Origin of the sequence: Marinobacter denitrificans (assembly GCF_008795955.1) — a bacterium.
Classification (GTDB): Bacteria; Pseudomonadota; Gammaproteobacteria; order Pseudomonadales; family Oleiphilaceae; genus Marinobacter; species Marinobacter denitrificans.
The window spans coordinates 57,672-115,342 of the sequence record NZ_VMHN01000004.1; the positions used below are offsets into that span (position 1 = coordinate 57,672).

Genomic DNA, 57,671 nt, shown 5'->3' on the forward strand with positions numbered 1-57,671 from the left:
GGAAAGCCTCTCTGCGGGCGGCGGAATGGATACCGGCGAGGAAGCGACGCTGGAACTGACTATGTCACTGACGCCGCAGGGGCTGGAGGAACAGGAGGAAATCCTTGAACTCACCTTTGCCTACATCGACAAAGTGCGCAACGAAGGCATCGCACGCCAGCGTTTTGAAGAGATGAAGCAACTGGCGCAGATAGATTTCCGTTTCCGGGAGAAAGGCCAGCCGGTTCAGGAAGTCATGCACCTGTCGCGGCAAATGAGGCACGTTGCTCCGGAAGACGTCCTGCGGGCGCCCTGGATGATGGAAGACTATTCACCGGACCAGTACCAGGCCATCCTGGCGCGGCTGACGGCGGATAATGTACTGGTCTCAGTGCTGGAGCCAGAGCCCGAAATCGAGACCCCCAGCCTCACCCAGTGGTACGACACAGCCTTTGAAATCAAACCGCTGGATACCACGACCGTCCGCACAGAGGACGGCAATCCGCAGGTTGCCCGCCTGGCCCTGCCTCTTGAGAATCCGTTTATCCCCGAGGAGCTGGGGATGATCTCTGGCCCGACCATGGACGCGCCGGTTTCCATGGGAAGCATCAGCGGCATGGACGTGTGGTACGCACGGGATACCCGTTTTGAAACGCCGAAAGCCAACATCTATCTGAGCCTGCGCACACCGGCCACCCGCGCGTCGGCCCGCAGCAATGTGCTTTCCACCTTGCTGGTGGACGCCATCAATACCAACGTGAACGCCTGGGCTTACCCGGCGCAGTTGGCCGGACTGGATTACAGCATTTACCCGCACCTTCGCGGAATCACCATTCGGGTTGGCGGTTATAGCGACAAGCTGCACACCCTGATGGCACGCCTGTTAACCCAGGTAGCTGACCCGAACCTGACCGAACAACGGTTCAGTATTGCCCGCCAGAACATGATCGACCGGCTGCAGAACAAAGCCAAGGAACGCCCGGTTCAGCAGACCTCCGAGTTCGTCCAGACCCTGCTGATAGAAGGCGCCTGGAGCACCGAAGAAAAACTCCGGGCTGCGCGGGAAGTGACCCTGGAGGAACTCAGATCCTTTGCCGAAGCGTTCCTGGCTCAGGTTGACCCGGTACTGCTCGCCCACGGCAACATGAGCCACGCCTCGGCGCTCAACATCACCAAACGGATTCACGCCATGGTGCTGGACGAGAGCGAGCTGGTAACCGTGGAAAGAAGCCAGGTGCGTTCTCTGTCTGAAGAAGAGACATCCCTGCCGCTGGAGGTAGACCATCCGGATACCGGTTACACTCTTTATGTGCAGGGCGATAACACCAGCTTTGAAGAACGGGCCGCCTTCCGCCTTCTGGGCCAGATTATCAGCAGCCCGTTCTACGAAGAACTTCGCACCAACCGCCAGCTTGGCTACATCGTGTACGCCACGCCCTTCGAGATGCTGGAAACTCCGGCCCTGGGCTTCGTAGTGCAGTCTCCGGAAGCCAGCAGTGATGAAATTGACCAGGCGGTGCGGGAATTCTCGCAAACCTTCAGAGGGACCTTGTCAGAAATGACCGAGCAGGACCTGAACCGGGAGAAACAAGCGGTTATCAGCAAGTTGATGGAACAGGACCGGCGCCTTGGTGAAATATCAGAGCGTTACTGGCGTGAGATTGACCGCGGCGAAACCGATTTTGACTCCCGGGAACGGTTGGCAAAAGCCATCAACAACGTCAGCCGGGAAACCCTGCTCGAAACCCTGGAAAACCAGGTGATCGAACGGAATAAAGCCCTGCGCGTGTTCACGGTTGGCGATGCTCCGGATAACACCACCGCCATTGAACAACTGATGCAACGCCCAAGCGTACCGGAAGCCTGAATCAGCTTAGCCTGAAGACTGGCCGATAAACCGGCGCCAGTCTTCAGGCTCATCCACATCCCACTTTTCCGGCAGTAACGCGAACGTCAACCCGGCGCGGCTGAGCCGCTCGCAGGTTTGTTCAAGGGCGTTCTCTGTACCCCAGGCCACATCGGCCAACATACCTGGAACAGTCCGCCGGGCACCAATCAATACATAGCCGCCGTCGTCCGACGGCCCCAACACCACATCGACTTCATCCAGCGCGGCGGCTGCGAGGCGAACATACTCTGCGTCCACGGAGGGACAATCGCTGCCCACAATCATTGCCTTGCTGGCCTTCTGAAGACCAGAGTCCAATGCCCGCGCCATACGCTCGCCGAGCACATCGCCCTGCTGCCAGGCACAGCCCACGCCATGATATTCAAGCTGTTCAATAATGGGCGAGGCAGCGTCAGGAACGGTATCCAATGGTCTGTCCCACAAAAAACGGACGTCATAACCACTGGCCACCAGGTGCTCAAGCACGGCAAGGCTGAGCCTCACATGGGCCTCCATCGCTCCTTCCGCACCAAGCTCCGGCATCAGGCGGGTTTTAACCCGGCCAGTCTCCGGCCACTTGGCAAACTGCATGACCAGAACCGAATCCGGATCACCTATCTGCATGTCTTACATCCACCCGATAGGCCGCAGCCAGCGACTCCGGCGACTCTCCCCGCCAATACCGCCAACGCAGCCTCCACATCAGAAAAATGGTGCGCCAGGCACCTCGCTGCTCCCACCTTCGACTGTCCGTGGTGACCGGATCGCCGATGCAATAAGGCCCTGAAAGACTGCAAAGACGTTTGCTCAGCTCAACATCTTCCATTAACGGAATGGGTGCAAACCCCTGCACTGCCCGGAATACCGAGGTGCGAACAAACATCGCCTGATCCCCCGTGGCAATTCCTGTCAGCCGGCTGCGCCGGTTCATGAACCAGGCCACCACCCGGAAAAGGGCCCGCTGGCCACTGAGCTGCACATCAAAACGCCCCCACTGTTTCCGGCTACTAAAGAAGTGCTGGAGGTGCTCAAAGGCAGAATCCGGCAACACCGTATCGGCGTGCAAAAACAGCAGCACATTGCCCTGTGCCGCTTCGGCCCCCACATTCATCTGCAGAGCACGGCCTTTGCCGCCGATCAGCACCTGGTCGCACCAGGGAGCCGCCAGCTCTGCCGTGCCGTCATCACTGCCGCCGTCCACCACAATAACTTCATGGCCTTCCTCGCGCACCTGCTGCAGGGACTTCAAAAAAGGCTGAATGGACGCGGCCTCCCGCCACACGGGCACAACGACGCTCAGCGAAAGCGATTCAGACAAGACACCTCCCGGAATAAAAGACGAATCCGCAACACACCTTGAGCCGCAGGCTCCAGGCCGCTATCATACCGCCCTTCTTGCAGAGATGCCCCCGTAGCTCATCTGGATAGAGCGTCCCCCTCCTAAGGGGAAGGTAGCAGGTTCGAGTCCTGCCGGGGGTACCACCGAACTCTCCAAGCTGATATCTGAACCAGACCCACACCTACCTGAAAAAACTCTATCGAACGACCCATCCTTAAAATATGTAAACTTCTGTTCCAGTCTCGATATGCTACGCTGCTTTAACGACCCATACCCAAGACCCGCAATGGATTATGTCAGAAAAAGCACGCAGGTCCGCAATCTCCGCCCTTGAACGCCTCTCAGGTGGGGGCAAAATAGGTGCGTTGTTACGGACATGCAGTTTTACTCCACTCGCGGAAGAAACCGCCCCGCTGGTATGTACCCCGCCTGTCGATACCACATTCGATCCTCTGAGCCAGATGTTCAACCGTGCTTCCGCTTTCATGGTTTTCCTGAGCGGCCCCGAACATCGCTACGAGATCGCCAATCCGAGCCATGCACAGTTAATCGGCCATCGGCCAGTATTGGGAAAAACCATCCGGGAAGCACTGCCGGACGCGGCTGAACAGGGTTTCGAGGATATTCTGGACCACGTATACACGACTGGCACTCCCTATAGGGCAAATAACGCAAAGTATGGTGTACAGGTCACGCCCGGGGGGCCGGTTAATGAACGTATCCTTAACTTTGTCTACCAACCCGTCTGGGGGCCGGACGGTAAAGTAATCGGCATCTTTGCCGAGGGCACAGACGTCACCGATCAGGTTCAGACCCAGGAGGAGCTGGAACGGGTCAACCGTGAATTAGCTCAAACTCTGAACCACCAGAAAGCGAGCGAGCGGCGGAACAGCTTTCGTTTGAAATTAACAGACAGCCTTCGTTCGCTCGTGGACCCCGATGAGATTACGGCTGCCGCCACGGCTTTGTTAGGCGAGTTTCTGGGTGTGACCCGAGTCTTCTACGGGGACGTTTCGAAGTCCGGCGAAACCGTAACGGTGAGGCCCGGCTGGACAAGCGAAGGCGCCGCCTCAATGGTCGGCGACGAGTTGCCGTTGGAAGAATTCGGCCCGGTGGTGGCGGCTCAAATTCGCGCCGGAGAGGTGTTTGTGCTCGGCGACGCCGTCGCTGACGAGCGCTCGGCCGATTATGCCAACGCCTACCTGGAGAGGGGGATAAAGGCGGTCCTGGCGGTACCGGTCATGAAGGCCGGCTCGTTACGGGTACTGCTGGGGGTTCACGACTCGAAAGTCCATCATTGGACCGCAAAGGAAATTGCCCTGGCTGAAGACGTGGTAGACCGGACCTGGGCTGCTGTCGAATCTGCCCGTGCGCAGGCGGAGCTCCGCCGGGAGCGGGACTACAGTCGATACATTCTGAACAGCATGACCGAAGGCTTTGCCGCAATGTCCGCCGACTGGACGATGACCCAATTCAATGCCGAGGCGGAACGCATCAGCCAACAACCCGCTCCTGAGGTGATTGGTAGAAGCCATTGGGAGGTTTGGCCTGAACAGCAAGGCACGGAAGTCGAAGAGTTGTACACCCGAGTCAGAGAGACCGGAGAACCGGCCGCAATGGAATTCTCCCTTACAACTCCCGACGATAACCAGAAATGGCTAGAAGTAAGAGCTTACCCTGCCCTTGACGGCGGGCTTGCGGTTTTTTTCAGGGATATAACCGAGCGCAAACAGGCCGACGAAGAAATACGGCACGCGTCATTGCATGACCCATTAACGGGTCTGCCGAACCGAGCCATGCTGTTCGAATATGCCACCCACTTATTGCCCCACAATCTGCGAACCTCGCAATGCGCTGCGGTGCTATTTCTTGATCTGGATCGTTTCAAGCCTATTAATGACACTCACGGACACGACGTAGGCGATAGGGTGCTCAACGAGATATCCAGCAGACTTACCCGCAGCCTGCGCGCCGAAGACATGGTGGTTCGAATGGGCGGCGACGAATTCGTGGTTCTGTTACAGGATATCAGCGCAGCCGCCGATGCCGGAGAGCTGGCCATCCATATTATCCGAAAAATCAACGAGCCATATCAGGTGGAAGAGTTAACGCTGTCTGTTTCAACTTCCATAGGGATCAGCATTTTCCCCAGGGATGGCGAAGACATCGATACCCTGGTGAGCCACGCCGATGCGGCGATGTATCAGGCTAAACAGGGTGGCAGAAACAATTTCCAGTTCTATTCCTCGGCGTTTACGGATGGAATCAATCGACAGAACAGCATTGAACAGGAACTGAAAATGGCGCTCCATAACCATGATTTCCACCTGTTCTACCAACCCGTAATCGACATTCATACCCGTGAGGTTGTCAGTGTCGAGGCCCTGCTCCGGTTGGGTAATGACGAGATAAGCCCAGAGCAATTCGTTCCCATTGCGGAGGCCACGGGCATTATAAACCCCATAGGGCGCTGGGTTCTTCAGGAAGCAATCCGCCAGTCACTTGCATGGACTGGCAACGGGCTGGCTGCCATTCCTATTGCAGTTAACGTGTCGGCTGTAGAGTTCCGTGATCGGGACTTCATTGATCACTTCGAGCAACTCCTCCAAGAGCATGCCATCGACCCGACTATGTTGCAGTTAGAACTCACCGAAACCGCAGTAATGTACGATCTTGAAGACGCCATCTCTGTTCTGACGCGGCTTAGGGCCCTGGGCATTGCTATCCTGCTGGATGATTTTGGCACCGGGCATTCCAGCCTGGCACACTTGACGCGCCTGCCGTTAGACAAAATCAAAATCGACAAGTCGTTTATCTTCCAGCTTGAGCAGGACACGAGCAGTCGGGCCGTTACGGATTCAATGCTGGCTCTTGGCAAGACGCTCGAACTTGAGGTGATCGCCGAAGGTATCGAAACAGCCGCAGCACTGGAATACCTGCGTTCGCGCGGCTGCAGGCAGGCACAAGGTTACTTTTTCTCCCGGCCCATGTCCGGGGAGGACTTCGCATCCTGGTACCGGACTCGACCGATTGACTCAGCATCCCAATGACTCAAACTCAGACCTTAAGCCACTCTGCCAACTCAAAAGCCCTTGTTGTGGAAGGCGGCGCCATGCGCGGCATCTTCGCCGCAGGCGTTCTTGATGCCTTCCTGGAACACAGCTATCAGCCCTTCTGGCGAACCTATGGGGTTTCAGCCGGTTCCACCAACCTGATTGGTTACCTGGCGGGAGACCAGGGGCGAAGCCGGAAGATCATCACAAGCTATGCCTGCCAACCGGATTTCATTGACTGGAAGCGGTTTGCCCGGGGCGGCCACCTGTGTGATGTGAGCTGGCTCTGGCACCAGTCATTCACCGACGTACCGCTGAACCTGGACAACTACCTGTCAGGAACGACTGAGTTGTGGGTAACAACAACCTCTGTACGAACAGGCCAGGCTCATTATTTCCGTATTGATGAGCGCAACATGCACGATGTGCTCACGGCCTCCTGCGCCATACCCATCGCCTACCGAGACTACCCGGCGGTTGACGGTGAACCCATGACCGATGGTGGCGTAGCTGATGCCATTCCCGTGCTCCGTGCCTATGAAGACGGCGCCCGTGACATTAGCGTGGTGCTCTCCCGCCCGCCCGGCTATCGCAAAAAACCTCCCAGGTTCCCATTCGTACCCAAGCGGATATTCCGGGAGTTCCCGGCATTGGCGGAGGCCACCGTTCGCCGTGCGGAACGCTATAACGCCACCCTGGAATTCATCCTCAACCCGCCTGAAGATTGCCACATCAAAGTGATAGCGCCGCCAACGAACTTCCCGGTAGGACGCCTGACCCAGAACCCGGATCATCTGGAGCTGGGGTACCGGCAAGGCTATGAGGCTGGCCTTGCGTATCTGGGCACCACTTGATCCCCGCTGAGAAAAAAAAGTGACAATCTGTCATCCAGTGACCTGCTTTTTTCCACAGACCGTACTAGCATTCAGCAAAGGAGTATTCGAAACACAGCGTTGATATGGAGGGATCCACCATGACTACGATAATAACCTACAGCCGTCTTGTAGTGGCGGCACTGCTAGCGATTGTTCTTACCGGCTGCTTCGGCCAATACCCGGATATTCACCTCAAAGTCCTGTCCAGCGCCCCGACCCAGGTCAGCGGCGAAGATGTACTGGTGGGGCTGGCCGGTGAAGATGCGGACAGCCTAACAGACGTGGACCAACTCGAATTCTGGCTGAACAACTCGGAAGTTCAGCCCACCATCCGTTCTGGCCGCAATGGCCCGGAAATCCTGGTCAGCGGGCTGGAGGAAGGCGCCAACCGGTTTGAAGTTCACCACTCCGAGTATGGCCCTCTCGATGCCCTGGAACTGACGGCTTATCCAATCACCGGCCCGATATTCTCGGGGCCGCAGCAGTATCCGTTTGTCTGTACGGTGACGACGGAACTGGACAAGCAGCCACTTGTAGACACTAACGGCGACACCGGCTTCCCCGTGCTGGACGAAGATGGCAACCAGATCGGCCTGAGCAGGGATTGCTCGATTGAGCCCTATGTCACCTTCCAGTATCGAACCACTGACGGAAACTGGGCGCCGTTGCCGGATGACGGCAGCCGACCGGCTGACATGGCCACAACGGAGCTTACGGATGGCCGTACCGTGGACTTTATCGTCCGGCAGGAGCGCGGCACCATCAACCGCTTTATCTACAGCTTTGCCACCCTGGCGGAGCTGGGCGACGACCCCTGGGCGGCTTCCACAGAGAACTGGAATGGCCGGCTGCTGTTCCACTTCGACGGTGGTGTGGGCATCGGTCACTCCCAGGGCGGCATCAACAATAGCCGGGCGTTACATCCCGATACCCTGCAGAAGGGGTATGCTGTTATCTATTCCAGTGGCACCCGCACCGACACTCATTACAACCTTCAGGTTGGCGGGGAAACCGCGCTGATGGTGAAGGAGCACTTCGTAAAGCGCTTCGGCGTACCTGACTACACCGTCGCTATCGGCGGTTCCGGCGGCGGCATCCAGCAGTATGTCTACTCCCAGAACCATCCGGACCTGCTAGACGGCGGTGTGCCCCAGTATTCCTATCCGGACATGGCTACCCAGATCATCCATGTCGCCGACTGCGAACTACTGGAGTACTACATGGATGCCACCGATCGGAACAATCCGAAATGGCAAACCACCGCAAACCGCAGCCTGTTGGTCGGCTTGAATTCCAACGACAGGTACCCGGACCCGTTTGCCGAAATCAAAACCATGCTTGGCTACAGCACTGCTCCGGGTATGACCGAGTGTATTCCCGCCTGGCGGGGGCTGACGCCGCTGGTGATGAACCCGCATTTCGGCATGGCCGATAACCAGGAGTTGATGCAACCGGAGGGCGTCATGAACGACGTGCACTGGACTCACTACTCGGATGCCAAAAACATCTACGGAGTGGACGACAGCGGCGAACCACGTACCCTGTTTGACAACGTGGGTGTGCAGTATGGTCTGAAAGCCCTGAAAGACGGCAACCTGAACAAGGCTGAATTTCTCAAGCTGAACGCCACGGTGGGCGGCTGGAAACATCCGTCGGAAATGGTTCAGGAAGGTTTCCCGTTTATCGGGTCGATATCCGACGTAATGGCCGACCCTACGGTCTTCGACCCGTGGAGTTCACGGAACATGAACCTCAGCCCGGACGGTGGTTATACCCCGGCGCCACGGACCAGGGGCGACCGTAAGGCCATAAAGGCGGCCTATACCTCGGGGCAGGTGTTCAACGGCAAGCTGAACATGCCAGTGATCGACTGGCGGCATTACCTGGAGGAAGTCCTGAACATGCACAACAGCCATCAGTCCTTCTCGACCCGCCAGCGCATCATCAACCGGATGGGCGACGCCGGCAACCAGGTCATCTGGTTCACGGACGCCCGCCCAACCGACTATTCGGACCCGGCGGAGCCGAAACCCCGGCAGGAATATGACCACACCGGGATGGCCCTTGAGGTATTGCACGAGTGGATTACCAACATCCAGCAGAACCCCGACCAGAGCATTGCAGACAACCGCCCCAGCTCAGCGAGGGACGCCTGTTTCGAGACCAACGGTGACCTGATCGATTCCGGTGATGGCGTCTGGAACGGCATTCTGGACGACGGCCCGGCGGGTACCTGCACAGAGCAGTTCCCGACCTACTCCACGTCCCGTATGGTCGCGGGCGGCCCGATTGAGGGAAGCGTCTTCCAGTGCAGGCTGAAGCCAGTAGCCATTGCGCTTCTGGACGGCACCTATGGGAATATCCATTTCACCAGACAGGAAATTACCCGCCTCAAAGAAATTTTCCCTGAGGGGGTATGCCACTACAAAACGCCTCGCTCGGGTCATCCCGGACGCTGAGCTGCTGTTTTGCTTCCATGAAAAGGGCACCCGTCGGGGTGCCCTTTTGGTTGGTGGCCCGTTTTGTGCTTATTCCTGCCAAAGACAAGACAACTGTCAAAATTTCCTCAGTGACCATGGGAGGGCAAAAGAGCCATGTCGCTGCTTACATCGCTGATCAAAGCCAGTACCCAGTTCCAGCAAGCCATGGAAAAGCGCTCACCGGTGGCACCGGGCAACACTCCGGCTAAGCCTGCAGTGCCTGAGGCTCCGGCGTCTGCGACTGATGACCGTTTCACCATGTCTGAGCGGGCAGGTTTCGAGACCGGCCGCCCCAAGGCCACCAAATTGTCGATGGCGGAATACAAACAAACCGTCGGGCAGGACCTTGCCTACATGCGGGAAACGTTGCGGCACAAACTTGCCGAGTACAAACTCAACCCGGCCACAAGTGTGGAGGTGTCAAAGAACGAGGGAGGCACCATCAGCCTGGGTGGCGGCATACCGGAACAGGCCCGGAACCAGATCGAGCAGGACCTGAACAACAGCAAGCCCTTCCGGGAAGCGTTCAGCCGCCTCAGTGCCAGCGAGCCGACCCTGCACTTTGTCGACAACGCCCTGAAGCTGAACAAGGCATATGGCGTGAACAATTCACTGCTGGATACCCTGGTGAGCGAAAACCAGCAGTTCAACGGCCTGCAGGATCTGGCGCACCGCTATGACAGCATGCGCCGTACCATCAATACCGACCAGACGGCTGGCTATACCGACCGCAAGGAATTCGCCCTGAGCCTGAATACCCGGGCCTGAACCGGTTAAATCCGGAAAGGCTCAGGATCACCTTTACCAACGCGAGTCACTTCCGGCGCCGCGCCAGTCATGTTGACCACGGTGGTTGCCTCAAGCCCACAAAAACCGCCGTCGATGATCAGATCCAGTTCGTGCTCCAGGGCCTCCCGAATCTCTTCCGGATCGGTCATCGGATCCTCTTCGCCCGGCAGTATCAACGTGCTGCTCATGATGGGCTCACCAAGCGCTTCCAGCAGCGCCTGGACGATGGCGTTGTCCGGCACCCTCATGCCAATGGTCTTGCGCTTGGGATGTAACAGGCGCCGTGGCACCTCACTGGTGGCATCCAGAATGAAGGTGTAGGGCCCCGGGGTAAAGGTCTTGAGCAAACGGAAGTGGGTGTTGTCGACTTTCGCGAATACACCAATATCCGAAAGATCCCGGCACATGAGGGTGAAATTGTGCTTGTCGTCCAATTTGCGGATCCGCTTGATACGGTCTGCTGCCTGCTTGTCATCCAACTGACAGCCGATGGCGTAGGCCGAATCCGTGGGGTACACAATCACGCCACCCCGCCGCAGGATATCAACCGCCTGGTTGATGAGACGTTTCTGGGGCGTTACGGGATGAATCTGGAAAAACTGGCTCATTGGTCACCCCCGGATACAAATGCGGGATCCTTCTTCGAGCCGCCCATGCAGTTGGGGGACTCGGGTGCTGCCTGACCGGTCGCCTCCCACTCCTTCGGCGAGTATACGTGAAGCGCCAGAGCGTGAACGCCACCGGCCATTTCATCCGCCAGCACGCGATAGATGGACTGATGCCGCTTCACTTTACCCTGCCCCTCAAACTCCGGGGCCACCAGAGTCACCTTGAAGTGGGTTTCAGAATTGGGTGGCACGTTATGTTTATGGCTCTCGTTTTCAACCATGAGGTGGTGGCTGTCAAACGCGTTGGTGAGCTTTTGCTCAATGGCTTGTTGTAAAGACATAAACAGGCCTGCTCCTGATTGAATGTGTTACGGAACAGTCTACTACACGTAGCGCTGTGTTACCTTGACAGGATCGGGGCAAAGCGCCATCTTCCCTCCCCACCCGAAAATTGCTTCCGACTTATGCGCCTTTATATTGCTGAAAAACCAAGCCTGGGCCGGGCTATCGCCGCGGCTCTTCCTGCCCCCCATCAGAAGGGTACGGGCTGGATTCGTTGTGGCGAGGGAAGCAGCGCCTGCACCGTCAGCTGGTGCATCGGCCACCTGCTGGAGCCGGCGGAACCTGCCCAATACGACCCACGCTGGAAGAAATGGCGCCAGGAGGACCTGCCCCTGTTTCCCGGGCGCTGGGAGGTAACGCCCAAAGACACTGTGCGCCAGCAACTGAAAGTGCTGGAGTCATTGGTCCGCAAGGCAGACACCATCATTCACGCCGGCGACCCGGACCGGGAAGGCCAATTACTGGTGGACGAAGTGATCCGCTATGTGGGCGCCACCTGCCCGGTGCAACGGATCCTCATCAACGACCTGACCCCGGCGGCCGTGGCAAAGGCCATCGATGCACCGAAAGACAACCATGAATTCCGCCGCCTGTCCCATTCCGCACTGGCACGCCAGCGCGCCGACTGGCTGTACGGCATCAACCTCACGCGCTTCTACACCCTCTCTTATCAACAGCAGGGGGAACAGGGCGTCTATTCCGTAGGGCGGGTACAAACACCGGTGCTGGGGCTGGTGGTGGCGCGTGACAACACCATTGAGAATTTCCAGCCCAAACCCTTCTTCCGGATTCAGGCACACTGCCATGGGGTAGACGAAGAGGCCGACCAGCAGAGTTTTGGTGCACGATGGCAGCCTGCTGAAGCCTACAGGGAATACCTGGACGAAGAAGACCGTCTGGTGGACGGCAAGGTGGCCAGACAGATAGCCAACGACATTGAGGGGCGCCCGGGAAAGGTTACCGAATCACGTTTCCGGGACAGGAATGAAGCCCCACCGTTACCGCTCTCCCTTTCTGCCCTGCAGATTGAGGCAGGACGACTGTTCCGCATGGGTGCCAAGGATGTCCTGGATACCGCCCAGAACCTGTATGAACGCCACCAGTTAATCACCTATCCCCGATCGGATTGCCGTTACCTGCCAGAAGGGCACTTTGACCAGCGCCAGAAGGTGCTTCAGGCCATTGGAAAAGTGGCCGGCCAACTGGCGCCAGCCTGCGAAGCGGCGGACCTGAACCGCCGCACCGAGGCCTGGAATGACAAGAAGGTGGATGCCCACCACGCCATTATCCCGACCGCGCGGCAGGCGCCATCGGGCAGGCTGAGCGAAGCGGAACAGAAAATCTATGAGCTGGTCAGCCGTTATTACCTGATGCAGTTCAGCGCCGACGCTATTCACCGGGAAGGCAAGCTGGCCATCACGATTGGCGAGCACGCCTTCAGGGCTACCGAAACCGCGGTGCTGCAGCCGGGCTGGAAAGAGTTGGAAATCCGCCAACGGGAAGCCCGGCAGGAAGCCGCCAAACCACCGCTTCCCCGCCTGGAAAAGGGCGACCCGATACTGTGTGATTCCGTCGAAATCGCTGAGCGCAAAACCCAGCCCCCACAGTATTTCACCGATGCCACCCTATTGGCGGCGATGACCAACATCGCCCGCTTTGTCAGCGACCCGGAGCTACGCAAAACCCTGCGGGAAACGGATGGCCTGGGCACCGAAGCAACCCGCGCAGCCATCATCGATACCCTGTTCCGCCGCGACTATCTGTACCGGGACAAACGCCACATCCGTTCCACCCCCAAGGGCAAGGCCCTGATTGCCTCCTTGCCGGAGTCCATCAGCAAGCCGGATATGACGGCTATCTGGGAAGCCACTCTGGAGAGCATCCGCCGGGGCGAGGGAAACCCGAAACAGTTCATCGAAGACCTCAAGGAGCAGCTCCGCGGCTTCATCAACGCCCCGAGCCCGGAGGCAAAAAATACCCCGCAAGCCGATGGGCAGCCCCATTGCCCCAAGTGCCGTGCCCCCATGCGCCAGCGGGAAGGCAAGTTCGGTGCCTTCCATGCCTGCGTGCGCTTTCCGGACTGCAAAGGCACCCGGCAGATTGAAGACCGGGTACCGGAGGACGGCACCAGCGACAAACCGGTGCCCTGCCCTCACTGTTTTTCCCCACTGGTTCGCCGAAAAGGCAAAAATGGCTGGTTCTGGGGCTGCAGTAATTTCCCGGGCTGCCGACAAACAGTTGATGACGACAACGGCCAGCCTGCGCTCCGTTTACGCAACACTACATAACGACACTGAAGCCGGATTGCGGATTTGTAATAATGTGAAGTGGTATTCAACAATTTTTCCCCGCTTGCAGCCGGGGCCTGGACTTTACAGTGCTTTTTTATGTCGGGAGACGTGTAATGCGTATCGCTTTGCTTGAAGACGAACACGAACAGGCACAGCACATCCAGTCCATTCTTTCTGAGCGCGGGCACCACTGTGACAGCTTCCCATCCGGCCAGTCGTTTCTGAGCGCGGTACTTCACCGTAGCTATGACTTGCTGATTATGGACTGGCAGATCCCCGACATGACCGGCATTGAAGTGCTGGAGCACGTACGAGCCCAGCTTAACTGGCAGATACCGGTGGTATTCCTGACCCAGCGCGACAGCGAAACCGACATCGTACGGGCACTGGACGCCGGTGCCGATGACTACCTCTGCAAACCGGCCCGGGAAGCGGAACTGGTGGCACGTATTAACGCCCTGGCTCGCCGTACCAACCCGGACAACGAGAAAGAAGTGCTGGTCTACGGCCCGTTTGAGATCAATACCCAGCTGCGGACCATATCGCTTCACGGTGACGTGCTGACCCTGACCGACAAAGATTTCGACCTGACCCTGTTCCTGTTCCAGAACCAGGGCCGCCTGCTGACCCGGGAAATGCTGCTGGAGCGCGTGTGGGGGCTGGCCCGGGACATCAACACCCGAACCGTGGACACCCATATGAGCCGTCTGCGGCGCAGGCTTGGCCTCAACCCTGAGAACGGGTTCCGGATCAAGACCATCTATCAGCGGGGCTATCGCCTCGAAGCCATGAAGGCCACCGGCCCGGATGCACACGCAGTCGCTACGGAACAGGCCTGAAATGATACAACGCTCCACCCGCACGCTGGCTCACGTTGTTCTGCTGCTGGGCAGCCTTTGGCTCGCACTTCCTGCCCATGCTGAGCTGTCCGTTACCCGTGGTTCCCAGCCGGGCAACTCATTGGCTGAATCCGCTCCCATTCCGGAGTGGGTATATACCGTTCGGCCGGGCGAAAGTTTTGACGAAATTGCGGAGATCCTGCTCGCACGAAACGTACCTGCGAACCGGCTGCTGCAGCATAACGGCATCGACAATCCTGCCACGGTGGGCAGTGGCGACAGCCTGCGCATCCCCCTGGCCTGGCTCCAGCGTCAGCCTGACCCGGCGCGCGTTCGCTCTGTGGCTGGCCAGGTACAACTTATTTCCGGCAGCGACAGCAGCAAGCGCCCGCTGGCCAGCGACATGCTGGTGCGGGTGGGCGATGAAATACTGTCCCACTCCGGTACCGCCACTGTGGAACTGGCAGACGGCTCGGTTGTACGCATCTCCCCGAACTCCCGCCTGGCATTCAACAGGCTGACCCAGTACGGCAAATCCGGCATGGTGGACACCAGACTGCGCCTCGACCGAGGTGAAATCGAAACCCAGGTAAAACCGGTGATTGAAGGCGGCTCCCGCTTCGAAATCGAAACACCGTCTGCGGTTGCTGCTGTCAGGGGCACCATGTTTACCCTGAGGACCGCGCCCGGCAAGACCGATCTGCGGGTTACCGAAGGCGAAGTGTCTTTTGGCCCGCCCGGAAAAACCCGCCGCATTCCCGCCGGGTACAGTGCCAGCGTCTCAACCGTTGGCGTGGGTGGCATGAGCATTCGCCAACTGCCGCCTGCACCAGCGGTCAATCCGCTTCCGCCGCAGCTGAAACAATTGCCAGCGCAGCTTAGCTGGCAACCCAATGGAGCCAGTGCACACCGGGTGGACATTTTTGATGCGGAGTCCGGCCGCTGGATGGACAGCCGCCGGGTAACCGGGGACAGTTTCAATATTGATCTGCTGGACAATGGCAACTACGACATTCACCTGGCATCGCTGGACAGCCGCGGCATCGCAGGCATGCCCGGCATCCTGAATGTAGAGGTGGACTTGCAGGCGCGAACGGCCACCCTGGAACAGCCAGAGGCCGGTGCTACAGTGAATGACGACATGCCGGAATTCCGCTGGCAGGTTCATGGCGAGAACGAAGTGGCGCGAGTAGAGATCGCAGCAGACGACGAGTTTGGCAACCTGGTGGCCACCAGCGAATGGGCGCCAGACCAGAGCGCACTGCCGTCCCGCCCACTTTCGCCGGGGCAGTATTACTGGCGCGTGGTGACCGAAGCCGGAGGCAATTCCGTAGCCACCAGCGAAGCCCGCGCCCTGGTGGTTAACGGCACTCTGCCACCGGTACGCATCATCAGCGTTAACTATGTGGACAGCCAGGTTCGGGTGTTCTGGCAGAAGGTGGATACGGCGGCGGAGTATCGTCTGCAGCTGTCCGAAGAGCCCCGTTTCAACAACATTATTAAAGAGGCTACCCTTTCGGATACCACGGCGGCCTTGCGCCTGATTCCCGGAAGACGGTATTTTGTGCGCCTGAAAGCTCTTTCTGATGGCCCCCTTGAAAGCCGTTGGGGACCAGGGAGGGAATTGTTCCTGGAGTAATCCAGTACACCTTGATATCCGACAGCAGGCCTCATGACCCGGAACTGGTTTCCAATAAAAACGACCCCGTGGACACTCGGCCTGCCACTTTTGATCATCCTGTTGTTACTGCAGGCCACATCCATTCCCCAAAGGCTGGATTACTGGCTTTACGATGCCCTGATTACCGCCAATCCTGCAGAGGCCTCTGACGACATAGTCTTAGTCGCCATCGACGAACAGAGCATGGATCGCCTTGGCCGCTGGCCCTGGCCGCGCAGCACCCACGCCCGGCTTATCGAAAAACTTCATCAGGCCGGCGCGAAAACCATCGTTTTCGATATTCTGTTTCCGGAACCGTCTCTGGACGACCCTGAACTGGCAGTAGCCATGCGCAACCATGGCGACGTGATTCTGCCACTTCACCTGTCGCCGCCCTCCCGCAATTACCTGATCAGCGAGCAGCTACCCGTGCCGGAACTGGCGGACGCTGCGTCGGCACTCGGGCATGCCCACGTGGAGCTGGACGAAGATGGCCTGGCGCGGGGTGTTTATCTGCTGAATGGGCTGGGGGACCAGCTATGGCCCAGCCTGGCCCTGGCTGCCTCCGAAAAAACGCTGCCAGTTAAAGAACCCGGCGAAATCGCGCCTTACACCAACGTAAGGCAACACTACAGAGCCGTACCATTGGCCGGAGGGGCCGGCACACTGCCTACCTGGTCCTACACGGAGATACTGCAAAGCCCTCCGTCGCGGGAAGCCTTCCAGGGCAAAACCGTGTTCGTGGGCGCCACGGCCCCAGGCTTTGGTGACATCCTGCCCACTCCGTTCTCCGGACTTCGCCAACCCATGTCTGGTGTGGAGTTCCATGCCAACAACTACTCGGCACTGGTTGGGGATGAGCTGATATCAAAAGTGCCTAGGGCCACCGCCATCGGCCTTGCCCTTTTCACCATCATTGTTCTGGCCCTCGCCCTGCCCCGCATGAGGCCGGCAAGAAGTATTCTGCTGTGCCTGGCATGGGTGGGCGTACTGGCTATCGTGCACGCGTTGCTGCTGTTTTACGGGCGGTTATGGCTGCCGGTATCCCACTCCATCATTGTTCCACTGCTGGCACTTCCGGTATCCAGTGCGCTTCGGCTCGCCATGACCAATCGTTTTCTCAACCGGCAACTGGACGAACTGGCCAGAGGGCCTACCATGACCCTCCAGGAGCCCTCACGCCGCCATCCGCCTCAGCTACTCAGTCACTTCCAGGCTCTGTTTCAGCCTGAAGGCTGGTTGCTGGCCGAGGGTGATGACGTTATTACCGCCTCCGGGCTCACCGAATCCGAGATTCCGCCCCTGGACAAGCCCGGCGAGTGGGTTCATATCGATAATCAGAGCTGGATCAGCCTGGCCCGAGGCGGCCTCACCTATAAACTGGGCCTTAAGCTGTCCAACGATCTGGGCCGCGAGGCTACCCAGCGATACCTCCGCCGCCTGCCGTTGACGGCGAGTAGCACTCAAGCCAGCCGCCCAGGCCCAAGGGAAAACATCTCAGCCCGCATCGAACGCGTACGGCTTGCGACAGAGCGCATGAGCCAGATGCAGAAGTTTATACGGCGCAGCTTCGAGCGTATGCCCGACGGCATTATCGTTACCGACGAGCTGGGCGTGATCCGCTTTGCCAACGGCCATATTGAAGAATGGTTCCGCGAACCCATGCCGAGCCTGAACGGCCTCCCCCTGGCCCGACTTCTGGAAGGTCATGACCCGCGGGAAGCGCCGCCCTGGCACGAAACCGTATCCGAAACGCTGACCCTGGCCCAGAGCCGCACCGTGGACCTGCGCATTCACAACAAGGACTTTCTGATCCACTTTGCACCGTTCTCCCTGCCAGACAGCGACCAGAGCGGCATCATCGCCAACATTTCGGATATCTCTGAACTGCGGGAGCAACAACGCCAGCACCGGGAGGCCATCGACTTCATCTCCCACGACGTTCGCTCCCCGCTGGTGTCCCAGTTGGCGCTGATTGAACAGCTAAAAAGAAACCGCGGCCAGGTAGAACCCGAACAACTGGAGCAGCTCGGCAAACTGGCCCGGCGCAGCTATCACCTGGCGGAGGAGTTCGTGCAACTGGCCAGGGCCGAACAGCTCACTGAAACCCGCTTCTACGAATGCGAGTTCCTGGCCATTGTGGAAAACGCCCGGGACAGCGTCAGCGAACAGGCAGCGGAGAAAGGTATCCAGTTGATACTGCAGGGAACAGAAGACTTGTGGTTAAAGGGTAACGCTGAGTTACTGGAACGGGCAGTGATCAATCTGCTGACCAACGCGGTGCAGTACAGCCCACCGCAATCCATCATCACTATACAGGTCTTCCAGGCCGGCCATCAGGCGTGCCTGACCGTCAGTGATGAGGGTGAAGGTATCGCTCCAGAAGAACTCCCCCATCTGTTTGACCGTTACCGGCGCCAGAAAAGCAGCGAGCTTTCCGGCAACCACGGCACTGGTCTGGGGCTTTCCTTTGTTAACGTGGTGGTGGAAAAACATCGTGGCGAGATCCACGTCGATTCCCGCCTGGGGGAAGGGTCTGCCTTCACCCTGAAACTGCCGGTAACCCACCCGATCAGATCGTTTTACTGACCTGCTCTGAAGGGGCGCTGACGAGACCATCGACATCTTCCGCCTGGATCGTAAAGTACCAGGTGCCGTAATCCAGATTGTTGATGATGTAGTCCATGGTATTGGCATCATCAATGCGGATAACCTCGGAAAGCTCATCCGGGCTCTGACCGTAGCTGATCACGTAACCGGACAACTCTCCCATCTTGATGCCGTCCCCGTTCGCGCGGGTGGCGGGTGCATTCCAGCTCAGCGAGGCAGAACGCTCGGAAAACTGCTGGGGCTCGGCATAACTCGTGCTGGAACTGTCGGAGGTGCCCGAAATACCCTCTACACAGCCTGTAAGAACCAATCCCATGGCAAACGCGGCGATCCATGCCTTCGACACTTTAATGACGCGTTTCATATTTTTATACACCAATATATCGTCAAGGTTGTGAAATTGTATAAAACGCGGGCGAGTATCGATGTGAAGAGTGTCATCATGCCAATTAAAAAATCGTCAATTTTTCGACACGCAACCGTAACTGAACAGCGAAAGGTACTGAGGTGGGGGCAATTTTTTGCCCGGACAGGAAAACAACAGGAAAAAAGGAGAGAAACTCAAGACTCAAGTTTAAAGGTAGAGGGGGTAGCTCAGCGAAGCAGGCCAGTCACTTCAATCCTCCCCCTGGACAGCTTGACCATATCGCGCCTTTCGAGCTCTTTCAGCAGGCGACTTACCACCTCCCGCGCGGTCCCCAGCTCAACAGCCAACGCCTGGTGGGTAATAACCACCGGCCCGCGGGCAGCGCGGCTCAGCAGCCACTCTTCAAGCCGTTTATCCATACGACGAAAAGCAACCTCTTCCACCAGCAGCATCAGGTCATCCAGCCGGCGGCCGTAGGACTCCATAATTCCCAGCCGGAAACCGGCAGACTGGTCCATCAGCCGGTCGAATACCCCACGGGGAATCATCAAAGCCTCTGCACCCTCCTCTACCACTGCCTCGGCACGGTAGGCTCGCCCGGTCATCAGACAGCCGATGGAAAGCGTACAGATGTCATCCGCCTCCATTCGATAGAGCACAATGCTATGGCCGGAGACACCCGTCATCTGCACCTTGACCCTGCCCCCGATGACCAACGGAAGCCCGTGGCAGTGCTGGCCGGCGCTGAACAGAATCTGCCCGGGCGGAAACTGCATCACCCGGGCTTTTTCAAGGGTTTCCTTGCGGAGGGTGTCGTTCAGACGGTCGAGAATACTGTGGCGGGCCATGAAACCTGATCCAGTTGGCGGCATTTGGAAGTCGAATGTGACTTTATCACTGAAGTGGCGCATGCCGGTGGATTAGGATCAAGTCATTACCGCAAAACACCATTGGAGAACGGGAAATGACCAAAAACATGGGAACTGCAGACCGCACCATACGGGCAATCGTTGGCGTTGTGGTACTGGCACTGGTATTCGTAGGGCCACAGACGGCCTGGGGCTGGATTGGTATCATTCCGCTGGCAACAGCGTTGATGGGTAACTGCCCTGCTTATTCGCTGATCGGGATTAAAACGTGTAAGAGGCAGTAGACATCCGAACGAAAAAAGGCAGATCATAATCCCGGATCTGCCTTTTTGCGTTAAGGAACAAGGAACATGGCTCAATTCGAACCCAGCGACGGGATGCGAGATGTCGAAACTGTTGTGCGCGACCCCTTACGGTTCAAGCTGAAACTCGACATTGGTGACCAGGCCTACGCCTCTCTGCGCCTGAAGAAATACCTCCTGGATAGCGTCGACGCCGCGAACGGAGCGGCCACCGGGTTCATCTTCGCAAAATCATCCGTGGTCGCATCCACCTTTTTCGCACCTTCAGGATTTCTCGGCGCGCTGGGCATCGGAACTGCCGTCACCCCGGTGGGTTGGGCCATAGCCGCAGGGGTAGCCGGCGCAGGACTGAGCCTGATCATCGGCAAGCGGTTAGTAAGAGGCTCCTCTGACCGAGTCAAACAGATCCCCGACTACATCAATACGCCGATGGATGTTCTGGCCACCGGGCTCTTCGACATGATCGCAACCCTGGGGGTAAAACTTGCCGAAATTGATGGCGAGCTCGTCCAGCAAGAGCGTGACTTCATCACGCGCTATTTTGTCGACGACTGGGGGTACGACCCGCTTTTCGTTCAACAAGGCCTGAAGCTGATCGAAGAACAGTCCGATCAGCATTCCATAGAAGAAATCACCGAACAATTGGCCCGCTTCAAGAAAGCCAACCCGGATTGCAATTATCGGTCTATGTCGAGAGAGATCGTCACCTTCCTGAATGGCATAGCGGAAGCAGACGGCTATGTGGATAAGCGCGAAGAAGAAGCGGCTGAAAAGGTGAAAGCCATATTTGAAGATATCAATTCCATCACCACGACGCTCTCAGAGTCCGCCAAAGCCGGCGTGGAGCAGGTATCCCGTTATGGTAAGTCCACGCTTAATGGGCTGGGTTCAGGGCTTGATAGAACAAGGAAGGGGTTCCGGAGATTGAAGTCTCAGTCCCGGGAGAAGCTTTCGCGGCTGCGGTCGAAGGACCGGTAACGGCACAAAATGGGCAGCACTGGTTCATTGCGAATTTGCAAACCCATATTTATTTTCTACACCAGGTTAGCAGACCCCCGCTCTTTCATCGCCAGAATGTCCCTCGGCACCACGCCCAGGTCACTCCACTTTTCAGGATGGCAGGTAAACAGCAGTATCTGGTGGCGGTTGGCCGCGTCGAACAGGATGCGTTTCATATCTTCCAGGCGGTCTGTGTCGCTGTGCACGAGGGTGTCGTCCAGTATTACCAGGGTGGGTCTGCCGGCTTCGCGTAGCAGATCGGCATAGGCGAGGCGGCTGATCAGGCCCATCTGTTCGCGGGCGCCGAAGCTCAGCTCGGCGATCTGCCCCAGTTCGGTTCCCCGGGTGAACGTGCCCGGGCGGAGGTGTTCGTCCACTTCCAGGGTGGCTTGTGGGAACAATAGTGACAGGTAGTGGTCCAGATGTTTCTGCAGGGGTGCCTGCAGGCGGCGGGTCAAGGCCTGCCGTTTTTCAGCCAGCAGGGTAAGCAGCAGGTCCAGCGCCCGGGCGCGGCGATCCAGTTCCTGGTAGCGGCGGTTGCACTGTTCAAGGTCGGCGACTTTATCGTTGAGTTGCTCCTCCAGGCCTTCGGCACCCCAGGCTTCCAGCCTTACCTGTATATCTCTGAGCTCCCGTTGCCGCTCTTCCTGGGTCTGGCGTAGGTTGCTGATACTGCGCTGGTAGCGTTCGATGTCCTGCTTCAGGATAGCCGGATGGGCCTGCTTTATTTCCTGCTCACGGGCTTGCAGGCTGGCCTCCAGCCGCCGCCGTTTTTTTTCAATTTCAGCCAGCTCTGTTGAAAGACTCTTTAGCTGTTTCAGCCGCTCCGGATTCTGCACTTCATCCTGCAGCTGCTGCCACTCGGTTCTGGCATTGTCACGGGCCTGGCGGCGGGTCAGGAGCTCGGTCTGGTGCTTCCGTTCCTCGGTTTCCGCTTCTGCCAGCCGCGTTTCAGCATTGGTGCGACCAGCTTCTGCTGATGCCACATCGATTGCCTGGCCCTGCTGGTCTGCCTCCGGGGCCGGGCTGTTCTGCAGTTCGGTTTTTGCGTTCTGTAGTTGGGATTGGGTTTCTTTCTGGTCCGCCAGCAGCTGCTCCATTCCCACCGGCGCAACCGACTTGAGCAGTTCACGAGTATGTTGCAGCGTCCGCTCTGCGGCATCGCAGGCTGTCAGACGATGCTCTGCCTGCTGGGCGGAATCCACGCCCAGGGTTTTCATCTGTTGACCCAGGCTCTGCTCAAGCGTGGAGAGCTTGCGCCGGGTGCTGGCCAGGTCTTCGCCACCGGGCGTGATTCCCAGGGTGCCGACACCCGGTACTACCAGGCTGGTTTCCTCGAGCAGCTGTTTCTCGCCCTGCCCCTCCAGGGGTTCGTCGTTCAGTGCCAGGCTGGCGTTCGGCTCCAACTGCCAGGTCAATCGGGTTGCGATGGTCTGCGAACGGATGGTTTCTTCTTTCAGCTGATGCTCTGTCTCTTTCAGGGCTTTTACTGCCTGGGCATCAATCTGGTTCTGCCGGGCCTGTTCCCTGGCCTGTTCGAGTTCCTTCTGGTACTGACGGGATTTTTCAAGGTTCCGCGTCAGCGTCTGGTTCTGCTGTTCCAGGCGATGACTCTCCCGCTCAAGCCGGGCACGGGTTTCGTGAAGGCGGGCCTGGTGGACCTGCCTGGTAGCCACATCATAGGCGGCCTTTGCTTCCTGAACACTGTTCGTGATGGACGGGCTGCGCGCCTCGGCCTGATCCAGCTCCCGCTGGGCTTTATCCAGTTCCGCTTTGCGGACATCCAGTTTTCTGTTCAGGCTTTCCAGCTGTTCCTGGTTCTGCCGCAGCAGTTGATGTCTGCTCTGCAGGTGGTTGAGGATTTCTTTTTCCTGGGTCTGCTGTTGCTCCAGCTTTTCTACCTGATGGTAGCGTTCCTTGGCCTGCTCAAGCTGCCGCTCTGCCTCTTCCCAGGGGCGTTCGTGCTGGGTGCGCTCGTAATCCTGGGTCAGCTTGCCAAGACGGTCTACCTGCTCCTGGTATTTCTGGACGCGGGCCCGCAGTTCGTCGATTTCCTGCTGGTATACTTCCCGCTCTTTTTCCAGTTTCTGGTAGTCACCACGGGGCTTGCCGGTGGGTGTGAAAAGTTCACTCCAGCGAGTTTTGACCTGTTCGACCAGCTCGTCGCCACCGGTACTGGCCACTTCCCCTACCAGAGAATTGAGGGCAGATTTGAGGTGGTCACCGGCGTGCTCCACCGCCTGTTCGATGTTCTGGCCAGTACCCTGTTCAACCCATAACAATCCCGGTACGCCCCAGTGCTCGGGCTTGCTCACGCCTTTGGCGGAGAACTGAAAACCCAGGAGTTCCGCCAGTTTTTCCTCGGCTTCGTCTTCGCTGTAGCTGTCGGAATCAATCTTGAGGTCGCAGCGTTTGCGCTGGAGAAAGCTTTTTACCAGGTGCCAGTTTTTCTGCTGGGTTTCAAAATCCAGCGTGATGGTGGGGGCGGCGGCAGAATCGCCCCAGGGGCGTAGGTCGTCAACGGAACTGGTGCGATAACGTTCGAAAAAGACGGCGCGAATCGCCCGCACCAATGTGCTCTTGCCGGATTCGTTGGGGCCGTGGATCAGGTTGAGCCCCGGCTGCAGGTCGTCCAGCACAAACGGCTGCCGGAATTGTCGAAGCTGCTCCACCTGTAGGCGACGGAGTTTCATTCGCTGACCTCCTGTTTCCGGTCTTTCAGTAGGCCAGCCAGGATGGCCAGTGCATCCCGTGCAGCTTCGGCATCATCATCCTGCTGACGGGCTCTGAGATGTTCGATCACTTCCCCTACGTATCCGTCTGCCCTGAGCGCGGCAATATCATCATCAGTGGGCTCGAGCTGTAGGCCGCTGCGATCGCACTGGATGCTGCGGAACCTGGCCTCGGCTACGGACAATGCATTGATCAGTTTTTCCTCGCCAGCCAAGGTGACGGAGCCTTCCAGGCGAAGATCAATCACGGAGGGCTCGGGCAAGGCCTGTAGCCTGTCCAGAAGCTGGTCCAGGTCCGATTCAACGGTCAGAGTTTCCCGCCACTGGTGCCATCGGTAGCGGGCGGTCTCCACGGTGGTTACGTCCGGTGTCTGCCCCTGCCCGGGTATATTCACCATCAGGGCATAACCGGCTTCGTTGTTACGGAACCGTTCCGGTTCAGGCGTGCCGCTGTACCAGGTGCGCTCATCAATCTGTTTCATGCCGTGCCAGTCGCCAAGGGCGAGGTAGTCCAGACGGGCGATTTCTGCACGGTTCGGCAATATGGGGTTGGCGGAGTCTATCTCGTCGGGCAGCAGACCCTGCACGCTGCCATGGGCCAGGCCAACCCGGGCCAGGCCTTCCGGGATATCGAAGGTGGTGAAGGCTTCGGTGAGGTCACTGTAGGTGTTGCGTTGCGTCAGAGGGGCGCAGAGGATCGCCAGACCCTGGGCCTTCAGGTTGATAACGCCCGGCTCCAGAGCGAGATGGACATTGTCCGGCACTGCACCAAGGCGTTTCGCTCTGGTCCACACGCTTTCCGCCAACGCGGCATCGTGGTTGCCCGGCAGCATTACCCAGGGGCCAGTGAACGCTCTGGTGGCGTTGAACACGCGGCGAATGGTCCGGTCGGAAACGGTCTGGGCATCAAAGACATCCCCTGCCACCAGCACCGCATCACACTGGTGCCCGTTGGCCAGGCGTGCGAGCTTTTCAATGGCCTCGAAGCGTGCTTCGACCAGAGCGGCGCCGTCTTCTGTTTCGAAGCGGCTGAACGCCCGCCCCATCTGCCAGTCTGCCGTGTGTAAAAACTTTGGCATGCAACCTTCCCCGGATCATTACGAAAACGTGGGCAAGTTTAGCCGGCTTTGGCCTGTTCCCGAAACAGCGCGGCGCCCAGTGATTCAAAATAGCGCTGGAAAGCTTCGTTAATTCGCTGGCGTTGGGCACCTTCCGGGTACAGCCCGGCTTTTGCCTCGTCGGAATACACGGTTCCCCGCACCAGGAAGCTGTTCCGAGGCTGACAGTCCTCTACAAAGGCTTCAAAGGCCCGGGCGCAGAGTTCTTCAGGCCGGGCGTAATAAAGTACGTTCAGCCTTGTATCTGCTTTCTGGGATGCGCGAAACAGCGGGCTGGGTGCAGTGCCGTCTTCGTTCAGGAGGATGGCCTGAAAGCAGGCACCCAGTCGCTCATTCAGCGGGTGCTCTTTCTGGCTTGCGCTGCTCAGCCAGCCGTTGGAGGCAAAGCCGTGTTTTGCCAGTTTCCGGAACGCTTTGTTGCCCATGTAATGATCAAACGCGTGAAACCACTCATGGGCAAGGCTACCGGCCCCGGCGTTCTTGGCCAGCGCCAGTTGTCTGGTGGCAGGAATGTAGTGGGCCGAAACACCCAACTGCCCGCCGATGCCGTACTGCAGCCCCAGGGTACCGCGCAGGGAAATCAGAGTTTCCGGGCTGCGGAGAATCGTCATGAGATCACACAGCGCCTGGTAAAACCGGACCGCAGCCCTGTCACGCTCCTGGGGCGTAACCCAGCGACCCACTTCTATGCTGCGGAACTCGAACTGGCGCCTTACCGTGATAAAAGAAACCGGGCGTTGCCCTGCCATGACCATCCTCCCCGTTCAGGTACCTGGCAACACCAGCCACCCACAATACTGTTTATATGTACAGTATTGTGGGTGGCTACGGGCAGAGGGTCAACCTGTTTTAGAATTCAGGCATCGATTTGCAATTGCGCTACGGCGAATCCTGTTCCCGATAGGCTGGTTACGACGAACAGCTGTAATGGGAAACCCCGCCGAGATCAAACAGCTCTGACGGCTTCAACCTGTAGTATTGCGCCTCGACCGCCTCTGATTGCTCGGCGTATGGTTGTGTCAATACGTCCTGCAGCGCGCGAAGTGGCAGGTAGTTGCCTTGGGCTGCCTGCTGATAGGCAGGTACCACCAACCACTCTCGCATGGTGTATTTTGGATTGACGAGTTTCATCTCCCGGGTAAGCTCCTCGCGCGAGCGGGATTCGTTGCCATTTGCGCCATCGGTGGCGAGCCCGATACGCGATCTCCACTCAGTGAGCCATTGGAACCAGCGCTTGAACAGTGCTGCCGACTCGGCGGCGCCTGACTCATCAGGCGACCTGTAGAAGCTCTTTTTGAGCGGCTCAATGTCGTCAGGTATCGACGACAGCTCCCGGAAAAAGAGGGTGTAATCCACGGGCGTTTGTGCCATCAGCGTTATAAGCTCTCTGAAGAGCCCGGCGTCAAAGGCATCAAGCCCTAGCTTCGCTGCCCACATCTTTTCCAGCTCCGTCTTCATCACCTCCGGGAAACCTCTCTCAACCTCCTGGAGTTGCGCCAGGTCGTTCTGATGGGCGTGCAATAACGGCTGCAAGGCCCGACAGAACATCCTGAAGTTTTGTTCGGCGGCCCCGGGCTGGTTCAGGAAGGAGAAGTGGTGGCCTCCACCAGTCCATGGCTGGTAATGGGGATCAAACAACTCACAGAACCCGAAGGGCCCATAATCCAGTGTGAAGCCGCCAGCGGCGCAGTTGTCACTGTTAAAGTTGCCCTGGCAGTATCCGACACGAATCCAGTTCGCAACCAGGGAGGCAAGACGGCCGCGAAACTCGCGCGCGAGCATTACCACTTTTGTAGGAGTATCGAGTGACTGATCAATGACATCAGTGTATTCCCGATCAATGAGGTGAAGCACCAGCTGCTCGAGCTCCTCCATCGCTTCGGGATGTTCCTGTTTCCGGGCGCGACGGCCGAAAAGTTCGAGCTGGCCTACCCGAATGAAAGAGGGTGCAACCCGGGTGGAAATCGCGACAGGCTCTGCAATCATCTGGTCCGGGTCCGCCATGCGGGAACCCTCCGAATACCAGGGCCGCATCACCTTTTCGGTTTTCGATACGTACAGGCTCAGGGAGCGGGAGGTAGGCACGCCCAGCGCGTGCATATGCTCCTGCGCAAGAAACTCGCGAACACTGGATCTGAGAACAGCCCGGCCGTCAGCACCGCGGCAGTAGGGTGTCCGGCCGCCACCCTTTAACTGCATTTCCCAGCGCTGACCGTTGAAAACACCTTCAAGTACCGAGATTGCACGACCATCGCCATAACCATTGCCGGTCTGAAACGGGCACTGCTGGGTGAATTCGGTGCCGTAGATGGACAGCGCATAGCCACACGCCCATCCGACCTTGCGCATCGGCTCCGGAACATGTGCGAGGTCTCCGGAGAACATCCGGATAAAGTCAGCGGACTGGGCCAGACTGCTAGCAAAGCCCAATTCGCTGAACAGACCTTCGCTGTGAGCCACGTATTCAGGGGCTTTTATTGGAGTTGGTGTGACTGGTACATAATGCCCCCTGAAGACCTGCCTCGGCATGTGGTCATCGCCGCCTGGATCTGCATCGGGATCGCAGTTCAGATTGTCCATCAGCGAGTAGTCTGCCATCGGCGCCAGCTCGTCGAGGCTGGCCACTGCGGCGCTCGTTGTTTGCGGTGAGCGATGCTCCATCGGGGCTTCTCCTGATCAGAAAGTTCCGGAGACAGAAACGAAAAAAGGCAGACCAGTATAATACTGATCTGCCTTTCTTTTATATGGTAGCGGGGGCAGGATTCGAACCTACGACCTTCGGGTTATGAGCCCGACGAGCTACCAGACTGCTCCACCCCGCAATAAACTGGCTGTTTTCTCGGGGTAACCCCCGATCAACGTGCGCGTATATTAAGGATCTGCCAGCGGCCTGTCAATCGATATTTTCGAAGAGATCGGAAGGATACAGGAGTTCTTCGGTAGTGCTCATATTGATCATGCCGACGGTTTCAATAGCTTCCTGGACGGGCCTGAATGAACGCCGGTGCTGGACAGTAGCCCCCAGCCTACCGAGCGCCTCCAGGTGGACGGGTGTGGGATAACCTTTGTGCCCGTCAAATCCATAGTGCGGGTAGGTTTCGTGAAGAGCGACCATCTCCCGGTCGCGGGTGACCTTGGCGAGTATGGAGGCGGCACTGATTGCTTCTACCCGGCTGTCGCCCTTGATGACGGGCTCCGATGGCCAGTGCCAGTCAGGGCAGCGATTGCCGTCCACCAACACGTATTCAGGCGGAATATGCAGCCCGGCAACTGCCCGCTCCATTGCCACCATGGTGGCACGAAAGATGTTCAGCCGGTCAATTTCCTCCGCCTCACAGCGGCCCAGGCTCCAGGCGGCGGCCCGTTCGATGATCTGCTCGTACAGGGCCTCCCGGCGTTTTTCAGTAAGCTGCTTTGAGTCCACCAGCCCCGGGATCGGTTTCTCAGGGTCCAGTATCACTGCCGCCGTCACTACGGCGCCGACCAGGGGGCCGCGCCCTACTTCATCCACGCCAGCCAGCAGCCGGCCCTGATAACGGCACACAAAGGGCGGTAGCGGGCTCTTGCTCATGGCTGCTTACCTTCAATCAGTGCAGAAAGTGCTGAGGCGGCCTGCTCGTCCGCGTTCTGCCGCAACTGGTCATGCAAGCGGGAGAATGCTTCCGTAAGGCGGGCGCGTTCGGTTTCGTTTTCCAGGCGCTCCAGAACGGCTGCGCCCAGAGTTTCCGGTGTGGCATCGTCCTGCAACAGTTCCGGCACCAGGGATTCCCGTGCAAGCAGGTTTGGCAATGCTACGTGAGGCACCTTCACCAGCCGCGATACCAACGCAAAACTGAGGCCGCTCAACCGGTACCCCACCACCATGGGCTTTTTGAGTAACATCGCTTCCAGCGTGGCGGTTCCCGATGCTAACAGGACCACGTCCGACGACGCCATCACTTCCCGGGAACGGCCGCGTACAATGGTCACCTCAAGCTTCACATCGAGAGCGTCCACGAGATTCCTGACCTGCTGTTCCCGTTCCCGGTTGACACACGGGATCACCAGTTGCAGATCAGGGCGCTTGCCCTGGATCCATCGTGCAGCTTCCAGAAACAGGGTGCCAAGGCGCTCCACTTCCCCTCCCCGGCTTCCCGGCAGGATGGCCAACACAGGCGCGTCATCTCGGAGCCCCAGCGCTTTGCGGGCGCCTACAGTATCCGGTGTCATCGGAATACGGTCTGCGAGGGGATGACCCACAAAGGCCACAGGAATGTTGTGCTCTTCATAAAAACGCGCTTCGAAAGGAAACAGCGTGAGCATGAGATTGACGGATTTGGCAATCTTGAATATACGCTTCTGGCGCCAGGCCCAGACCGACGGGCTGACATAATGCGCGGTGAGCATACCGGCATCCCGGCACCGCCGTTCAATACCCAGGGTGAAATCCGGGGAGTCGATGCCAATCACCACTTCCGGCGGTGTTGTCAGCAGATAGTCCATCAATCGGGCACGAATGCTGAAGAGCTCGCGGATGCGGCCTAGCACTTCCACCAGGCCCATCACGGAAAGCCGCTCCATGGGCACCAGGGAATGAAAGCCTTCCGCCACCATTTCGTCGCCACCGATACCCACAAAACGGGCATTGGGATATCGCGCCCGGAGCGAGCGAATCAGGCCCGCGCCGAGGATATCGCCGGAGGCTTCTCCGGCCACGATGGCGAAGGTAACTTTGCGGGTACTGACAAAAGGGTGCTCAGGCTGGTCCGTCACCGGGGTAATCGCTCCCTGGTCAGCGGATAATGCCGCGGTCTGCGCCGCGAAGGGATTCAATCAATGGCTGCACTTCGGGGATGTCGGAATAGGCTTTTTCCAGTTCAACTACCGCCTGTTCCGTTGTCAGGCCCTGACGATAGATCACCTTGTAGGCGCGACGAAGAACCAGCAGCACTTCCTTACTGAATCCACGGCGACGCAGCCCCTCCACGTTCATGCCGAACGGCTGGGCGGACTGGCCACTGGCCATGATGTAGGCGGGAATGTCTTTGAGAACGATGCTTCCGCCGGCGCTCATGCTATGGGTGCCGATGTGGCAGAACTGATGAACCATAGTGCCGCCACCAAGGATGGCAAAATCACCTACCGAAACGTGCCCTGCCAGGGTGGCGCAATTGGCGAGAATGGTGCTATCACCAATAATGCAGTCGTGGGCGACGTGCACATACGCCATCAGCAGGTTGCCGTTCCCGATAGTGGTTTCACCACGGTCCTGAACGGTACCCCGGTGAATGGTGCAGTTTTCGCGGATGGTATTGTCGTTGCCAATAACCAGGGTGGTCGGCTCGCCGGCATACTTCTTGTCCTGGCATTCCTCTCCCACACTGGAGAACTGGAAGATGCGGTTATTGCGGCCAATTCTGGTGGGGCCCTTGATCACCACATGGGACATGATTTCGGTTCCTTCACCGATCTCCACGTCCGGTCCAATATAGCTCCAGGGCCCGACAGTTACGTTGTCAGCCAGTTTGGCAGACGGATCCACGATCGCCTGAGGATGGACTCCCGACCATTCTTTTGTCGCCATCAAACTTCTCTCTCAGCGGTCAGTATTTCTGCCACACAGACGACTTCGTCATCAACCAGAGCGCGGCATTCGAATTTATAGATTCCACGTTTGCCGGAGATCATCCGGGACTCCATGCTGAGCCTGTCTCCGGGCACTACAGGGCGCTTGAAGCGCGCCTTGCTGGAACCAGCCAGGTATTGTACCACGCCGTCCGACGGTTTCCGGCCCACCGTCAGGAACCCGAGAATGCCCGAGAGTTGTGCCATGGCTTCGATGATCAGCACGCCCGGCATAATCGGATTGTTAGGAAAGTGGCCGTTAAAAAATGGCTCGTTCAGGGAGATGTTCTTGTATCCCTTGATAAACTGCCCCTTCTCCGCCTCGGTCACCCGGTCAACCAGTAAAAACGGGTAGCGGTGTGGCAGGTATTCCATGATTTCTTTGATGGTCATAATCATCAGTAACGGCCTCAGCCTTCTATTTTCTTTTCCAGTTCTTTTAGCCGACGCGCCATGGCATCAAGCTGACGAAAACGCACGGCGTTCTTGCGCCATTGTCGATTGGTGTCGGCGTTGGTGCCCGACGAATACACGCCTGGCTCCCGTATATCGCCGGTTACCAGGGTCATTCCGGTCAGGTGTACCTGATCCGCAATCGTCAGATGCCCTGCCACCCCCGAGGCGCCACCAAAAACGCAGTGGCGGCCAATATGGGTACTGCCTGCAATACCGACCATAGCCGCCATGGCGCTGTGATCACCGATACTGACGTTGTGTGCAATCTGAATGAGATTGTCGAGTTTTACCCCATTGCCAATCACTGTGTCGTCCAGTGCGCCACGGTCAATGGTGGTGTTCGCCCCGACCTCGACATCATCGCCCAGGACTACCCTGCCAAGCTGGGCGATCCGGTGCCAGGCGCCCTTTTCATTGGCAAAGCCGAAGCCATCCGAACCAATCACGGCGCCGCTCAGGATATGGCAACGCTTGCCCAGCACAATGTCATGAGCCAAAGTTACCCGCGGACGTAAGACTGAGTGCTCACCAATGGTGCAACGGGCACCAATAATACAACCGGCGCCAACTACCACGTTGTCACCAATAACGGCCTCAGCCTCGACAACAGCTTGCGGGCCGATACTGGCACTTTGCGATACCTGCGCAGAAGGATCGATCACCGCAGATTCATGGACGCCTGCCCCCGGGGCTGGCGAAGGGTCAAACCAGTGGCTCAGGCGAGCATACCCAAGGTAAGGATTGTCCAGTAACAGTACATTGGTAGCGCACTGATCAGCGACAGATGGCGAGAGAATGACCGCAGAAGCTCTGGTATCTGCAAGATAGCGTGCATAAGAAGGATTAGCCAGGAATGCGATCTGGCCCGGAGCCGCCGCCTGAAGCGTAGCAATCCCCACTATGTCAGTATCGGGGTCGCCCCTGAGTTCCGCCCCCAGCTCAGAGGCGATCTCGCCCAGCCGGTATGAACGCTTAGTCATTATCAGCTCCACAAGGTTTTTCCGGGCTGGCCAGTATCGGGCCCGCCGTGATCAGCGGTCCAGCTTCTCCAGTAGCTCTTCCGTCAGGTTCATGTCGGGCTTGACGTATACCACGGCTTCACTGGGCAGAATTATGTCGAGGTCATGCTCGTCCAACAGTTCCTTGACGGCCGCATCCACTTCCGGACGGGCCTCTTCCAGAAACTGTTGCTTGCGATTTGCCACTGTGGAATCGAGGCGCTGCTTGAGAAAGTTGAACTCCTTGACCTTCTCCTGGAACTCGGTGGTCATTTTACTGCGCTCAGACTCGTTCATCATGGCGCCGTCTTTCTCGAGGCGCTCCTGCAGTTTGCGAGCAGCCTCCTGGGCTTCCCTGACCTTTGCTTCCTCACTGGAAAAATCCTGTTGCATCTGCGCGCTGAAATCTCTCGCATCTTTGGACGAGAATAGCGCCTGGCGCAAATCAACCACCCCAATACGGGTTTCAGCTGCAACTGTGGTGGTGGCCATCAGTGCGGCCAGCAATACTACCATGGACAATCGGAACATGTTGTTTCTCCTGTGTTTTATTATTTACCGCGTTTCCCTTCGCACTCTGATCAGAATGTCTGCCCCAGGGAGAACTGGAATATCTGGGTATCATCGCCACTCTTGTCGTTCAGAGGCTTGGCAAGACTGAACGCCAGCGGACCAACCGCTGTAATCCACTGAAATCCTACACCAGCCGACAGCCGTACTTCATCCAGGGCTGGATCAAAATTGCGGTCAGCGTCAAACACCTGCCCGGCATCGATGAAGAACGCCGTTCTCATTGAGCGGGTATCGCCTGCGAACGGTGTGGGGAAGATCAGCTCCAGGCTGCCCTCCGTCAACAGACTGCCACCGAACGGGTCGGGATCGGAGAAGTCGTTAGGCGCGTTTGTGGCCAAGGGTCCCAGCGAGTTTGCCTCATAACCACGCACCGAACCATAACCACCGGCGTAGAAGTGCTCGTAAAATGGCATGACCGAGCGCCCACTGTAACCATCACCATAGCCGATTTCTGAACGCGCCCGGAAGACCCAGGTCTGGTTCTCGTTAAACGGCTGATAGAACTCGGTTTTCTGGTTCACTTTATAGAACGTGAGATCACTGCCGGGTACGGCAACATCCGTGGACAGTGAAACGCTGTAGCCATCGGTCGGCAGAACGCCCCTGTTCAACGTACTGCGGCGCCAGGAAGCAAACAGGAAGTAGTTATTGAAATCGTTACCTTCCTCTTCGATAAAGGTTCGCACTTCCTCAGAGGTGAACGAACCTGCCTTGACCTTGGAGAGCGTATATCCAAGGCCAAAGTTCAGCCGGGTGATGTTGTCCGTGGGGTACCCGAAGGTGACCCGACCGCCATACTCGTCAAGCAGGTAGGAGGAAATATCCTGCTCTTCAAAATCGGTTTCGCGGGCGAATACGCTGAAGCCCCGACTTACGCCGTCCACTGTGTAGTAAGGGTCCAGGTAGGAAAAGTTGGCACTTTTGATGGAGTCGCTGACATTTACGCCAAAGGACACCCGCTTACCGCTGCCGAAGAAGTTGTTCTCGGACACATTGGCCCCGAGAATAACGCCAGACGCCTGGGAGAAACCAACCGACGCAGAAAGACTGCCGGTGGCCTGCTCCGCCACGGAATAGTTCACGTCCACCAGATCATCGGTGCCGGGAACAGGAACCGTTTCCACATCGACGGTTTCAAAGAAACCGAGCCGCTCGAGGCGGGTCTTGGAAAATTCGATTCTGTCCGTGGAAGCCACACCGCCTTCCATCTGGGTCATTTCCTGGCGCAGCACGTCGTCTCTTGTTGAAACATTGCCGTCAAAATTGATGCGCCGGACGTAGGCCCGCTTACCAGGTTCCACAAAGAAGGTCACTGATGCAGTGTCATCGTCGCCCGGCTCCGGCACGGCGTTTACATTGGCGAAGGCATAACCTTCACGGCCAAGGCGCCTGGACAGCGATTCTGAAATTGCCGTCATGCGGGAACGGGAAAATACGTCACCCTCTTCAATGGGGATAAGCTCGCGCAGCTCTTCCTCACCAACGATGAGCTCGCCACGCAGATTGACATCGGAAACCGTGTATTGGGGCCCTTCATTCAGGGAGATCGCAATGAACACCTGCTTCTTGTCGGGCGAAATGGACACCTGACTGGATTCAACATTGAAGTCGATATAGCCGCGATCAAGATAGTAGGATCGCAGGGACTCCAGGTCGCCACTCAGGCGTTCGCGGGCGTATTTGTCGGAATTGGTGATGGAGTTCCACCAGCTGGTGGTTTCCAGCTCGAACAGGGACAGCAGGGTTTCGTCATCGAAGGCGTCGTTACCCACAATGTTGATATGCTGAATGGCAGCCACTGTGCCTTCATTGATATCCAGCTTGATGGCCACCCGGTTACGGGGGAGATCTTCAGCAGTAGCCTTCACACGGGCGTTATAGCGCCCCTGACTGATGTAGGACCGGAGTATTTCCAGCTCCAGCCGTTCGAGGGTGGCACGGCGAAACACCTGGCCTTCCTGCAGGCCGGCCCCGGACAGCGCATCCATCAGCATGTCGGTTTCGATATTCTTGTTGCCTTCAATGTCGATGGAGGTGATGGATGGCCGCTCCTTCACGGTCAGGATCAGCACACCACCGTCACGACTGGCTTCAATATCGGTAAACAGCCCGGTGCGAAACAGGTCCTTGATGGCGGAAGCCAGCTCAACCTCGTCAACAGGCTCCCCGATGGACACGGGAAACGCAGAGAATACCGTTCCTGCGGACACCCGCTGAAGGCCTTCTACCTCTATGTCGGATACGGTGAATTCATCAGCCAGAGCCGGTTTCATGGCGGAAGTGGCGATTGCCAAGCCTACAGCTAAACCCAGAAAAGAACGTCTCATTCAGTAATTTCGCCTGTTGATGCGCGTAAGGAGTTCGCAATTCTCACAACCGCATCAGGTCGTTGTAAAGTGCAAACACCATTAATGTGAGAATCATTGCCATACCAATGCGTAATCCAAAAGCCTGAGCCTGCTCGGAAAGCGGCTTTCTGCGGATGGCTTCTATGGTGTAGTAGACAATATGCCCACCATCCAGAACCGGTACTGGCAACAGATTCAGTACCCCAAGACTGACACTGAGGTAGGCAAGAAAACGTACAAAATCCTCGAAGCCGGAACTTACACTGGCTTCGGCTATCCTTGCAATGGTAATCGGGCCACTAAGGTTAGTGGGCGAGAGCAGCCCGGTCACCATTTTTTTGATGGCAACCAGCGTTAACCGGGTGTCGCCCCAGGTTTCGGACATGGCATTGGGAATCGCTGCCAGGGGCCCGTAACTGACATCCCGCAGCACGTCGTCCGGCCAGGTCACCTCACTGACGCCGGCCCCGACAAGCCCGGTAACGGTACCATCGTCGGCCTTGTGTTCGGCGGGCGTTACCACTATCTGCCGGGTGCTGCCGTCCCGCTCTACCGTAAGCTCCAGTGGTGTTTCAGGAGCTTCACGGATAAATGAAACCAGTTCGAACCAGTCAGAAACCGGCTCCCCGTCCACTGCCACTACTCTGTCGCCGGATTTCAGACCAGCAGCATCAGCCCGTCCGCCTGCGACAATCTCGCCCAGTACAGCCGGTACATCCGGCCGCCAGGGTGTCACGCCAAATTCACCCAGTGGATTGGGATTTTCATCATCAAGGCGCCAGCCGTCCAGAGAGCCTGTCAGCGTTCCCCGGCTGCCATCCCTGGAGACGTCGATGGTAATCTGGCCGAATTCACCGGTACGCTCCAGCAAACGCATGTTCACGTCCCGCCAGGAGGTCACACGATGGCCGTCAACTTCGTGGATCTCCATGCCGGAGGCCAGCCCGACACGGTCAGCAACGCTGCCGTCGTTGACTTCGCCAATGATGGGCGCGACGGTGGTGAAACCTACAACGCTGAGCAACCAGTAAGCAAAGATGGCAAACAGGAAGTTGGCAACAGGCCCTGCTGCTGCGATGGCAATGCGCTTTGATGGCGGTTTGGAGTTGAAAGCCAGGTGCTTCTGGTCCTCAGGCACCGGGCCTTCCCGCTCGTCCAGCATCTTTACATAGCCGCCAAGCGGAATGGCCGCAACAGCGAACTCTGTGCCCTGGCGGTCGTACCAGGAAAATAACGGCTTACCAAAACCCACCGAAAAACGCAGCACCTTCACCCCACAGCGTCGTGCCACCCAGAAGTGACCGAACTCATGAAGGGTTACAAGAATGCCCAGCGTCAGTACCAGCGCCAGTATGGTTTCAACTATCTGCATAGTGTTCTCTGTTGAATTTGATCAGCCCGCCTGCCGGGCCTGCCTGAATCAGACAGCCCGCCCGAGAATCTGTTCCCGGGCCAGGGAGCGGGCCTCGGCGTCCTTGGCAAAGATGGTATCGAAACTGTCAGCTGGCACAACCTCTGTGGCCGCCAGGGTGTGCTCAATGATAGAGGGAATATCCACAAACCTCACCTTGCCGGCGAGAAAGGCTGCCACTGCCTCTTCATTGGCCGCGTTCAGCACAGCCGGCGCCGTTCCTCCCTGCTGAAAAGCCTCAGCAGCGAGCCGGAGGCAAGGAAAGCGATCAAGGTCCGGCCGTTCGAAGTTGAACTGCCCGACACGGAAAAGATCCAGCGGTGGCACGCCGGCGTCGATCCGTTCAGGCCACGCCAGGCCATTGGCAATGGGTGTGCGCATATCGGGACTGCCGAGCTGGGCGAGCACCGAGCCATCGGCGTATTCCACCATCGAGTGGATAATGCTTTCCGGGTGCACGTGTACTTCAATCATGTCTGGCGTGGTGTTAAACAACCAGCAGGCCTCAATCAATTCAAGACCTTTGTTCATCAGTGTTGCTGAGTCTACGGAGATTTTCTGGCCCATAGACCAGTTGGGATGGGCACAGGCCTCAGCCGGCAACACATGACGGAGGGCTTCGGCCGAATGAGTGCGAAAGGGCCCGCCGGACGCCGTCAGCAAAATGCGGGTGATACCTGCACCGTGGGTATTCCGGATCTTGTCCGGGGGCATGCACTGGAAGATAGCATTATGTTCGCTGTCTATCGGCAACACTTCTGCGCCAGAGGCGGCGACGGCGTCCATGAACAGCTTGCCGGACATTACCAACGCTTCCTTGTTGGCCAACAGCACACGCTTGCCCGCGCGCACCGCTGCCAACGTGGGAGGCAGGCCTGCAGCCCCAACGATAGCGGCCATCACAGTGTCGGCTTCGGGATCTGCAGCTACCCCGGCCAGTGCTTCAGTGCCACTGAGTACCGTTACCTCGGGCAAATTGGAAAGCGCCACAGTTAATGCCTGAGCGGCTTTCTGATCGGCCATTACCGCATAACGCGGACAAAATTCATGACACAGCTCCGCCATGCTCTCAACGCTGGTACTGGCAGTGAGCGCGTGCACAGAAAAGCGATCCGGATGCCGGCGGACCACGTCCAGCGTATTCAGACCTATGGAGCCTGTTGCACCCAGTATCGTTATCGAACGCTTCACAGAGATCACCATTGCCCTGTGGTCAGCCAGCCAATCAGCGTAATAACCAGTGCGAATACAGGAATCGCTGCCGTCAGGCTGTCGATCCTGTCCATTATGCCACCATGGCCTGGTAACAGCTGGCTACTATCCTTAATGCCGCGAAAACGCTTGAGCATGCTTTCCAGCAAATCACCCAGCACTGAGACTAAACCGGTCACCAGGCTTGCGATAACCAGCAGCAAAGATTGAGCAACCGTTGCCGAGGCCAGCATGCCGATAATGATGGCGAACACGGCAACAGCTACCAGGCCACCCCAGACACCGGCCCAGGACTTGCCCGGGCTGACACGTGGCGCGAGCTTGGCCTTACCGAACGCACGACCGGCGAAGTAGGCACCAATATCGGCTACCCAAACCACACAGAAGACATAGAGAATAACCAGAAGATTGTTGGTACTGTCCCCGAACTCGAAGCCGCCGGTGCGAATATGGTTGAGCCCCACCCAGGCCGGAACCAGCACCAGAAGGCCCATAATAGCTCTGGCCGGCACGCTGCCCCAGCGCTCGGAACCGTCTGGATAGCTTCGCACCAGCAGAAAACACAGAATCCACCAGAAAAGCGCCAGCCAGAGTACCGCAACGGCGGGCACATTCAACAGCCCATAGAGCACGGCAGCAACCACCACCGCATAGGCCACTCGAGCTGCCGGGGCCACAATACCGGACATATTGGCCCACTCCCATGCCCCAAGGGTAATGATGGCGCCGGTAAACAGGGCAAAGCCCAGAGGCGGCAGGAAGAAAATGCCACCGATGGCAATGGGCGCCAGTATAAGCGCAGTGATAATACGGGTTTTAAGCACGGTATCGTTCGCTATCTTGTCGTTATTGTTCCGATGACACGCTGGCGATCTGGTCATCGGTCTGACCAAACCGGCGTTTCCGGCCCGCATACGCCTGTAGCGCCTGGCTCATTTCCTGTTCACGGAAATCCGGCCAGTAAACAGGAGAAAAGTACAACTCAGTGTAAGCCAGGTGCCAGAGCATGAAATTGCTGATGCGTTGCTCTCCCGCCGTCCTGATCATCAGGTCGGGCATGGGGAGGTCGCCAATGGAGAGATGCTGCTGTATCAGGTCGTCAGTGATATCCGAAGGCGCCAGCTCGCCCGTGCGTACCTTCTCGGCCACTGTTCGGCTGGCCTGGGTAATATCCCAGTGGCCACCGTAGTTTGCGGCTATGACCAGAGTCATGCGGGTGTTGTCACGGGTGAGCTCTTCGGCACGGCTCATGTGTTCCTGAAGGTTCGCGCTGAAGGCCGAGCGGTCGCCAATAATGCGCAGGCAGATATCATTGCGATGAAGCTTTTTCACTTCCCGCTCCAGGGCAAACAGGAACAGGCGCATAAGAGCGGACACTTCATCCTCCGGACGGCGCCAGTTCTCACTGGAGAAAGCGAAAAGTGTCAGCACCTCCACCCCTTCCCGGGCACAGGTTTCCACCACGGATCTGACCGCTTTCACACCTGCCTTATGGCCGGCAACGCCTTTCAACCGCCGGGCTTTCGCCCAGCGGTTGTTTCCATCCATGATGATGGCCACATGCCGGGGCCGACTACCAGCCGATACCGGAATCTGTGCGGATACACTTTCCGTCATGCAATCCCCTGTTCAGCCCACACCCGGCAGTGCCGGTGGCACGGACTGATCACGTTGCTGAAATTGTCCAACTGCTCAGACAGCCATCAGGTCCTCTTCCTTGGCCTTTAGCTGTTTCTCCACCTCGGCGATATAGCGGTCGGTCAATTTCTGGATTTCGTCCTCACCGTAGCGCTCTTCGTCTTCGTTGATTTCCTTTTCTTTCAGCAGCTCTTTGAGCGTGCTGTTGGCATCACGGCGTGCGTTGCGGACGGAAACCTTGCCATGCTCCGCATCTGCGCGGGCCTGCTTGACCATTTCCTTACGGGTTTCTTCGGTCAGCATCGGCATTGGAATACGAATAACCTCGCCATTGTTGGACGGGTTCAGGCCCAGATCCGACATCATGATGGCTTTTTCAATCTTCGGCAGCAGCGGCTTTTCCCAGGGCGAGACGGCCAATGTACGGTTATCTTCCACGTTCACACTCGCCACCTGCTTCAGCGGCGTCTCCTGGCCGTAATAATCAACCATTACGCTGTCCAGAATGGAGGGATGGGCACGACCGGTACGGATCTTGTTGAAAGCCGCGGTCAGGGACTCAAGGCTTTTCTTCATCTTTTTTTCGGCATCAGCTTTAATATCGTCAATCACTGCAGCATCCTCGGATTCGTTGTTCAGAATTACTCAATCAGGTTACTCAATCAATGTGCCTTCCGTTTCTCCGGTCACAATCCGGGTGAGCGCGCCAGCCCGGTTCATATCGAAGACACGAAGGGGCATACCGTGGTCCCGGGCAAGGCAGATGGCGGTCAGGTCCATCACACCCAGTTTCTTGTCCAGCACTTCATCGTAAGTGAGGTGTTCGTACTTTTCCGCCGTCGGGTCCTTGTAGGGGTCCGCGGAATAAACACCATCAACCTTTGTAGCTTTCAATACAGCATCGGCTTCAATCTCGATACCACGCAGACAAGCCGCTGAATCGGTTGTAAAAAACGGATTCCCCGTTCCGGCGCAGAAAATCACCACGTCGCCGTCTTTCAGATCACGTACCGCACGGCGGCGATCGTAATGCTCAACAATACCACTCATGGGGATAGCAGACATTACCCGGGTACGAATGTTGGAGCGCTCAAGGGCATCACGCATGGCCAACCCGTTCATCACGGTTGCCAGCATTCCCATGTGGTCGCCCGTCACTCTGTCCATGCCGGCAGCATTCAGAGCAGCTCCTCGGAAAAGGTTACCACCACCAATCACCAGGGCGACCTGGACACCAATACCGATCAGTGAACCAATATCCAGCGCCATACGGTCAAGCACTTTGGGGTCAATCCCGAAACCATGATCGCCCACCAGGGCTTCGCCACTGAGCTTGAGCAGTACACGTTTGTATCTGGGCTGGGTCTTAGACGACTTCGGCATGAGGTTCCCCTTCTCTGTGTCTGGCTTGGTGTCTGGCAGGACAAGCTTCTCAGGCTTGTATCTGACATACTCCTCGAAAAAGGGGTATCTCAGATACAAGCCCGCCACGAGAGCCGGACTACTCCAGCCAACGTGGCAGACTCGAACGGTGCCTCAGCCTTGGCTTTGGCACCTGTCAGAAGGATCAGGACTTGCCGGTGCCAGCCGCAGCAGCGACCTCGGCAGCGAAGTCCACTTCTTCCCTCTCAATACCTTCGCCGACTTCCAGACGAACAAAGCTCACCAGATCGGCGCCGTTGTCTTTGATCAGCTGACCGACGGTCTGGTCAGGATTCTTGACGAACGGTTGCTCGACCAGGCTGTTTTCCGCCAGGAACTTCTTGATACGGCCGCCCATCATCTTCTCGACGATTTCTGCAGGCTTGCCTTCCATATCCGGCTGGGCCTTGATGACCGCTTTTTCTTTCTCGAGCTCGTCAGCAGGCATGTCTTCCGGCTTGCCAACCCGCGGGTTAACAGCGGCAACGTGCATGGCAACGTCCCGCGCAACTTCAGGGCTACCGGCGGAGAGGGCTACCACAGACGCAATCTTGTTGGTGCTGTGAACGTAGGCGCCAACAACCGGGCCTTCAACGCGAACGATGCGACGAACAGTGATGTTCTCGCCGATCTTCTGAACCAGCGCTTCACGCTTGGCTTCCAGATCGCCCGTCATCAGATCGGCGACGTCAGTCTTGCCGTTTTCGAAAGCAACATTCAGAACGTCGTTGGCGAAGTTCAGGAAGTTGTCATCACGGGCAACGAAGTCAGTCTCGGAGTTCACTTCCAGAATGTAGGCGACGGTGTTGTCGTCAGACACCTTGATCAGGGAAACACCTTCGGCGGCCGTACGGCCCGCTTTCTTGGCAGCCTTCAGACCTGAAGACTTGCGCAGTTCTTCAATTGCGGCATCAACGCTTCCGTCAGCTTCTACCAGTGCCTTCTTGCACTCCATCATGCCAAGGCCGGTGCGCTCACGGAGCTCTTTGACCATTGCAGCAGTAATTGCAGCCATGTTCATTCCTCTTAACTGTTCCAATCCAAATTCTGCACAGGTGTGCCGGCGCTAAACCACAGGCACACCCTACAACCCGTTTGCGAAGAAAGTATTACTCCGCAGCGGGAGCAGCACCTTCCGCGCCTTCGCTGACTTCAACGAACTCGTCAGCGCCGGCAGAACCAGCCTGGGAGGCTTCAAGGCAGGTATCAGCAACGGCCTGCACGTAAATCTGGATCGCGCGGATGGCATCGTCGTTGCCCGGAATAACGTAATCTACGCCGTCCGGATCGCTGTTGGTATCAACAACACCAATAACAGGAATGCCCAGCTTGTTGGCTTCCTTGATGGCGATACGCTCGTGGTCCACGTCGATAACGAACATAGCATCCGGCAGGCCGCCCATGTCCTTGATACCGCCGATGGAACGCTCAAGGCGGTCCATTTCGCGGGTGCGATCAAGGGCTTCTTTCTTGGTCAGCTTGTCGAAGGTACCATCCTGGCTCTGCGCTTCCAGATCGCGGTAGCGACGGATCGACTGGCGGATGGTCTTGTAGTTGGTCAGCATGCCGCCGAGCCAGCGATGGTTCACGTAAGGCTGGTTGGAGCGGAGTGCTTCTTCCTTGATGATCTTGGCCGCTGCACGCTTGGTGCCAACGAACAGGATCTTGTTCTTGTTGCCTGCGAGGTTATGAACGAAATTCAACGCATCGTTCATGGCAGGAACTGTCTGCTCAAGGTTGATGATGTGAATCTTGTTACGGGCGCCGAAGATGAACTTCGACATTTTCGGGTTCCAGTAACGGGTCTGGTGACCGAAGTGAGCGCCTGCCTTCAGCAGGTCACGCATATTTACCTGAGCCATGATATTTACCTTTTAGCTTCGGGTTAGTCCTCCACACGTCCGATTGACCCAACCTGAACCCGTTGCTTATTAATGGAAGCAACAGAAGCAGGCACCCTGGGACAACGTGCCGACGTGTGTGCGAATTTGCCGGATTTGTTTCCGGCGGGCGCGTTTATACCATAAATCGACGGCCGGATTCCATTAATTTGTAGTCCCGGCAATGGGTCGGGGGTGCCTCTTCCTTGTACCGGGCCACACTCCCCCTTAAAATGGCTGTTTGATCCAAATCAACGGGAAACCCAATGCAGGTATCGATCAAGACTCCGGAAGAAATCGAAAAGATGCGCGTTGCCGGCCGCCTGGCTGCCGACGTTCTCGAGATGGTTGGCGAATACGTCAAACCCGGCGTAACCACCGAGGAACTGGACAACATCTGCCACAACTACATGGTGAACGAACAGGGCACCATTCCGGCGCCGCTGAACTACAAGGGTTTCCCGAAGTCGATCTGCACCTCTGTTAACCACGTAGTCTGCCACGGCATCCCTTCCGAGAAGAAGGTGCTAAAGGACGGCGACATCCTCAATATTGATGTCACCGTCATCAAGGATGGCTGGCACGGCGACACCAGCAAGATGTTTATTGTCGGCAAGCCCAAGCCCGGCACTGAGCGCCTGATCCAGATCACCCAGGAATGCTTATATAAAGGCATTGAACTGGTGAAACCGGGCACCCGGCTCGGAGACATCGGCCACGTTATCCAGCAACACGCCGAAAAACACCGGTATTCGGTGGTGCGGGACTACTGTGGCCACGGCATTGGCCAGGTCTTCCATGAAGATCCACAGGTAATGCATTACGGCAAACCGGGCACCGGTATGGAGCTGCAGGAAGGCATGACCTTTACTATTGAACCGATGATCAATCAAGGCAAGTACCACACCAAGCTGTTGCCGGATGGCTGGACGGTTGTTACCAAGGACCACAAACTCTCGGCACAATGGGAGCACACCATTGTGGTGACCGCAGACGGCCACGAAGTACTGACAAAGCGCACGGAAGAGTCATTCTAGGTGGACTTCAGCGAACTTGAAGCAAGGATCAGCAATGATGCGTCTCCCGTCAAAGCCGCGCGGGAGCTGCTGAAGGAACGTTACAACGCGGACGCGGAAGCGTTCCGCCAGGGCGCCGATGTTCGGGCCCTGGTGCACTCAAGATCCGACACGCTGGACACGGTTCTGGCCCTGATCTGGAACCGTTACACGTTTGCCTCCTCCCCGGACATCTCCCTGATCGCTGTCGGCGGGTATGGCCGGGGCGAGCTTCACCCCCACTCCGACATCGATCTGCTGATCCTCACCCGCAATGGTATTGAAGAAAACTCCCGGGAAGACCTGGGCGCTTTCGTTACGTTGCTGTGGGACCTGAAACTGGACATCGGCCATAGCGTTCGCAGCATTGAAGAAAGCATGGATGCGGCCCGGAAAGACGTCACCATACTCACCAACCTGCTGGAAACCCGCACCATCGCGGGCCCCGATGAGCTGAGGGATGAACTCAGCCAACAGGTATATTCCGACGCCATCAGCTCCGACCGCAACTACTTCATCGCCAAACGGGAAGAGCAGAAACGCCGGCACGCGAAGTACGGGGATACGGAGTACAACCTGGAGCCCAACGTGAAGGGCTCTCCCGGGGCCCTGCGGGACATACAGACCATTGGGTGGATAACCAAGCGGCACTTCGGCTTGCAGAACATCGCCGACCTGACCCGCTTCAGCATACTGACCGAAGAAGAGCACCAGATTCTGCTGCAGGGTGAGACTTTCCTGTGGCGGCTGAGGTATGGCCTGCAATTGATTGCTGACCGCAATGAAAACCGCCTGCTGTTCGATCATCAACGGGCCCTTGCCGAGATGCTGGGTTACCGGGATGAAGGTAAGCGGCTTGGCGTCGAGCTGATGATGCAATCCTATTACCGCACAGTACTGGCGCTGGCCGAGCTGGCCGATGTGATCCTGCAGTACTACGACGAGGCCATCCTTGGCTCCGGCAGCGACGATGACATACTGCCTCTGAACAAGCGCTTCCAGATCCGCAATTACTATATCGAGGCAGTGAACAACCAGGTCTTTGCCTACGCCCCTTATGCCATCATGGAAATCTTTGTACTGATGGCTCAGCACCCTGAGATCAAGGGTATCCGGGCTACCACTATCCGCTCGCTGCGGGCGCACCGGCACCTGATCGACGATGCCTTCCGCTCGGACCTGGCCGTTACCTCCCTGTTCATGGAATTGCTGCGAACCCCACACGCCCTGGACCAGACCCTGTCGGCGATGAAGAAATACAACGTGCTGGGCCGCTATCTGCCGGAGTTTGGCCAGATCATCGGCCAGATGCAGCACGACCTGTTCCACATTTACACGGTGGATGCCCACACCATGCGGGTCATCCGCAATATGGTGCGGCTGAACAGTGCCGAAGCCCGTAACGACTACCCCCTGGCCTCGCGGCTGATTCACCGGTTACCGAAACTGGAAACGCTGTACATCGCCGGCCTTTACCATGACGTGGCAAAGGGCCGTGGCGGAGACCACTCGGAACTGGGCGCCATTGACGCGGAAGACTTCTGCGAACGCCATCACCTGAGCGAGCGGGATACACAGCTGGCATCCTGGTTGGTGGAAAATCACCTGCTGATGTCGATGACGGCTCAGCGTAAGGATATTTCTGACCCCGACATCATTCACGGCTTTGCCCAGTCGGTGCCCAGCCAGATTCACCTGGATTACCTTTATGTGCTGACCGTGTGCGACATCAGCGCCACTAATCCGAAACTCTGGAACACGTGGCGGGCATCGCTGTTGCGCCAGCTGTATATCGAGACCAAACGGGCACTCCGGCGCGGCTCGGAAACACCGGTGGACCGTCAGGAATGGGTGCGTGCTACCCAGTCTGAAGCACGGGAGATCCTCCACGCGCAGAACATGACCGACGAGCAGATCGACCACATCTGGGACACCCTGGACGAAGACTACTTCCTGCAGGATTCCACGGTGGATATTGCCTGGCAGACCGCCGCCATTATCCGCCACGGTGACGACCCGGACCCTCTGGTGCTGATCCGCGATACCCGCGGTGGGCCTACAGACGGCTATTCCCAGATCATCATTTACATGAGCGACCGCATTGATCTGTTTGCTGCCACTACGGCGGTGCTGGAGCAACTCAACCTGAACATCGTTGATGCCCGCATCAGCTCCAGCGAAGGCCCCTTCTCCATCAGCTCCTACATTGTGCTGGATGAGAAAGGTAAACCACTGGGCATCGATCCCGCCAGAAAGGACCGTGTGCGCAGGCGCCTGATTGAAGAACTGGACGATCCGGAAGATTACCCGGACATCATCCATCGCCGCACCCCCAGGCAGCTCAAGCACTTTGCCTTCCCCACGGAGGTGACGTTCTCCAACGACACCATCAACCAACGCACCGTGATGGAAGTGGTCACGCCAGACCGCCCGGGACTGCTGGCGCGGGTGGGCCAGGTATTGCTGGAGCATCGGGTGCGCCTGACCAACGCCAAAATTGCCACCCTCGGCGAACGGGTGGAAGACGTATTCTTTGTAACCGACGAGCATGGCGAGCAGATCCGTGATCCTGCTGTTTGCCAGGCTCTGCAGCAGGACCTTTGCCAAATGCTGGATGACACCCAATGAACCCGGATCTGGACAGACTCCACCCCTACCCGTTTGAGAAGCTGGCCAGACTCAAGGCCGGCATCAGTGTTCCGCAAGACCTGAGCCCGATTTCGTTGGGGATTGGCGAGCCCAAGCATCCGTCCCCGGAATTCGTAAAGCAGGTAATCGCGAACAATCTGGACAAGCTGGCCAACTATCCCACCACCAAAGGCACCGAGGAGCTGCGACAGGCCATTGCAGACTGGGCCGCCCGGCGCTTTGAACTGGCCTCCGGAACCCTGACACCTGAGCACCATATCGTTCCGGTGAATGGCACCCGGGAAGGTATCTTCTCACTGGTTCAATCGGTGGTGGATGCCAGCCGGCCTGCCACCGTTGTCAGCCCCAACCCCTTCTACCAGGTTTATGAGGGCGCGGCCTTCCTCGCCGGTGCGACGCCCCATTACCTGGCCTGCGATGCCGACAACAACTTCATCCCGGATTTCGATCAGGTGCCGGATTCAGTATGGAAAGACTGTCAGGTGCTGTTCCTGTGCTCGCCGGGGAACCCCAGCGGTTCGGTGATACCGCGGAAAACCCTGGCACGGGTTATCGAACTGGCGGACCAGCACGATTTTATTGTCGCTTCCGACGAATGCTATTCCGAGCTGTACCCGGATGAAAGCCAGCCGCCGGAAGGACTTCTGCAAACCTGCGCCGCCATCGGCCGGAACGATTTTGCCCGCTGCATTGTGTTCCACAGCCTGTCCAAGCGGAGCAACCTTCCGGGCCTGCGCTCCGGTTTTGTGGCAGGCGACGCGGATATCCTGAAGGGCTACCTCAAATATCGCACCTATCACGGCTGTGCCATGCCTATCCATAACCAACTGGCGAGTATTGCTGCCTGGAATGATGAAGACCACGTTCGGGAAAACCGGGCCGCCTACCGCGCAAAATTTGAAGCGGTGGTGCCAATCCTGCGCGAAGTCATGGACGTGGGCTTTCCCGATGCCGGTTTTTATCTCTGGCCGGAAACCCCGATGGATGACGAGACCTTCGCACGGGAACTGTCAGCACAGCAGAATGTGCATGTACTGCCAGGCCGTTACCTCTCCCGCACGGTGGGTAACCATAATCCGGGCGAAAACCGGGTGCGGATGGCCCTGGTGGCCCCGATTGAGGAATGCGTTGAAGCGGCAAGGCGCATTGTCACATTTGTAAAGGCGAACAAAGCATGAGGTTGTACGGCATCAAAAACTGCGACACCGTCAAGAAAGCGCGGAAATGGCTGGATGACGCGGGAATCGACTACCACTTCCATGATTTCAAAAAAGACGGTCTGGATACCGCCCGGCTCAGCCAATGGGAACGCTCTGCCGGCTGGGAAGTATTGCTGAACCGCCGGGGCACTACCTGGCGCAAACTTCCGGACGAGGTTCGTGATAATATTAGCGCCCAATCCGCCCATCGGCTGATGCTGGAGAACCCTTCCATCATCAAGCGCCCCGTGGTTGAGCACGGTGATACAGTCAGCGTCGGTTTTAACGCCGATGAATGGGCCGAACGATTCAAACACTGAGAACCAGGAGCACATCAATGAGTTTTGCATTCGGAATTGGTATCGGCACCCAGAACAAGCAGGGCGAGTGGCTGGAAGTGTTTTACCAGCAGCCGGTCATCACCCCCGATAACGGCCTCATCGAAGTGGCTCGTAACGTACTCGAATACCAAGGTGGCAATCAGGCCCTGTCGGTAACGCCGGAACAGTTGAAGGCACTGTCGGATGCTCTGCGCCAGCTCGGGCAGATGGAACAGTCAACACTGGCGGCCCACGCCGCCGACAGCCGTCGCCCGGTTGTGGTCACCCTGCTGGATACCGATGATACCGCCTCCAGCACTCCAGAGGTCTACCTCAAGCTGCACCTGATCTCCAGCCGCCAGGCCAGACCCCATGAACTGAAACTGGATGGAATCTTCGGACTGCTCCCCAACCTGGCCTGGACCAACGAAGGTGCCGTTGACCTGAACGAACTGCCGGAGCGCCAGCTCAAGGCACGTATCGAAGGCCGCACTCTGGAAGTAAAATCGGTAGACAAGTTCCCGCAGATGACCGATTACGTAGTACCGAAAGGCGTACGTATCGCCGATACCGCGCGTGTTCGTCTGGGTGCCTATGTGGGCGAAGGCACCACCGTGATGCACGAAGGCTTTATCAACTTCAATGCCGGCACAGAAGGCACTAGCATGATCGAAGGCCGCATATCCGCAGGCGTGATGATCGGCAAGGGCTCAGACCTGGGTGGCGGCTGCTCCACCATGGGCACACTTTCCGGCGGCGGCAACATCATCATCTCCGTTGGTGAAAACTGCCTGATCGGCGCCAACGCCGGTATCGGCATCCCGCTGGGAGACCGCTGCAAGGTGGAAGCTGGCCTGTACATCACCGCTGGCACCAAGGTGGCTTTGCTGGACGACAACAACGAGCTGGTTGAAGTCATTAAGGCGCGGGACCTGGCCAACAAGCCCGATCTGTTGTTCCGCCGTAACAGCCAGACCGGCGCTGTTGAGTGTAAAACCAACAAGACAGCCATCGAGCTGAATGAAGAGCTGCATGCCAACAACTAATCCCCCCAGCTTTTCTCCAACCCTGGATCTGGCCGCTGACCTGATCCGCCGGCCGTCCGTGACCCCGGACGACGCCGGCTGCCAGGAACTGATGATGTCCCGGCTTTCCGCTCTCGGCTTTAAAGGCGAGGCTCTGCGCTTTGGCGACACCGACAACCTCTGGGCACGCAGGGGCTCGGAGGGTCCGCTGCTAGCCTTCGCCGGCCATACCGATGTTGTTCCTACAGGCCCGGAGAAGAACTGGCGCCACCCTCCGTTCGATGCGGTCATTGACGATGGTTACCTCCACGGCCGGGGCGCTGCCGATATGAAAGGCAGCCTGGCGGCGTTTGTCACCGCCTGCGAGCGCTTCGTGGACAAGTATCCGGACCACCGGGGCTCCATCGCCCTGCTGATTACCAGCGACGAGGAAGGCCCGGCCCAGCACGGCACCGTAAAAGTAGTGGAAACACTGGAGGCAAGGAACGAGAAAATCGACTGGTGCCTGATTGGGGAGCCCTCGAGTACCCGCGAAGTAGGCGACGTTATCAAGAACGGCCGCCGGGGCTCACTTCACGGCTACCTGACCGTACACGGCACCCAGGGTCACGTGGCCTATCCCCATCTGGCGGAAAACCCGGTCCACACGGTGGCCCCCGCGCTGGATGCACTGGCAAAGGAATTCTGGGATAACGGCAACGATTTCTTTCCGCCCACCACCTTCCAGATCACCAAAATCGAGGCTGGCACCGGCAGCAACATCATCCCCGGTGAATGCCTGGTGCATTTCAACTTCCGCTACTGCACCGAAAACACGGCAGAAAGTCTGGAAGAGCGTGTGGTTGCCATCCTCGAGCGCCACGAACTGGCGTATGATCTGGATTGGCACCTGAGTGGCCGCCCTTTCCTGACCGACCGGGGCGCGTTGGTGTCAGCCGCGCAGAATGCCATCCGCACGGTCACCGGTCGCGAGACCGAGCTATCTACCTCCGGCGGCACCTCAGACGGACGCTTTATAGCGCCTACGGGTGCACAGGTTCTGGAGCTCGGCCCCATCAACGCCACTATCCACAAGGTGAATGAGTGCGTGAAGGCCGCTGATCTGGATACGTTATCGGAGATTTACGAGCAGGTTCTTGTAGAATTACTAGCCTGATCAGTAATGGGGAGGAGGCGTTTCGTCCTCCTCCTTTCTGATGTTTGACGACGACACTTCCTTCAGCTGTGTGTTCAGCTGCTTCTTCGCTTCCCAGAGTTCCCGGATGTCCAGTTCCTGACGGGCTACCTGCTCGCTCAGGGTATGGATGACGTCGTCCTGGAATGCCAGCCGGGTTTCCAGCTCGTCCAGCCGGGCTTGTAGATCTTTCTCACTCATGTGCTCATGCCGCTTGGTCAGCGCTCCCTGTTATCTGGTATCATGCCGCTTTTGCCCGCCGGGGGATTTCCAAGGCATTTTTGATGCCTCACAAAATCCTGGCGGTTTTCACCGACCGGAGACCCGATTTTACCCGATATCCGGTTCTTTATCGTTAGCGTTTGATTAATGGAGAAACTTCAGTCCATGCAAAACCCAGCAAAAGCGATCGTTCTTGCTCTCCTGGTCGCCATTCCGTCACCGTTTATCCTCGGCTTTCTGTTGGTGACTTTCACCCCGGAACTCTTCCAGATTCTGTCTCAGGCCGGTACTAGCGAGGATGCAACCAGTACCACGTTTGTATTGGGCAGCCCTCAGGGCATCGCAGCCTATATCATTGCTGTTGTTCTTTTCGGCCTGGCAGGATTCCTGACCGTAGCGCTGGCAGCCAAGAAGCCGTCAGCCCTGAAGCAGCAAACCGCACGCGCTAATGCGGCGCCGCGCCCGACGGCATCACGCCAGCAAGCCGAGCCGGATTACGACGACGAGGATGATTTCGACGACACCACCCCCGAAGGCGACGAAGAGGGTACGGTGAAGTGGTTCAACGTCAAAAAAGGCTTTGGTTTTATTGTTCGTGCCAGCGGCGATGAAGTCTTTGTTCACTTCCGCGCAATTCGAGGCCGTGGTCGCCGTGTACTACGCCAGGGCCAATTGGTCCGGTTCAGCGTGGTGGAAGCAGACAAGGGCCTGCAGGCAGATAACGTGTCTATCCTGAGCGACTGAACTGCGAAGATGTATGGTTGAGAAAAGGGGTAGCCACTGGCTACCCCTTTTTTTGACTCTTCAGTTCCAGATCGCCAGTTGCTCGCCCCGCTGGTCCAGGCGCCACCAGCGCTCGTCGTCGACCGGCTCGCCCTCCTTCCATTCGCCAGGACTACAGCGAATTTCGGTGTCCATGGCACGCCAGGCACTGCGCGCGCAGTCAAGGTCGGAAGCCCAGGGGAGGTCTTCCCCTTCCAGAATCACCGACGTATAACGCTTACCGCCAGCCCCCGGATACAGACTGACCCGGACACTGTGGCCCCGGTAACACGCCCTGCCCTTCACTGCCCGGTCGCCCAGCGAATCATCGGCAAGCTCAATCTCGTCAAGATGATTGGCTAGCCAGTCCGATACTGCTGATGACTCCAGGTCACGAATATAGATCTCGAGATCCCGCACCCTCTGTTTCTCCCGCTGGTTGGTCGCAATGGTCAACATAGTGAACCGGGCCGGGACGCGCTGCAACCCAGCGCTCCAGTTCCTGACGAAGGTCTTCCACTTTAAGTGTTCGAAGCGTTCCCTCCGCCTTGCGTTCGTGCCACGCCACTTCCACTGCTGCCCGCTCAATGGCCACGGTTTCCAGGGAGTGCTCCAGGTCTTCCAATGGTTGCTGTCGCGCCATTGCCACCAGCGCCTGACGCCTTAATGTGTCTGTGGTGCCTGCAAGGGCGAGACTTTCAACGGACCCGCGTTCTGCAAACAGCTTTAACCTGGCGGCCGCCCGCTCCACCCACTGAAGCATACCACCCGGAGTGCCCACCAACCGGCTCCTGCTCGACGACGCATAACGGATCACAGTCTGGGATAATTCGATGTTCCAGTGCCGCTCTATGGCTGGTTGGTGCGAGGTAAGAATGGCCGCTTTCTGCGCCGGGCTGGCACCAGGCATATCGAAAATATCAAAGTCCCGCCCCAGTGAACGTTCCAGCTGCTCAATAGCCTCGCCAACATACGGCGAATCCGGCCCCAGCAGGAGGACGGGCCCCGGATAGCCGGTAACCAGCCTTCGGGCCAGACTGTGCTCTGAGGACATCATGGCCGCCAGATCAACCGGAGATATGTTATCCAGAATCAGCGCCGGGCAGAGCCTTCTGTCTGCACCATGGGCGGGCACTGCCGGGCTGTCGCTTGCCATCACTTCCGCCTCATTACGAAGGTCGATCCTGACAAATCCGGCCTCCAGAAACGGCAGCAGGGCTTGTAACCAGCTGGTTTTGCCACTGCCCCTTGCGCCACGTACCCACACCAGTGCCCCAGGAACCGAGGCCAGGGTAATCGCGACGTCCTCGGCCAGGGCCAGCCATTCGAGATCGGTGATGACCACCGGCGCCTTTCCCGGGCCCGCGGTATCGGCAGCCTCTCGCAGGCTTTCCTCGGCTGTAGGCCAACGGCTTACCAGCTCCAGCACGGCAACATAGGCTTTTTCCTGCAAGCGTTCGGTATTGCGTGTCAGTACCGATAACAGGATTGGCCAGTCAAGCCAGGGCGCATCGCTCAGTTCGCGGGCGCAGGAGAACCAGTACATGAGTTGCGAGGACAACAGCCCCTCGCCTCCCACTTCGGTGACGATAGGCTGTTCACACTGGATAGTGCGGGTCAGCTCATCCAGGTCTACGCCGCAGCCACGGAGGAAGTCGCATATGGCACGCTCACCGTCCAGCAGCGCCAGCAGGAAATCCTCTACGGTGATCGCGTAACCACCGCGCTGGGCGACGCTGTCCCGTGCCCGTTGCAGCGCAGTTTGACAGAGGGGGCTCAGGCATCCTTGCCAGTCTTCCATTCACTTCTCCTTGTGTTTATCAACGGCACCTTCCTGGTGCCGGCCTGATCAGACCCGGTTGTAGGTGTCCTCAAAACGCACGATGTCGTCCTCTCCGAGGTAGCTACCGGTCTGCACTTCAATCAATTCCAGGGGAATCACACCCGGATTGGTCAGCCGGTGCGTGACACCCAAAGGAATATAGGTGGACTGGTCTTCAGTGAGGAGCAGCACGTCGTTGCCACGATTAACCGTGGCCGTTCCCTTGACCACCACCCAGTGCTCGGCACGGTGATGATGCTTCTGCAATGACAGGGATGCACCGGGTTTGACGGTTATGCGCTTGACCTGGAAGCGCTCTCCCATGGCTATGCCCTCGTAGGTGCCCCAGGGCCGATGCACCTTCTTGTGGAACCGGTGTTCGTGACGCCCCTGGGCTTTGACCTGGGCAACCAGCTTTTTCACATCCTGGACCCTGTTGCGGTCTGCCACCAACACTACGTCATCCGTCTCCACGATAACGTGGTCAGTAATGCCCAGCGCGGCAATCAGGCGGCCTTCGGAGTGGATGTAGGAACCGGAAACATCTTCGGTGATGACGTCTCCGCGACATACGTTATTGTTCTCGTCGTGGGGCTGGATGTCCCAGAGCGCAGACCAGGAACCAACATCGGACCAGCCCGCATCCAGAGGAACCACCACGGCGTCATGGGTTTTCTCCATGACTGCGTAGTCAATGGAGTCATCGGGGCATGCCTTGAAGGCCTCTGTCCCTACCCGAGTGAAATCCATGTCTGAATTCCGCTCTTTCCAGGCTGCCTGGCAGGCTTTGAGCATCTCCGGCTGCTGGCTTTCCAGCTCCTGCAGATAACGGTCTGCGCGGAACAGGAACATACCGCTGTTCCAGAAATAGTCGCCCTCTTCCAGGTACTGGCGGGCGGTTGCTTCATTCGGTTTTTCCACAAAGGCGGCCACATCGTTGTAACCCCCGTGGGCCTGGCCCGCCTTGATATAGCCGTACCCGGTATGCGGTGCGCTGGGCACAATACCGAAAGTGACCAGTTTGCCAGCCCGGGCCGCTTCTGCGCCCTCGCTGACAGCCTGGCGGAAGACTTTCTGATTCTTCAGTACGTGGTCTGAGGGCATTACCAGGAGCAATTCCTCGGGATTCTCCTCGGCCGCTGCCAGGGCCGCCAAAGCGATCGCCGGAGCGGTGTTGCGACCAACTGGTTCAAGAATGATGCCGGCGCTGCGCTCCGACGCCTGGGCCTGCAGGTGGGCGGCTACAACGAATCGATGTTCCTCGTTGGTGATTGCCATTACCCTGGCTTTCTCATCAAGGGCAAGGCCACGGTCAATTGTTTCCGCCAACAGGGTCTCTTCAGACACCACCGGCAGAAATTGCTTTGGATAGGCCTCACGGGAAAGCGGCCATAAGCGGGTGCCGGAACCACCGGAAAGAATCACAGCGAGCATGGGTCGTCCTTGTCGTGAATTTTCGCGAATTTTACCCCAAAGGCTGCCGGATTGTCCCGCCAGCGGCAATTAAACCGATTTCACCTTGGGCACAACAGTTACCAGGTACCGGTATTCTCCATGCTCGCCCAGGGTTCTTTCGGGGGCAGGGATTCACCTTTCTGGAGCAACTCGATGGAGATACCATCCGGTGACCGGATAAACGCCATATGGCCATCGCGGGGTGGACGATTAATCGTAACGCCATTGGCCTGCAAGTGATCGCACAACCCGTAGATATCGTCCACCCGATAGGCCAGGTGCCCGAAATTGCGGCCACCAGAATAGTCTTCGGGGTCCCAGTTGTAGGTCAGTTCGATCATCGGAGCCTTGTCTTCCCTGGCCCGCGCCTCGTCTTCGGCGGCTGCCAGGAAGACCAGGGTAAAGCGGCCCTTCTCGCTACTCTTGCGATTGATTTCAACCATGCCGAGCAGGTCGCAGAAAAAGTGCAGGGTCTGATCCAGATTGCTTACCCGGATCATGGTGTGAAGATACTGCATTTTGCTTCTCCTGTTAGGTTATGCTGAAAACATGAGCCAACGTCCTGAAACCACAGCCCATCTTCAATACCGCGTGCCAGCCGTGCGCCATTTGGCGTGGATGTGTCATACCCCCCAGCTTATCAGCTCTCCGGAAGTATTTATTCCGGAAAAACACCTGCCGAAAGACGTAGAGCAACGGTTACAGGCCTGGGACAAAACTCCCGTGGCCGGCCCGGCCGTGCTGACAGAGCAACCTGCCAGACGCCTCGGCCAATACTTCGAGCGCCTGTACCAATGCCTTTTGGAAGACTTGCTGGGATGGGAGATTCTGCTGAAGAACCAGCCGGTCAGACACAACGGTATTACACTTGGAGAACTGGATTTTATCGTCCGGAACCCTGCAGACAATGCACTTGAACATCATGAAATTGCCGTGAAGTTCTACCTTGGCCACCAGGGTACTGATCAGGAAACACCACTCTGGTACGGGCCCAATTCAAGGGATCGCCTGGATATCAAAACCCGACGGCTGATCGGCCACCAGAGCCGGATGACGCAAAGGCCCGAAACCCGCAATCTGCTGGCGTCAGTGGGAATTGAGGCGCCGGTCCGTCCCCGGGTCTTCATGCCTGGCTACCTTTTCTATTCGCTGGCAGAAACATTGTCACCGCCCCCTGAGGTACCGCCAGAGCACCTGCGGGGCCACTGGCTCTATATCGACGACCTGAACGGGGTGACCGATGAGACAGAACGATGGGTGCCGCTCAACAAGCCCCACTGGCTAGGCCCCTGGCGGCAGAGACAGGCTCCCGACGCCGGGCAGACCGAGCAAGCACTGGAGGTTGTCCGCTCAGCCGGCATTCCCCGCCTGTTTGCCAGGCTGGAGCCAGCTCCGACTGACGGATACTGGGAGGAAACTTCACGCGTCTTCGTGGTTCCGGATATCTGGCCTGCTTCGCCCCATAAGAGCCAGAGCTAGACGGCTTCGAGCTCCACACGGTTCCGGCCACGCTCCTTGCTGAGATAGAGCGCACGATCAGCCCTGTTGATGGCTGAGTTCAGGTCGTCATTCCCGCGAAACTCGCTGACACCAGCGCTGATGGTAATGTCTATCCTCTCCCCACTGGGCGCCCGCCAGTCGTGAGCAAGAAGCGCTTCCCGCACTCTCTCTGCACTGGCCTGGGCGCTTTGTAGCGGGGTGTCCGGAAGCACCGCCAGAAACTCTTCTCCGCCCCACCGGGCAATCAAGTCCTGGGTGCGAAGCCCGCCCTTGATAATGCCGGCAACGTCTTCGAGTACCCGATCTCCCACTTCGTGGCCGTACCGATCGTTTATTGCCTTGAAATGGTCAATATCGAGCACGAGAAAGGCCACCGGGTTACCGTTTCGCCGAAAACGGGCCAGTTCCTTTTCTGCCAGGTAGGTCATATGCCGGCGGTTGAAGAGACCGGTTAACGAGTCCGTTGTCGCCATTCGCTGCAATTTTTTGTTGGCCGCTGTCACCATGGTGAGGTAGAAAAAGGAGAGATAACTGAACATGGCGAACACCACACTCAGGTTGAACAGGTAAACACCAAGCAGGGCGCCGGGGGCAATGGGCTGCAGTGGCTCCACAAACCACAACAAAAGATAAAGCGCGACGTAGTAGCCCCACAGCCCTGCCAACGCCACTACCGCTGCTCGCACCTGCATACTCACGAACAGCGCCGGAATGAACATCAGCAGGTAGTAGTGAAAACCACTCTCCCAGCCAATGAGCACAATGCCGAGCCCGGCATGAATAATCACTTCAGCCCAGATCAGGGCGATGGCCAGCCCATTTTGTTTTTTGCCCAGTGCCCGGTATGCCACCACATACATGGCCACGCTGACCACATTGACCCAGGCCAGTATGGGCGAACCCAGAAGATGGAAGAGGAAGAAAAACGCAACATCAACCGACGCCGCGATCTGGCAGCAACGTTTGGCGACCTGCCAGAATTGCGGACGACGCTCCTTGGTGGGCTCTCTGGCAGACGCGGGCCTGGCCTGATTCATAAACTGGCAACTTCCGAAATGATTACCCTCAGATTACGCCGAAAACCACAATTCTGCTTACCGCAATCGTAAAAAACTGAAAATCTTTTCAGGCCACGGGCCCACTACATCTGCCACTACCACGAGTGCCCTGCTTCAACGTATGGTTTGTGGCAGAATATTCCGCGCCAACACGCCGACGATGGACACATCTCATGGACGATCACAGCCAGTTCCGGCTGCTTTCCGAGCGACGATTCCTGCCGTTCTTCCTGACACAGTTCTCAGGAGCCTTTAACGACAATCTGTTTCGCAACAGCCTGTTGTTACTGATCACCTACGCCACTGGTGGCCTGATGGGTCTGCCCATTGATGTGGTGGTGAATATTGCCGCTTTCCTGTTCATCCTGCCCTTTTTCCTGTTCTCCGGAATCGCTGGCCAGCTGGCAGACAAGTACGAAAAATCCCGGGTGATTCGCTGGGTCAAACTGGCGGAAATTGCCATCATGGCGCTGGCTGCAGCCGGGCTTTGGGCCGGGTGGTACGAGGCTCTTCTGTTACTGCTGTTCCTGATGGGCGTGCAATCAGCGTTCTTTGGCCCTGTAAAGTACGCCATCTTGCCGCAGGTGCTCCACGACGACGAACTGGTGGGAGGCAACGCCCTGGTGGAGATGGGAACGTTCGTGGCCATCCTTGTGGGCACCCTGGCGGCAGGCCTGCTGATGAGCAGCGACCAGCCGGAGAAGCTTGCTGCTATCGGCGTTCTGGCACTGGCCGTGGTTGGCTATCT

The 57,671-nt window shown here is 57.8% G+C and carries 51 protein-coding genes and 2 tRNA genes (2 of these 53 cut by a window edge); 21 read left to right on the forward strand and 32 right to left on the reverse strand.

Translation table 11 applies throughout. The annotated features are described in order from the left end of the window. A protein-coding gene (locus FO268_RS13755) for an insulinase family protein (protein ID WP_150993907.1) crosses the window boundary here: on the forward strand, positions 1-1,846 show its 3' portion. Its footprint begins 1,007 nt before the window's first position; only the last 1,846 of its 2,853 coding nucleotides appear in the window; its start codon lies off the left edge, out of view; the stop codon is at positions 1,844-1,846. Positions 1,847-1,852: 6 nt separating this feature from the next. Here the strand turns inward: FO268_RS13755 and FO268_RS13760 are convergent, their stop codons facing one another. Together FO268_RS13760 and FO268_RS13765 are read right to left on the reverse strand one after the other, a co-directional pair. Further along, complete coding sequence (locus FO268_RS13760; protein WP_150993908.1) at positions 1,853-2,491, reverse strand: TIGR04282 family arsenosugar biosynthesis glycosyltransferase; 639 nt, start codon at positions 2,489-2,491, stop codon at positions 1,853-1,855. After that, positions 2,478-3,185, reverse strand: a complete 708-nt coding sequence (locus FO268_RS13765) for a TIGR04283 family arsenosugar biosynthesis glycosyltransferase (RefSeq protein ID WP_150993909.1) — start codon at positions 3,183-3,185, stop codon at positions 2,478-2,480. The genes FO268_RS13760 and FO268_RS13765 overlap by 14 nt, the downstream gene beginning before the upstream one ends. A gap of 87 nt (positions 3,186-3,272) precedes the next feature. Between FO268_RS13765 and FO268_RS13770 the strand changes: the two genes are divergently transcribed. The 5 genes from FO268_RS13770 to FO268_RS13790 all read left to right on the forward strand — a co-directional run bounded on the left by FO268_RS13770 (position 3,273) and on the right by FO268_RS13790 (position 10,382). Further along, positions 3,273-3,349: transfer RNA gene (locus FO268_RS13770), tRNA-Arg, on the forward strand. 318 nt (positions 3,350-3,667) lie between these two features. Further along, a complete protein-coding gene (locus FO268_RS13775) occupies positions 3,668-6,256 on the forward strand; it encodes an EAL domain-containing protein (RefSeq protein WP_191966966.1) in 2,589 nt (862 codons plus the stop codon). Beyond that, complete coding sequence (locus FO268_RS13780; RefSeq protein WP_150993911.1) at positions 6,253-7,113, forward strand: patatin-like phospholipase family protein; 861 nt, start codon at positions 6,253-6,255, stop codon at positions 7,111-7,113. Before FO268_RS13775 ends, FO268_RS13780 begins: the two co-directional genes overlap by 4 nt. A gap of 119 nt (positions 7,114-7,232) precedes the next feature. Next, positions 7,233-9,593 (forward strand): DUF6351 family protein, encoded by a 2,361-nt coding sequence (locus FO268_RS13785; protein WP_150993912.1) that lies wholly within the window; start codon positions 7,233-7,235, stop codon positions 9,591-9,593. 135 nt (positions 9,594-9,728) lie between these two features. Next, complete coding sequence (locus FO268_RS13790) at positions 9,729-10,382, forward strand: hypothetical protein (protein WP_150993913.1); 654 nt, start codon at positions 9,729-9,731, stop codon at positions 10,380-10,382. Between the two features lie 5 nt (positions 10,383-10,387). Here FO268_RS13790 and FO268_RS13795 read toward each other — a convergent pair whose 3' ends face one another. Together FO268_RS13795 and FO268_RS13800 are read right to left on the reverse strand one after the other, a co-directional pair. Further along, positions 10,388-11,011, reverse strand: a complete 624-nt coding sequence (locus FO268_RS13795; protein ID WP_150993914.1) for an L-threonylcarbamoyladenylate synthase — start codon at positions 11,009-11,011, stop codon at positions 10,388-10,390. Beyond that, on the reverse strand, positions 11,008-11,352 hold the full coding sequence (locus FO268_RS13800; protein ID WP_150993915.1) for a BolA family protein: 345 nt from the start codon (positions 11,350-11,352) through the stop codon (positions 11,008-11,010). Before FO268_RS13800 ends, FO268_RS13795 begins: the two co-directional genes overlap by 4 nt. Positions 11,353-11,475: 123 nt before the next feature. Here FO268_RS13800 and FO268_RS13805 point away from each other — a divergent pair, with 123 nt between their 5' ends. From FO268_RS13805 to FO268_RS13820, 4 genes are all read left to right on the forward strand, one after another. After that, positions 11,476-13,641: a DNA topoisomerase III gene (locus tag FO268_RS13805; RefSeq protein WP_150993916.1), complete on the forward strand. Its 2,166-nt coding sequence runs from the start codon at positions 11,476-11,478 to the stop codon at positions 13,639-13,641. A 116-nt stretch (positions 13,642-13,757) separates the two neighbouring features. Continuing rightward, positions 13,758-14,483, forward strand: coding sequence for a response regulator transcription factor (locus tag FO268_RS13810; RefSeq protein WP_150993917.1), 726 nt, complete (start codon positions 13,758-13,760; stop codon positions 14,481-14,483). Between the two features lies 1 nt (position 14,484). Continuing rightward, positions 14,485-16,122, forward strand: a complete 1,638-nt coding sequence (locus FO268_RS13815) for a FecR domain-containing protein (RefSeq protein ID WP_150993918.1) — start codon at positions 14,485-14,487, stop codon at positions 16,120-16,122. Positions 16,123-16,155: 33 nt separating this feature from the next. Continuing rightward, a complete protein-coding gene (locus FO268_RS13820) occupies positions 16,156-18,732 on the forward strand; it encodes a CHASE2 domain-containing protein (protein ID WP_150993919.1) in 2,577 nt (858 codons plus the stop codon). On the opposite strand, the gene FO268_RS23010 is transcribed toward FO268_RS13820, so the two are convergent. Both FO268_RS23010 and FO268_RS13830 read right to left on the reverse strand, forming a co-directional pair. After that, positions 18,716-19,117 carry a fibronectin type III domain-containing protein gene (locus FO268_RS23010; protein ID WP_225316710.1) on the reverse strand — a complete coding sequence of 134 codons (402 nt, stop codon included), beginning with the start codon at positions 19,115-19,117 and terminating at the stop codon, positions 18,716-18,718. The two genes, FO268_RS13820 and FO268_RS23010, sit on opposite strands and share 17 nt — an antisense overlap. A gap of 230 nt (positions 19,118-19,347) precedes the next feature. After that, complete coding sequence (locus FO268_RS13830) at positions 19,348-19,968, reverse strand: Crp/Fnr family transcriptional regulator (protein ID WP_150993920.1); 621 nt, start codon at positions 19,966-19,968, stop codon at positions 19,348-19,350. Between the two features lie 116 nt (positions 19,969-20,084). Between FO268_RS13830 and FO268_RS13835 the strand changes: the two genes are divergently transcribed. After that, a complete protein-coding gene (locus tag FO268_RS13835) occupies positions 20,085-20,273 on the forward strand; it encodes a YgaP family membrane protein (RefSeq protein WP_150993921.1) in 189 nt (62 codons plus the stop codon). 66 nt (positions 20,274-20,339) lie between these two features. Next, positions 20,340-21,269: a TerB family tellurite resistance protein gene (locus tag FO268_RS13840; RefSeq protein ID WP_150993922.1), complete on the forward strand. Its 930-nt coding sequence runs from the start codon at positions 20,340-20,342 to the stop codon at positions 21,267-21,269. A gap of 56 nt (positions 21,270-21,325) precedes the next feature. On the opposite strand, the gene FO268_RS13845 is transcribed toward FO268_RS13840, so the two are convergent. From FO268_RS13845 to rpsB, 20 genes are all read right to left on the reverse strand, one after another. Next, on the reverse strand, positions 21,326-23,983 hold the full coding sequence (locus FO268_RS13845; protein WP_150993923.1) for an AAA family ATPase: 2,658 nt from the start codon (positions 23,981-23,983) through the stop codon (positions 21,326-21,328). Then, positions 23,980-25,101: a metallophosphoesterase family protein gene (locus FO268_RS13850; RefSeq protein WP_150993924.1), complete on the reverse strand. Its 1,122-nt coding sequence runs from the start codon at positions 25,099-25,101 to the stop codon at positions 23,980-23,982. The genes FO268_RS13845 and FO268_RS13850 overlap by 4 nt, the downstream gene beginning before the upstream one ends. 38 nt (positions 25,102-25,139) lie before the next feature. After that, entirely contained in the window at positions 25,140-25,889 is a 750-nt protein-coding gene (locus tag FO268_RS13855) for a CLCA_X family protein (protein WP_150993925.1), read from the reverse strand. A 160-nt stretch (positions 25,890-26,049) separates the two neighbouring features. Continuing rightward, positions 26,050-27,801: a protein adenylyltransferase SelO gene (locus FO268_RS13860; RefSeq protein WP_150993926.1), complete on the reverse strand. Its 1,752-nt coding sequence runs from the start codon at positions 27,799-27,801 to the stop codon at positions 26,050-26,052. An 84-nt stretch (positions 27,802-27,885) separates the two neighbouring features. Next, positions 27,886-27,962, reverse strand: a tRNA-Met gene (locus FO268_RS13865). Between the two features lie 71 nt (positions 27,963-28,033). Next, entirely contained in the window at positions 28,034-28,711 is a 678-nt protein-coding gene (gene rnhB / locus FO268_RS13870) for a ribonuclease HII (protein ID WP_150993927.1), read from the reverse strand. Next, positions 28,708-29,892, reverse strand: a complete 1,185-nt coding sequence (lpxB, locus tag FO268_RS13875; protein ID WP_150993928.1) for a lipid-A-disaccharide synthase — start codon at positions 29,890-29,892, stop codon at positions 28,708-28,710. The genes rnhB and lpxB overlap by 4 nt, the downstream gene beginning before the upstream one ends. 19 nt (positions 29,893-29,911) lie before the next feature. Further along, complete coding sequence (gene lpxA / locus FO268_RS13880) at positions 29,912-30,703, reverse strand: acyl-ACP--UDP-N-acetylglucosamine O-acyltransferase (protein WP_150993929.1); 792 nt, start codon at positions 30,701-30,703, stop codon at positions 29,912-29,914. Beyond that, on the reverse strand, positions 30,703-31,140 hold the full coding sequence (fabZ, locus tag FO268_RS13885) for a 3-hydroxyacyl-ACP dehydratase FabZ (protein WP_150994057.1): 438 nt from the start codon (positions 31,138-31,140) through the stop codon (positions 30,703-30,705). The genes lpxA and fabZ overlap by 1 nt, the downstream gene beginning before the upstream one ends. Positions 31,141-31,154: 14 nt before the next feature. Continuing rightward, positions 31,155-32,180 carry a UDP-3-O-(3-hydroxymyristoyl)glucosamine N-acyltransferase gene (gene lpxD / locus FO268_RS13890; RefSeq protein WP_150993930.1) on the reverse strand — a complete coding sequence of 342 codons (1,026 nt, stop codon included), beginning with the start codon at positions 32,178-32,180 and terminating at the stop codon, positions 31,155-31,157. A gap of 51 nt (positions 32,181-32,231) precedes the next feature. After that, complete coding sequence (locus FO268_RS13895) at positions 32,232-32,729, reverse strand: OmpH family outer membrane protein (RefSeq protein ID WP_150993931.1); 498 nt, start codon at positions 32,727-32,729, stop codon at positions 32,232-32,234. Between the two features lie 50 nt (positions 32,730-32,779). Then, positions 32,780-35,098 carry an outer membrane protein assembly factor BamA gene (bamA, locus tag FO268_RS13900; protein ID WP_150993932.1) on the reverse strand — a complete coding sequence of 773 codons (2,319 nt, stop codon included), beginning with the start codon at positions 35,096-35,098 and terminating at the stop codon, positions 32,780-32,782. 43 nt (positions 35,099-35,141) lie between these two features. After that, entirely contained in the window at positions 35,142-36,491 is a 1,350-nt protein-coding gene (gene rseP, locus FO268_RS13905) for an RIP metalloprotease RseP (RefSeq protein ID WP_150993933.1), read from the reverse strand. Between the two features lie 48 nt (positions 36,492-36,539). Beyond that, positions 36,540-37,733 carry a 1-deoxy-D-xylulose-5-phosphate reductoisomerase gene (ispC, locus tag FO268_RS13910; RefSeq protein WP_150993934.1) on the reverse strand — a complete coding sequence of 398 codons (1,194 nt, stop codon included), beginning with the start codon at positions 37,731-37,733 and terminating at the stop codon, positions 36,540-36,542. Continuing rightward, the gene (locus FO268_RS13915; protein WP_150994058.1) at positions 37,727-38,566 is read right to left on the reverse strand and encodes a phosphatidate cytidylyltransferase; all 840 of its coding nucleotides are present in this window, start codon (positions 38,564-38,566) and stop codon (positions 37,727-37,729) included. The genes ispC and FO268_RS13915 overlap by 7 nt, the downstream gene beginning before the upstream one ends. Before the next feature lie 22 nt (positions 38,567-38,588). Continuing rightward, positions 38,589-39,359: a polyprenyl diphosphate synthase gene (gene uppS / locus FO268_RS13920; RefSeq protein ID WP_150993935.1), complete on the reverse strand. Its 771-nt coding sequence runs from the start codon at positions 39,357-39,359 to the stop codon at positions 38,589-38,591. Between the two features lie 75 nt (positions 39,360-39,434). After that, entirely contained in the window at positions 39,435-39,992 is a 558-nt protein-coding gene (gene frr, locus FO268_RS13925; RefSeq protein WP_150993936.1) for a ribosome recycling factor, read from the reverse strand. Positions 39,993-40,034: 42 nt separating this feature from the next. After that, entirely contained in the window at positions 40,035-40,763 is a 729-nt protein-coding gene (gene pyrH / locus FO268_RS13930) for a UMP kinase (RefSeq protein ID WP_150993937.1), read from the reverse strand. Between the two features lie 184 nt (positions 40,764-40,947). Continuing rightward, positions 40,948-41,817, reverse strand: coding sequence for a translation elongation factor Ts (gene tsf, locus FO268_RS13935; protein WP_150993938.1), 870 nt, complete (start codon positions 41,815-41,817; stop codon positions 40,948-40,950). Between the two features lie 94 nt (positions 41,818-41,911). Continuing rightward, on the reverse strand, positions 41,912-42,664 hold the full coding sequence (rpsB, locus tag FO268_RS13940) for a 30S ribosomal protein S2 (protein WP_150993939.1): 753 nt from the start codon (positions 42,662-42,664) through the stop codon (positions 41,912-41,914). A gap of 284 nt (positions 42,665-42,948) precedes the next feature. On the opposite strand from rpsB, the gene map reads away from it, so the two are divergent. Genes map through dapE form a run of 6 tightly spaced genes read left to right on the forward strand, consistent with a single transcriptional unit; the run spans position 42,949 to position 50,086 of the window. Further along, positions 42,949-43,719: a type I methionyl aminopeptidase gene (gene map, locus FO268_RS13945; RefSeq protein ID WP_150993940.1), complete on the forward strand. Its 771-nt coding sequence runs from the start codon at positions 42,949-42,951 to the stop codon at positions 43,717-43,719. Next, complete coding sequence (locus FO268_RS13950) at positions 43,720-46,365, forward strand: [protein-PII] uridylyltransferase (protein ID WP_150993941.1); 2,646 nt, start codon at positions 43,720-43,722, stop codon at positions 46,363-46,365. Next, on the forward strand, positions 46,362-47,564 hold the full coding sequence (dapC, locus tag FO268_RS13955) for a succinyldiaminopimelate transaminase (protein WP_150993942.1): 1,203 nt from the start codon (positions 46,362-46,364) through the stop codon (positions 47,562-47,564). The genes FO268_RS13950 and dapC overlap by 4 nt, the downstream gene beginning before the upstream one ends. Next, entirely contained in the window at positions 47,561-47,905 is a 345-nt protein-coding gene (locus tag FO268_RS13960) for an ArsC family reductase (RefSeq protein ID WP_150993943.1), read from the forward strand. The genes dapC and FO268_RS13960 overlap by 4 nt, the downstream gene beginning before the upstream one ends. 17 nt (positions 47,906-47,922) lie before the next feature. Next, positions 47,923-48,951, forward strand: coding sequence for a 2,3,4,5-tetrahydropyridine-2,6-dicarboxylate N-succinyltransferase (gene dapD, locus FO268_RS13965; RefSeq protein ID WP_150993944.1), 1,029 nt, complete (start codon positions 47,923-47,925; stop codon positions 48,949-48,951). Next, positions 48,938-50,086 (forward strand): succinyl-diaminopimelate desuccinylase, encoded by a 1,149-nt coding sequence (gene dapE, locus FO268_RS13970; RefSeq protein ID WP_150993945.1) that lies wholly within the window; start codon positions 48,938-48,940, stop codon positions 50,084-50,086. Before dapD ends, dapE begins: the two co-directional genes overlap by 14 nt. Here the strand turns inward: dapE and FO268_RS13975 are convergent, their stop codons facing one another. Beyond that, positions 50,087-50,305 carry a SlyX family protein gene (locus FO268_RS13975; RefSeq protein WP_150993946.1) on the reverse strand — a complete coding sequence of 73 codons (219 nt, stop codon included), beginning with the start codon at positions 50,303-50,305 and terminating at the stop codon, positions 50,087-50,089. A 186-nt stretch (positions 50,306-50,491) separates the two neighbouring features. Here FO268_RS13975 and FO268_RS23285 point away from each other — a divergent pair, with 186 nt between their 5' ends. Then, a complete protein-coding gene (locus FO268_RS23285) occupies positions 50,492-51,070 on the forward strand; it encodes a cold-shock protein (RefSeq protein WP_150993947.1) in 579 nt (192 codons plus the stop codon). 60 nt (positions 51,071-51,130) lie between these two features. Here FO268_RS23285 and FO268_RS13985 read toward each other — a convergent pair whose 3' ends face one another. The 4 genes from FO268_RS13985 to FO268_RS14000 all read right to left on the reverse strand — a co-directional run bounded on the left by FO268_RS13985 (position 51,131) and on the right by FO268_RS14000 (position 54,883). Beyond that, complete coding sequence (locus FO268_RS13985; RefSeq protein WP_150994059.1) at positions 51,131-51,508, reverse strand: hypothetical protein; 378 nt, start codon at positions 51,506-51,508, stop codon at positions 51,131-51,133. After that, positions 51,480-52,889: a Clp protease N-terminal domain-containing protein gene (locus FO268_RS13990; protein WP_150993948.1), complete on the reverse strand. Its 1,410-nt coding sequence runs from the start codon at positions 52,887-52,889 to the stop codon at positions 51,480-51,482. The genes FO268_RS13985 and FO268_RS13990 overlap by 29 nt, the downstream gene beginning before the upstream one ends. Positions 52,890-52,937: 48 nt before the next feature. Then, entirely contained in the window at positions 52,938-54,344 is a 1,407-nt protein-coding gene (locus tag FO268_RS13995) for a mannose-1-phosphate guanylyltransferase/mannose-6-phosphate isomerase (protein WP_150993949.1), read from the reverse strand. 98 nt (positions 54,345-54,442) lie between these two features. Continuing rightward, a complete protein-coding gene (locus FO268_RS14000; protein WP_150993950.1) occupies positions 54,443-54,883 on the reverse strand; it encodes a VOC family protein in 441 nt (146 codons plus the stop codon). A gap of 31 nt (positions 54,884-54,914) precedes the next feature. On the opposite strand from FO268_RS14000, the gene FO268_RS14005 reads away from it, so the two are divergent. After that, positions 54,915-55,844 (forward strand): DUF1853 family protein, encoded by a 930-nt coding sequence (locus FO268_RS14005; RefSeq protein WP_150993951.1) that lies wholly within the window; start codon positions 54,915-54,917, stop codon positions 55,842-55,844. Here FO268_RS14005 and FO268_RS14010 read toward each other — a convergent pair. Further along, positions 55,841-56,902: a GGDEF domain-containing protein gene (locus FO268_RS14010; RefSeq protein WP_150993952.1), complete on the reverse strand. Its 1,062-nt coding sequence runs from the start codon at positions 56,900-56,902 to the stop codon at positions 55,841-55,843. The genes FO268_RS14005 and FO268_RS14010 overlap by 4 nt on opposite strands. Before the next feature lie 194 nt (positions 56,903-57,096). On the opposite strand from FO268_RS14010, the gene FO268_RS14015 reads away from it, so the two are divergent. After that, a protein-coding gene (locus FO268_RS14015) for an MFS transporter (RefSeq protein ID WP_150993953.1) crosses the window boundary here: on the forward strand, positions 57,097-57,671 show its 5' end (the start). Its footprint extends 1,303 nt past the window's final position; only the first 575 of its 1,878 coding nucleotides appear in the window; its start codon is at positions 57,097-57,099; its stop codon lies beyond the right edge, outside the window.

Excerpts from the sequence above, each read along its gene's own strand:
- FO268_RS13830 (WP_150993920.1), bottom strand. The coding sequence starts at position 19,968 with ATGGCCCGCCACAGTATTCTCGACCGTCTGAACGACACCCTCCGCAAG.
- FO268_RS13860 (WP_150993926.1), bottom strand. The coding sequence starts at position 27,801 with ATGGAGCATCGCTCACCGCAAACAACGAGCGCCGCAGTGGCCAGCCTC.
- FO268_RS13815 (WP_150993918.1), top strand. The coding sequence starts at position 14,485 with ATGATACAACGCTCCACCCGCACGCTGGCTCACGTTGTTCTGCTGCTG.
- FO268_RS13990 (WP_150993948.1), bottom strand. The coding sequence starts at position 52,889 with ATGGAAGACTGGCAAGGATGCCTGAGCCCCCTCTGTCAAACTGCGCTG.
- rpsB (WP_150993939.1), bottom strand. The coding sequence starts at position 42,664 with ATGGCTCAGGTAAATATGCGTGACCTGCTGAAGGCAGGCGCTCACTTC.
- map (WP_150993940.1), top strand. The coding sequence starts at position 42,949 with ATGCAGGTATCGATCAAGACTCCGGAAGAAATCGAAAAGATGCGCGTT.
- FO268_RS13760 (WP_150993908.1), bottom strand. The coding sequence starts at position 2,491 with ATGCAGATAGGTGATCCGGATTCGGTTCTGGTCATGCAGTTTGCCAAG.
- bamA (WP_150993932.1), bottom strand. The coding sequence starts at position 35,098 with ATGAGACGTTCTTTTCTGGGTTTAGCTGTAGGCTTGGCAATCGCCACT.
- FO268_RS13780 (WP_150993911.1), top strand. The coding sequence starts at position 6,253 with ATGACTCAAACTCAGACCTTAAGCCACTCTGCCAACTCAAAAGCCCTT.
- rseP (WP_150993933.1), bottom strand. The coding sequence starts at position 36,491 with ATGCAGATAGTTGAAACCATACTGGCGCTGGTACTGACGCTGGGCATT.
- FO268_RS23010 (WP_225316710.1), bottom strand. The coding sequence starts at position 19,117 with ATGAAACGCGTCATTAAAGTGTCGAAGGCATGGATCGCCGCGTTTGCC.
- FO268_RS13835 (WP_150993921.1), top strand. The coding sequence starts at position 20,085 with ATGACCAAAAACATGGGAACTGCAGACCGCACCATACGGGCAATCGTT.
- FO268_RS14000 (WP_150993950.1), bottom strand. The coding sequence starts at position 54,883 with ATGCAGTATCTTCACACCATGATCCGGGTAAGCAATCTGGATCAGACC.
- FO268_RS13795 (WP_150993914.1), bottom strand. The coding sequence starts at position 11,011 with ATGAGCCAGTTTTTCCAGATTCATCCCGTAACGCCCCAGAAACGTCTC.
- dapE (WP_150993945.1), top strand. The coding sequence starts at position 48,938 with ATGCCAACAACTAATCCCCCCAGCTTTTCTCCAACCCTGGATCTGGCC.
- FO268_RS13960 (WP_150993943.1), top strand. The coding sequence starts at position 47,561 with ATGAGGTTGTACGGCATCAAAAACTGCGACACCGTCAAGAAAGCGCGG.
- tsf (WP_150993938.1), bottom strand. The coding sequence starts at position 41,817 with ATGGCTGCAATTACTGCTGCAATGGTCAAAGAGCTCCGTGAGCGCACC.
- FO268_RS13975 (WP_150993946.1), bottom strand. The coding sequence starts at position 50,305 with ATGAGTGAGAAAGATCTACAAGCCCGGCTGGACGAGCTGGAAACCCGG.
- lpxD (WP_150993930.1), bottom strand. The coding sequence starts at position 32,180 with ATGACTAAGCGTTCATACCGGCTGGGCGAGATCGCCTCTGAGCTGGGG.
- FO268_RS13820 (WP_150993919.1), top strand. The coding sequence starts at position 16,156 with ATGACCCGGAACTGGTTTCCAATAAAAACGACCCCGTGGACACTCGGC.
- FO268_RS13785 (WP_150993912.1), top strand. The coding sequence starts at position 7,233 with ATGACTACGATAATAACCTACAGCCGTCTTGTAGTGGCGGCACTGCTA.
- FO268_RS14005 (WP_150993951.1), top strand. The coding sequence starts at position 54,915 with ATGAGCCAACGTCCTGAAACCACAGCCCATCTTCAATACCGCGTGCCA.
- FO268_RS13895 (WP_150993931.1), bottom strand. The coding sequence starts at position 32,729 with ATGTTCCGATTGTCCATGGTAGTATTGCTGGCCGCACTGATGGCCACC.
- ispC (WP_150993934.1), bottom strand. The coding sequence starts at position 37,733 with ATGGTGATCTCTGTGAAGCGTTCGATAACGATACTGGGTGCAACAGGC.
- dapC (WP_150993942.1), top strand. The coding sequence starts at position 46,362 with ATGAACCCGGATCTGGACAGACTCCACCCCTACCCGTTTGAGAAGCTG.
- FO268_RS13805 (WP_150993916.1), top strand. The coding sequence starts at position 11,476 with ATGCGCCTTTATATTGCTGAAAAACCAAGCCTGGGCCGGGCTATCGCC.
- FO268_RS13845 (WP_150993923.1), bottom strand. The coding sequence starts at position 23,983 with ATGAAACTCCGTCGCCTACAGGTGGAGCAGCTTCGACAATTCCGGCAG.
- FO268_RS13855 (WP_150993925.1), bottom strand. The coding sequence starts at position 25,889 with ATGGCAGGGCAACGCCCGGTTTCTTTTATCACGGTAAGGCGCCAGTTC.
- lpxA (WP_150993929.1), bottom strand. The coding sequence starts at position 30,703 with ATGGCGACAAAAGAATGGTCGGGAGTCCATCCTCAGGCGATCGTGGAT.
- FO268_RS13850 (WP_150993924.1), bottom strand. The coding sequence starts at position 25,101 with ATGCCAAAGTTTTTACACACGGCAGACTGGCAGATGGGGCGGGCGTTC.
- FO268_RS13775 (WP_191966966.1), top strand. The coding sequence starts at position 3,668 with ATGTTCAACCGTGCTTCCGCTTTCATGGTTTTCCTGAGCGGCCCCGAA.
- rnhB (WP_150993927.1), bottom strand. The coding sequence starts at position 28,711 with ATGAGCAAGAGCCCGCTACCGCCCTTTGTGTGCCGTTATCAGGGCCGG.
- FO268_RS13810 (WP_150993917.1), top strand. The coding sequence starts at position 13,758 with ATGCGTATCGCTTTGCTTGAAGACGAACACGAACAGGCACAGCACATC.
- FO268_RS23285 (WP_150993947.1), top strand. The coding sequence starts at position 50,492 with ATGCAAAACCCAGCAAAAGCGATCGTTCTTGCTCTCCTGGTCGCCATT.
- FO268_RS13840 (WP_150993922.1), top strand. The coding sequence starts at position 20,340 with ATGGCTCAATTCGAACCCAGCGACGGGATGCGAGATGTCGAAACTGTT.
- dapD (WP_150993944.1), top strand. The coding sequence starts at position 47,923 with ATGAGTTTTGCATTCGGAATTGGTATCGGCACCCAGAACAAGCAGGGC.
- pyrH (WP_150993937.1), bottom strand. The coding sequence starts at position 40,763 with ATGCCGAAGTCGTCTAAGACCCAGCCCAGATACAAACGTGTACTGCTC.
- FO268_RS13790 (WP_150993913.1), top strand. The coding sequence starts at position 9,729 with ATGTCGCTGCTTACATCGCTGATCAAAGCCAGTACCCAGTTCCAGCAA.
- uppS (WP_150993935.1), bottom strand. The coding sequence starts at position 39,359 with ATGACGGAAAGTGTATCCGCACAGATTCCGGTATCGGCTGGTAGTCGG.
- FO268_RS14010 (WP_150993952.1), bottom strand. The coding sequence starts at position 56,902 with ATGAATCAGGCCAGGCCCGCGTCTGCCAGAGAGCCCACCAAGGAGCGT.
- FO268_RS13800 (WP_150993915.1), bottom strand. The coding sequence starts at position 11,352 with ATGTCTTTACAACAAGCCATTGAGCAAAAGCTCACCAACGCGTTTGAC.
- FO268_RS13995 (WP_150993949.1), bottom strand. The coding sequence starts at position 54,344 with ATGCTCGCTGTGATTCTTTCCGGTGGTTCCGGCACCCGCTTATGGCCG.